We start from the raw sequence: 57,671 nt of genomic DNA, 5'->3' as shown, positions 1-57,671 counted from the left end.
ATTCCGAAAAGGCGTCGTATTCTTTTTCGGCGGTTTTTACGTCCAAGATTCCGTTCTCCACAAACTTCTTAAAGACGACTCGAACCTTTGCGCTGGAAGAATTCGGATTTACCAAGGGTGAAAATTCAGTAGGCCTTGTGGTCAAACTCGCAAGAAGAGCCGATTCTCCCCAACTCAGATCCTTTACGTCCTTTCGAAAGTAGAATCGCGCCGCAGCTCCGACCCCGATCGTTCCGTGTCCTAAGGGGATTTCGTTGAGATAGATTTCCATCAGAGTGTCTTTGTCAAAGACGGCTTCGAGAAGAAGCGCGAGCCAGGCCTCTCTTGCCTTACGCAAAAAAGAACGTTCGGTATTTAAGAATCGAAGACGTGCGACCTGTTGTGTGATCGTCGAAGCTCCTTCCTTGATTCTTCCCGCGAGAACGTTTACCATAAAGGCGCGAAAGATTCCTCGAAGATCGAGTCCCCAGTGAGAATAAAAATTATTGTCTTCCGTGGAAACAAAACTCCGAATCAACTTGTTCGGTTTTCCGTCCTCTTCGGGTGGAAGTTCTTTGATGTTTAAAACGACTCGTGAAAAACGATAGAACTCGGCGATCGGTTCGTATTCGTTCTTATCGTTGATTCCGTAGAGAACCGAAGGTTTTTCGTATTGATTCGATTCGGGAACTCTCCAGAGATCCTTGATCGAAAAGACGAATAAGAATCCGTTGAGAAACAAAAGACCCGCGCAGAGTTTAGCGAGTTGTTTTATCGGATCGGGCGAGTTTAGAACTTTTTGAAGAATTCTATCTCGGAAGTGGATTACAAAAAAACGAGAAAGATAACTGACTGGTTCGTGTTTCATATTCGATTAAACTTCTTCTATCGGTGAAAATTCTTTCATGCTGTCGATTCCCTGAAATCGGAGTCCCGTATCCAAATTGTATCCCTGGTATTCCTTTAAAAAAGCGGTTCGGGACATTTTATTTTCCAGATAATTCCAAGCGTGGGTCAACGCATCTTTTCCGTTCTGAGCCGAACGATTGATAAGTTCAACGAAGGAATCCTCTCTTACGATCGTAGGATCGGCGGGATAATTCCACTTCTTGTGTTCTTCGTTCATGATTCTTTTGTCGATATGTTCTTTGAGGGGAAGCATAAGAACGGAAGATCTCACTTTGTGAAACGTGATCTTGTCTAGGAGTTTGAGAGCTCCCCGCATCCACTTGCTTCTGGAATCCATGACCTTGTGAAATTCCAGATAACCCAGAAAGGATTCGTTTAACAAATCTCCCGGAATGATTTTATCCTCGGAGCCGATATAATGTTTTTTGAATGCTTCCGGGAAGGTCGCCTTAAAACCTCGAAGCCAAAAATGCCAGAGCATCGGATCCATCTTCCAGTTTTTTTTATCCGACTTGAAGATCGCGTCGACGTGGTGTACAAAGTCGTATTCTTTCGGAGTCATTCCCCATCTGTAGTCGAGAAGCCAGGAATCCAAAGCATTCTCCACCCTCATATGATGATACTGAGCGAGGCTGCTGATCTTTTTGTCCTTGTTGTAAAAATCTCCGGAGATATAAAAGATATAAGGATGAGTGATGATATCGACCGCGCAGTGACAGATATAACCGAGCGTAAACGCGATGTAACGGTCTCTGTGAGTTCCTTCTTCGGTTTGGAGAATCAGATCCAAAAAGTTGAGAATCAATTCCGCGACGGAGTTATGATGACTCATGTCTCCCCAGACGGTCGCCTTCTTTGTTTTTCGGGGAGAAAGAATATGATAAAAATAAAATATATCGGGAGCGATCGCTCCGATGTTTGCAAACTTGCGGTTGGATTCCGCGCGCATGAGTCCCGCGATTTTTCTTTGTTCCGGAGTTCCGTGATCCAGATGTTTACAAACCTGGGAAAGAACTTCGAGATGAGTGATTTTGCCAGCCATAAATGAAAATGCCTTTAAAAAAACGGGACTCCAACGGAGCCTGTTCAAAAACCATTTAGAAATGCCCGTTTCACTATGCAATCAATAGAAAAATTAAAATTTTTGACTGAATCCCAAGTGCGTATCGTCGCCCAACAATTCGGAACTCCCGTTTTTGTCTATTCCAGAGAGAAAATCGAAAAAAGCTGCGACACGGCTCTTGCGTTTCCGAACGCATACGGACTGACCGTACGATATGCTATGAAGGCGAATCCGAATCGAACCATTCTTGAAATCATGAAACGAAAAGGAATTCAGATCGACGCGAGTTCGGAATACGAAGTGCAAAGAGCGCTTCACAACGGATTCAAACCGGAAGAGATTATGCTGACCTCGCAGGAGCTCGCAAAGGGAATGAAGGAACTCGTGGAGAAGGGAGTGATCTTCAACGCCTGTTCCTTAAGACAACTCGAAGCTTTCGGAAAATTATTTCCGGGAAAAGAAGTCAGCGTACGATTTAATCCGGGACTCGGTTCGGGACAGACAAAGAAGACGGACGTGGGCGGAAAGACTTCCTCCTTCGGAGTCTGGCATGAAGACTTAGAAAAAATAAAGGAGATCGCCAAAAAATACGATCTCAAAATTTTCAAAGTGCACACGCATATCGGATCGGGAAGTGATCCGGCGGTTTGGAAAGTTGTTGCCCAGGTTTCTTTGGACATCGCAGCTCAGTTTCCGGAATGTAGAATTCTCAACCTCGGAGGAGGATTTAAAGTCGGAAGAATGGAAGACGAAAAAACCACCGACTTTCAGACGATCGGAAAACCGGTAATATCGCTTTTCGAAGAATTCGCGAATAAGAACGGAACGAAACTCCACATGGAGATCGAACCCGGTTCTTTTTTGATGGTGAACAACGGAGCGATCGTGACGACGATCGACGATATCGTTTCCACCGGAGAAAACGGATACAAGTTCGTCAAGGTGGACGCGGGGATGGACGTGAACACAAGGCCTTCTCTTTATGCCGCAAAACATCCGTTAGTCGTCGTTCCTAAAGAGGGAACTCATTCCGGAAAGACCGAAGACTACGTTTTTGTGGGACACTGTTGCGAGAGCGGGGATCTTTTTACACAGGCCGAAGGCGGAGGTCCGATCACAAGGAGGACGGGAGAAGCCGCGATAGGAGATTATATCGTGATGGAAGGGGCCGGCGCTTATTGTTCGTCCATGTCCGTGAAGAATTACAATTCGTTTCCGGAGACCGCCGAAGTTTTGTTAGGACTGGACGGTTCGTTTCAACTCATAAGAAAACGTCAGAACTTAGAACAGATCTTTCAAAATGAAGTCTCTGTTTCTCTCTGAAAAAATCCACATATTGATCTTAGCCGGAGGAACCGGCACGAGAATGGGTTCCGAAATTCCGAAACAATTTTTGGAATTTCAGAATGAACCCGTTCTACTCCATTCTCTCAAACGATTTCAGGATTGGGGAAAACAAAAACAGACCGTTCTGGTTTCACACAAAGAATCGATTCCGAAAACCGAAGAGATCTGCGGTCCATTCTTGAGGGACGAAGATCGGATCGTGGAGGGCGGAGAGACAAGACATTCTTCCATGCTTCAAGGTCTTTCCGTTTTGGAAATTCAGAGCGATGATATCATTTTGGTACACGACGCCGCGAGACCTTTTGTTTTGGCAGAAGAATTGGATCGTCTCTGCGAGAGCGTTCGTGAGAATGGAATCGCGACTCTTGCCTCGAAAACCTCCGAAACCGTATTAGAAGAATCGAATGGACTTACCGCCTCGCTTTTGGACCGGGAACATATCTGGTTTATGAAAACCCCGCAGGGAGTCAAAGGTTCCGTCTTAAAGGAGCTTCTTTCCGCGCCTCTTGAATTTGTTCCCACCGATCTTTGTTCCTGGGCTTTAGGTTACGGAAAAAAATCGGCGATCGTGGAATCTCATCCTTTCAATCTCAAGATTACTCGAAAAGAGGATTTGGAGCTCGCAGAATTCTATTCTTCCTTATTTCAAAAGTTTTCTACTTAGTCTGAAAACTTTTCTCTTCGCTCGAAGAATCTTTTTTTTAGAGTCGGCTTCGTTCAAATTCAATGGTTTTAAAAGTTCTTTCGTCGAAAGAGAATTGGATTTGTCCGGAACCGCAGTCGATTGCCCGAGGAGGTTTTGTCTTTCTTCCGCGCGGATTTTTTTCTCAAAAACATTCCGTTGAGTGGAGTCGTCCGTCTTTGATAAACTTTCAAAGACGGACGATTCCACTCGAATGTAGCTTTCTTCGGCCTTGATTGGAGCCGAAGAGATTCGATTTTATTTTTTCGGAATCGGAAGATCATAAACGGCTTCCGCACCTTGTAGTTTTGCACGGGACGCTTGCAGGATTAGTTTTCCCGAAGACGGAATTTTGGAAGAGGGACAAAAGAAATGATCGGGATGAGTCTGACATTCCAACTTTTGTTCCTTGTTTCCCACCACGAGTTTTGCCTGAAGCGAACTGTCTTTTGTGATCGGGTTTTTTAAACTCACATCCAAGAGAAGAATTTTAAAACCTTCCTTTAAAACGATGAGTTCTGTGTGAAAGGATCCCGGCATACGAATGGCTCCTCCGTTTGGTCCCGGATGGTCGTCCCCGTGAGCAAGCAACATTCCCGAAGAGAGAAAGAATGCGAGGACCGCAATTCCTACTTTGATAGAAGTTGTTTTTTGTTTTGTGAACATGTTTGTTTTCCTCCTTATAAAATTTGTTTTGTTCCGAGAACGGGATAGCCGCTTTCTTCTATAAGACGGATCAGTTCCTGTTCCGGGCGATTACTTTTTACCTGAACCGTTTGTTCGGGAATTTTTACGTCAACGGAAACCGACGGATCTACGGTCCGAATCGCTTTTGAGATGATAGAAGCGCAACTAACGCAGGTCATTCCTTCCACTTGAAATTCTAACATTTGAATTCTCCTTAGATTCTTTTTTGGAATCATTAAGGACCAGGTTAAACCTTCCCCTGATGGGAAGGTCAAGGGCCGATTTAACTTTTTTTTCGGGAGAATCGTTTTTTTTTGATCTTCTCATCTTGACCTTCCCACAAGAGGAACCTTTAGAATTTTTCTCGAAGTTAAACGAGGAGATATTATGAGTTTTAAGATTCACTTTCCGGATCTGAATCGTAGCGTTGATGTTAAGGAAATGGAGACGGTTTTGGATTCTTCATTGAATGCGGGAATCGATCTTGCTTATTCTTGTAGATTCGGTCGTTGTGGGGTTTGTAAAATTCTTTTGTTAGGCGGAAAGGTGGAACATCTTTCTCACGGAAAATTCTCTCTGACGGAAGAAGAGAAACAAGAGGGTTATATTTTGGCTTGCAGATCCGTTCCTCTGAGCGATCTTATTCTTCCTTGGATGGAAAAAAAGGTCTAAGAAATAAATCGCAAGAAGTCGGTTATGAATATCGGTGAAGTTTCCAAAAAGTCCGGAGTTACGGCCAAACAAATTCGACACTACGAAACGATCGGTCTGATTCCGAAAGCGAGAAGAGGAGAATCGGGTTATAGAATGTATTCTTCCGACGACGTTCACATCCTTCAGTTTGTGAAAAGGGCCCGAAGTATGGGGTTTGCCTTAAAAGAGATCAAGAAGCTGGTCGGTCTTTGGAGAAATCAGAGTAGGGCGAGCTCCGATGTGAAGGTTCTGGCGCTTTCTCATTTAAGAACTCTGGAGACAAAAATTTCGGAGATGCAGGAAATGGCGGAAACCCTCAAGGATTTAGCGGCCCATTGTCAGGGAGATCATCGACCTCATTGTCCGATTCTAAAATCGCTTTCAAATGAAAAAGCCTGAGGTATTTTTTTTTTTTGAAAATTTGAAATTTCTTTCCTTCTGCGCTCGGAGGCTTTTATTCCAAAGACAAGTCTCGGAAGAATTGTTTCTTTCGGCTTGACTCCGATCGAAACTCACAAAAATTGGAATTCTCACCGCGAGTATGGTGGAATTGGTAGACACGCCAGATTTAGGTTCTGGTGCAGTAATGTGTGGGGGTTCGAGTCCCTCTACTCGCAAAGCTTTCTTTTTTAAATTCCATACAATCCCATTTGAGAAAGCTTTCTGGACTCGAAGCGAGCTTTGTTAAACCGTTTTGAGCTTTCGTAAAAAGCGAAAAACGGTTCCGAGGGACAGGAAGTGCCGAGGCCAAAGCGAGACGCCGTGGAGCCGAATTCGCCAGGATGGCGAATTGCGTAACGGCGAGTCCCTCTACTCGCAAAGCTTTCTTTTTTAAATTCCAAACAATCCCATTTGAGAAAGCTTCTGGACTCGAAGCGAGCTTTGTTAAACCGTTTTGAGCTTTCGTAAAAGGCGAAAAACGGTTCCGAGGGACAGGAAGTGCCGAGGCCAAAGCGAGACGCCGTGGAGCCGAATTCGCCAGGATGGCGAATTGCGTAACGGCGAGTCCCTCTACTCGCAAAGCTTTCTTTTTTAAATCAAAATCAGCGAATCTTAGAAAATTCCGGACTGGAACGAGAGTTCTTCTTTGAATTCTAAAAAAGTAGGAACTCCTTTGTTTCTCCGAGGCATTTCTTTGAGAGTTCAATCAATGTGGGATCTCCCTCTTTTTAGAACCTTTCCGGTAAAACCATCCTCGGAGCGTTCGAGTCCCTCTACTCGCAAAGTCTTCTTTTGATACTTGAAAAGTAGGAACTCCCTCGAATCCGCTTTACTTTTCGAGCTTCCCTCTAAATCCTGATTCTACTTTATTGAAAAGACGAAAGAGGATCGGAGATATTTTTCCAGCTTTGGAAAGAATTCCTCTCTCGAAACAAAACGATTTCTTAAGACACGATGCTCTTTAACTCAATTCATTTTCTTCTCTTTTATCCGGCCGTGGCGGTCTCTTACTTTCTCCTTCCGTTTCGATTTCGATGGATACTCCTTCTTCTCGCAAGTTGTTATTTTTACATGGCCTTTATACCGGCCTATATACTCATCCTTGCTTTTACGATCGTCTTGGATTATTATCTCGCGATCTGGATCGAAAACGCATCCGGGTCGAAAAGAAAAACCTTTCTTATACTGAGCCTTTCGTCGAACATCGGGATTCTTATTTTTTTCAAATACTTCAACTTCCTCCTGGATAATACGGGAATTCTTTATAAATTTCTTTTTTCCTCGGAGATGCCGATTTCAGCGCTTGAGATCATTCTTCCGATCGGTTTGTCCTTTCATACGTTTCAATCCATGGGATATATCGTGGAAGTCTATCAAGGAAAGATCAAAGCCGAAAGACATCTAGGCTACTATTGGGTGTATGTGATGTTTTTTCCACAGTTGGTTGCGGGACCGATCGAGAGGGCACATCATTTGATGACTCAGTTTCATCAGGAACACAAACTTCTTTTTCAGAATGTGGAAAACGGACTGAAATACATAGTTTACGGTTTCTTTATGAAGCTTTTTATAGCGGATCGTCTTTCGGTTTTTGTAGACGCGATGTACAACCAGCCTTCGGAAAAATCCGGAGCCGATCTATTGGTCGCGACTTATTTTTTTGCGTTTCAGATTTACTGCGACTTCGCGGGATATTCGAACATCGCGATCGGAGGCGCAAAAATTCTCGGGATCGATTTGATGAAGAATTTTGATCGTCCTTATTTTTCCTCCAGCGTTTCCGAGTTCTGGGGACGCTGGCATATTTCCCTTTCTTCCTGGTTTCGGGATTACGTTTATATTCCGTTAGGCGGGAATCGAGTATCTACGTTTCGACATATTAGCAATCTCTTAATCGTTTTCGCTCTCTCCGGAATCTGGCACGGCGCTAATTGGACCTTCGTCATCTGGGGACTTTTGAACGGAATTTATCTCACCCTGGAAGTTCTCTTTCGAAGAGTTTTTATGAACGGAAAAATGAAACACAATTGGATTCGAATCTTCGGAGTTCTTTTTACGTTTCACTGTGTTCTTTTGAGTTGGGTCTATTTCCGCGCGAGTTCCGTCGGGGTCGCTCATCAGATTCTCGCGAGAATCTTCGATTTTTCAAACGGAGAATCTTTGGATCTTATCGTGGAATTTCAAAAAAAGGCCGGAGTTTTTGCTCTCTTTCTCTTTCTTATTTTGGAAGGAATTTTTCCTCTCTGGGAGAAGGCGAAGGAAGGTTGGAAAAAATACGCGGATTGGGCCGTCGCCGGTTTGTTTGTAGTTTTGATCTTTACGGGAGGAGTGTTCTATGGATCCAGTTTCATCTACTTCCAGTTCTAAAGTTCTGCGTTCAGCGGGATTGTTTATCGCACTTCTTTTTTCAGTTCTTGTATTCGATAGGATTTCCTATTCACTCTTCTTTCCACAATACGATAAGATGTTTTCGATGGTTAAGAATTTCAAACCTTCGAATGTCTTAATCGTAGGTTCGAGTCATATCCTCTGGGATTTGGATCCTTCTCTTTTGACGAAAGAATTCGGAAAGACGGTCACACTCTTGAACATCCCGGGAGCCAACCTGACGCTTCGAAAAGAAATCGTCCGGGAATATTTAAGGAAGAATCAAAATCAAAAACCTTCTCTTCTAGTATTGGAGACTGATAAGTTCGTCTTTCACAAAGGACGGTATCCGGATTCAGCATATAAGTCCATAAAAGGTTATTATCACAAGAGAATGTTCATAAACTTCTTAGATCAAAAAGTTTCGGAAGAATCTTTTTTGGAATATTGGATGTTTCGGATCTCTCAGTCCTATTCTCTCAATTCCTTTTCTCATTTTATCTTTTCAAAACTCTACGATAAATATCTTTCTTCGATTTTTGTTTGGAAATTGAACGCGAGCGAAAAGGAAAACGAAGAAAGAATCCGGAACTGGAAAAAACAATACGAGAATCTTTCTCCTCAAATCGAAAACGATCTCGTTCAAGAACTTTATGAAATTCTAAAATTCGCTCGTGAAAACGGGATGAAGGTCGTTCTTCTGGAAACTCCGAATTACTTTTTTTCGGAAGAAGAAAACGGCCGATACGACCTCGTTCGGAAAGAACTTTCCAGGATAGCGGAAGTTTCGGATTCCATCTATCTTCGTCTAAATCCGGGGTCCTTTGAGACAAAGTCGGAATTCTTCTTTGACGCTTCTCATCTCAATCTTTTGGGAAAGGCCGTTTACACCGACGCTTTTCAAAAAGAACTCAAAAAAAGATCTCTTTTCTAAATTAGAATTTTGCCTTTCGAGTTTTCCCCGCTGCAAGGAACATATCCTTACTCGATAAGTGGACTGAATCTTTAAACGAATCTGTCGTAAGACCGACAGTCCTCCGTAAAACGAAAGCCCCGCCCGATTTTCGCATAACCTTACCCACAAAGTTGTTTGAATCGTAAGAAAAATCTGTCGGAACAACGACGGTCCTCCGTAAAACGAAAGCCCCGCCCTGAAATTTTGGGTGGAGGGGCGGGAGGCGGAAAACTCCGGGAGATTTTCCTATATCACAGAATTATAATTTTGCAAGGAAAATTCTCTCTCAGAGCTTTTGTAGGAACTCCTACAAGAAATCTGACGGGGGATCCTTCTTCATTCTAAATAGCTTTCCAACTTGTGGGTAAGGTTAGAGCAAGGAAGGGGACGCCGTAGTTGTTTCGACGAAGCGGCAATACTTAAAAAAAAATTAAAAACGGACCTAAGGCCGTTTCGGTTTGGATCCGCAGGTCATTTCGTAAGCGGAATTTAGAAAGTAGATTTGTCTGGTTTTGAGAGACAATTCGATCCGGAACCGAGAAAGATTTTTTGGAAAAAACTTATTTCGTCTACGCGTGAAGTTCGCCGACGGGGCTTCCGATTTCTAACTTTCCGATAAGTTTGGTTTCTCTATCCACAAAGGCTTCGATAAAAGGATTGAGATCCTTGATTTTACTGGATAAATCATAACCCGCTTCCATCGTTTCCACCAAGGAAGTCGCGCCCACCATGGAGGCTGCAACTTTGATCGGAGCCATCACAAGTTTAATCATCGGAAGTTTGGAAAGGGAAAAGAAAAAACGAAGAGTATTGCCGACCATCTGAATCTGTTGTTTTCTTTCTTCAAAACGATCGGCTTCACCCATGGCGGCGTAGAGATTATCTCTGGAAATCACGCCGTCTTCCATCAAATTGTTTTCGATCACTACTTGAGCGGTATCGTAATCGAGAGAGTCCGTTAGACGATTTAGAAGAATGATCTGATGAATGTTGTCGGTCATGGATTTCCCCGCGACCGTTTTCAACTTTTCGTAGAGGCTTTCTAAGGCGTTGTCTCTTTCTTCCTTATTGGAAGGAGAATACAAATTGTATTCGAAAAAATTCGGAATCCCATCGTATCCTTTTATGATCAGAAGATCGGAATACGTTGTGCGAAGCCTCTCTATTGTCGCGCGTACAACTGCTTTGCGCGTTAGCTCTAACACCTTTGGATCCATTCGAAACTTAGAAACTGATTTCGTAGGCTATATAGAGAAGGTCAATATAAAAATCAATCCTTGACTATGATGGCTCCCGATCTCAATTTTGCAGGCAGCATTTTTGAAAGGCCTTCTGCTTCTTTTTTAGACGATGCGGAGCCAAATCGTACCGTATAATATCCGTTTCTTGATCTTTTGACGGTTGCTTTCGAATTTTTATCCTTTCCTGAGATCGATTTTTTTAATTCGTCCGCTTTTTCTTTGTCTTTAAATGCCGCGACTTGAAGAGTAAAGCCGTTTGATTCTTCTTCGGAGGAAGATCTGGAAATTCTTTTCGATTTTTTTTCTTCGTTCTTCTTTACTTTTTTCGATTCTTTGGAACCTTCCGGTTCCTTCACGGATAACGTTTCCGGAGTGGATTTGTTTTCTTTTTCAACGGAAGCGGAAGGATTCGTTCCGGATTTTTTAAACTCAACAACTTCAGTCGCGGGAGGAATATTCTTAAACGTTACGGAATCTTGATTTTTAGAATTCGAAGGAGAATTTGTCGTCGCAGGCGGAATTTCCGTCGAGACAGCCGCGTTGTTTCCCTCCGTCGGAATTTGACCCGGCTCGGAGAATGGAATTCCACTTTGTATTTCTTGATTTTTGATGTCGTTTAACGTTAGGGCTTCTTCTCCCGAATTTCCTCCGCGTTTTTTTCCCACGGAAACTCCTAAGAAAAAAAACGAAAACAAAAGTCCGAGTAAGAATAAAGAGAGAATTAGAATTCTCTTATTGTCCAGATTGATCACATAAAATATTTTTTCTTTCATAACATTCTTCCTAACAGAGTGGTGTAGAGATTTTTACATTCTTCTCTGAGTGTTTCCAAATTCCCTCTGTTCTTAATTGTATAATCGGCTCTTTTTAGCTTTTCCGAAAGAGGAAGTTGGTTTGCAATTCTCGCCAAAACGTCCTCTTTTGCGACCCCGTCTCTGGTAATCGTTCTCAAGATCGATTCTTCCGGGTCCGAATCGACGGCGACCGTCGCGTCGCAGAGAGTGTATGCGTCCGTTTCAAAGAGAAGGGGAACTTCCCAGATCACGAGTTTTCCCGAGGCTTCGGTTTCCAAGATCTTCAAGAAGTCTTGTCTGACTCTTGGATGAATCAGTCGATTGAGTCCTTCTAATTTTTTCGGATCTCGGAAGACCAAGTCGGCAATTTTTTTCCGATCCGGGTTTCCTTCCGAATCTAAAATCTCCGATCCTAAGAGGTCCACCAACTCCGGAAGTATGGGAGAGTCCGGCGCGGTATAACGTTTGGCGAGTGGGTCGGCTTGGATCGCAAAGGCGCCCAGCTCGGCCAAAATTTTTGTCGCGGTGCTCTTTCCACCCCCGATCATTCCGGTGATTCCGACCAAAAAGGCCTTTTTTCCGGAACTCGAATTCTGCATCCGTTGATCTTGGTCTTAAGCCTCAAAAAGTACAAGCAAAAAAGAAATTTCCGTGGTTCCCCTTCGGACGGACTTGAAGCCTCTTGCAACTATTTTTTAGAATGGGATTTGTTTGTCGGAACAAGAATTCAGCCGGGGGAAACGACGAGTTGCCTTTGTAGCATTTTTATTAGGATCGGAAGGGATTTTTTTGAAGAATCGAGATGGATCTTTTAGTTCTAAAATGCGGGAACTCCCGCGAAAAAAGCCGTTTTGAAAAAGTAGGAACTCACACTTTTCGGATTCACCGATTTTCATATACGGACTTTGGAACTTGCCTTTTCCGATTTATACGACAAAGGAAAAATGCACCATTAAATCCTATAAAAAGTAGGAACTCACACTTTTCAGAGCTCTCCGAGTTCATTTTGCAGAAAACAAGCAACCGAGGATGATTCGATCCAACAAAAAATACGGATTTTCACACCAGCGGCAATGGGCTTCATTGTGCAGAAAATCCCATTCTACGACGAAAATGCAGGAATGCAAAAGGCACACAAAAAACCGAAGGGGATCCCGAAGGTAAAAAGAAGTAAAGGTTTCGGTTAGGGGCTGAAAAGTCGAATCGCCTCGGAAAAGTTGGATGCAGTCCGAAGTAAGGATTTTAGCCGGGTAAGTTCTAACATTTTTTCGATTTCAGGAGTAAGAGAATAAAGAATGATTCCTGCGTTCGGCATCTTGTTGAGTCGTGAGTGCGTCGCGATAAATGTCGCTATTCCGGAAGAGTCCATAACTCTTACTCCCGACAGGTCTATAAGAAGAATGTAAACTTCATTGTCGATGGATTCGTTAAAAGATTCTTTTAACTTCTTAGCCGAAAAAATATTGATATCTCCCTGAATTTGAAAAATAGCCGCCGGTCCCGGGAGAGTTCCTCCGGAAGATATTTGTTCAATCGTAAGTTTCATATCGTTGGTTTTATAACTGATAGAGTCTGTTTTGGCATCCATTTCTTTATTCTCCGAACCCATCTTTACTAAGGTTCAAATCCTGATATTTTAATTCAATTAAAAATGGAAGGAAATTTTTAATTGATAAGCATTCAAAACAAAACACGAACGCGGATTCGAAATGCCGAGAAGGGGACCATCGAAAGCGCTTGGATGCTCCGAGGTAAAAAATAAAAAGAATGCGGTGTTAAATTATAAATCAACACGATCTCTTTTTTTAGCACGCATGGAATTGAGAGGAAAGATTGTTCATCCGTGATAAATCCGAAATGAAATTCCAAAAAAAACAATCTTACCCGAAAGTAATTATAAATATCCGAAAGGATTAAAACTTTCATAAAATAAATTATTGAATGTTTGCTGATCTCGATTTGACGTTTGTTCTTAAAAAAACGTCGTTCACTCCTATAGCGTTACAGCTTAATTCTTTTAAGTGAAAAATAAACGCGGATATTTTGTTGGTCATTTGAAAGTTATAAGAATTTAAAAGGTTAAACATTAAGATGCAAACAATTTTATTAAACGAATACCCTTTTAAAGAAAGGGATCGAAATTATAAAAAAGAAAAAGTTCAATTTTGGAAGTTGAGATAATGGCGGATGTAATCCATTGGTTATTACGGGAAGAATTACTGATCGCTATTTCGAGATTCGGAGTTTTTTTTGCTTTGATCCTCGGGCTTGACCGATTGTTGCGAGCCAGACGTCAGATCGATTATTTTTTATCGGCCCTTCTGATTCTTACGGCGATTTTTCAATACTTGGACGAAACCACGATTAACTCAGTTTCATACGATTGGATGAAACGTTTTTTATTTCAGATCGATTTGATTTCGCTTTCCACTGCGGGTGTATTCGTGTATCTGAATTCGATTCTTGTTTTCTCTAAGTATGCGAAACTTCCTTCAAAGTATTATTGGAACCTAGTTCCACCTCTTGTATTATCGATTCCGATTGCAAGTTTATACGATCAACAGAGTCGATTTGAATTCGGGATGTTCCTCTATCTAACGGATTTATTTGTGTTGGTTTATATAGGAGGCGCCGTCTATCGTATGTTCACGAATCGAGTTTTCGATTTCAGTACTCTTAGGTCGAAAGTTCTGGGTGGATCCGTGGTGTTGCTTTCTTTTGGAGCGCTTACGGAGATTGTGGGCATCATCTTGGATAAAAAAGTTCTCGTGCATCTTTCGGGAGCGATCACGACGGTGGAAGTCGTATTTTTTTATTTTCTTAGCGTTTACTTTCGAAACTTTTTAGGAGAAAAGGTCACCGCAGAAATACAAAAGAATTCCTCGAAAAAATCTCTCTTAGGGGACATCGACATAGACGCCTTAGAGAAACAGTTGAGTTATCTCATACAAGAAGAGCGCATTTATTTGGACGAAGATATTCGACTTCCAAACGTTGCGGAGGAGCTTGGAGTTTCGGTTCATCAGCTTTCCTCTTATCTAAACGATCATAAAGGAATCAACTTTAACAACTATATCAATCGATTTCGGGTCCGGGAAGCGAAGGAAATTTTGATCAACGATCCAAGTCGACCGGTGATTTCGGTCGGAAACGCGGTCGGGTTTAATTCGAATTCGGTATTTCACAGGGCCTTTTTACGGGAAACCGGAATGTCTCCAAAAAAATTCAGAGAGGCGCAACTATTCGACAAACGTTCCTTTACTCTAAACTGAAACTGGATTCAGGAGGATTTTCAAAGGATAAGAATGAAAGTGGAACTTTTGTCTGCTTCCGAATTTTTTTATCGGGCGGAGGTTTTGAAAAGGAGCCGTTCCTCTTGTCCCATTTCATCCGCAGCGCATTTGGATCTTCGTTGTAGTTTGATGAGATACGGACGGTCGATTTTGGAGAATCGTGAGCAGGAGATTTCTTCAGAGCGGTAAGACATTTGAAATGCCCTAAAACGCTGGCGTTTTAGGGCACGGTCCTCTGGATAATTCAATATTCTTCGATATTAGTATATAAGAATATTAAAATATAGCAATCATCAAAATGGATTCGAAAAAGGAACGTATTTAAGAATCCGAAAGGATGGGAATTAGACCGCGTTGCTCGTTTTCATTCCCGTGAATTTTCCTTGCCCCAAAAGTTCAACGTTTTTGTGAAACTTTTCCCTCTCTCCGGGAAGCGCCGACTTCGCGACCAATTCCAGACCGAGAATCAGATTGCCGGAAGAATCGTAAGATATCCAACGTACCGCGCCGAAAACCTTAAAATACCCCTGCATTCTGATATAGATATCAAATACAAAACCCGTATGTTTGGGAAGAGTTTGAATCAAATGAGAATTTGTGATTTTGACACAAACTCCGTTGTTGGAAATATCGATGATCGGAAATTTTTCGGTGGTCATCACTGTATTCGATTCTTTGATTCTTGCGACCATTTCTTTTGCGAGTTCGGATACTTGGTGAATGGTTTCTTTTGTGAGATTTTTTTCTTTATTTCGAATCCAAATATAACCGAGAGGAATGGATTGCCTGGAGTGATTGACGTAAATGATCGGAAAAATGATTTCGGAAAGAATTTTCTCATCCTTGTATTTGCGGATCAGAGTCGAGATTTCTTGGTTGATCTGATCTTCCACGTCGATTTGATTTTCATTTTTGGATGTGTAAGAAGATTCGTCCGAAGTGTTTTCGATATGAATGTATTTTTTTGTCCTTTTTACTAAGTCGAATTTTTCATCCAGATCCGCCTTGAAGACGTCGATCTCGACGATTCCGAAATCATAAGTTTTTAATTTCGTTTTATAGTCTTCAAAGCTCACCTTGACCAAAGTCGGGATGTTAAAAAGGGAGGCGTCGATCACCGTCTTGGAAGAATTGATATTGGTGATATGAGCGGAGTCTTCGGCGACAGGATATCTCGGAAACGCGCGGTTGGATTTTGCGATGGAGATTTGACTCACCGAAAGTTCGGCCGTTCTTTCGTTGATGCTCTGCTGAAAAAAACATTCGAGTTGCACATACTTCGCAAGAATTCTATAGAGAATCAATTCGTTCTTAGAAGTGAGATCGATGTCTCCTTGCAGCTCGACGATCAATTTCTCTCCCTCGGGAATGAATTGTTTGATGGTTAGACTGGAACCTTCTTCATCGCCTTTTATAATTAAGGACTGATTTAATAAATGTTTTTCAATAATATGCTTTCTCTGGTCCGGAGAATGGAGCACATCCAATTCTCTATTTTTCGATTTGATTCCGTTCATTGATTCCAACATTTGACTCTTACTCTCTTTCGAAATATAGCAGCTTAAAATTGAACGAAGGGACAGATTAGTAAATATAAAATTTCCTGAACGAGTTTCTGAATTATAGATCCGATATTTTGACACAATGAAAATTATCATTTTATCGATGAAATGGAAGGACGGTAGTATCGTTTGTAGCTTTCCGGTCGAAGGTTGGGCAAAAATAAAGTTTTTTAAAGTTGATCGTTCTGTTTCGGACAACGTCCGTCGGAGGAGCATAACCTTACCACAGATGGACTGAATCTTTCAAAGAATTTGTCGTAACAACGACAGTCCTCCGTAAAACGCGCGCCCCACCCTCGTTGGGTTGGAGGAGGCGGGTTGGCGGGAAGAATCGGGCGACTTTTCTCTATCAGAAAACTCGACTTTTTGCAAGTAAAAAGTTCCCCCACCCAATGTAGGAACTCCTACAAAAATTCTTATTTGGATCTTGTTTATTCCAGATAGTTTTTAAACTTGTGAGTAAAGTTCTGGTCGGAGGAGCGAAAATGTTTGTTCTAATCAATCGGAATCCCGGAATTCTTCTTCTACACGATTTGTTTGAGAATGGAAATGGAAGCTGGTCTCAAAATCCGAAAGGAAATTTTGCGGGAGCTCCTACAAGAGCTCTCCTTGGTTTTTCGCGAAATCGGTTCTCGCAGATCCGAAACGGAGGAGTTCCCACACTTTTAGATTTTCAACAAGTTCTGGATCATTTCTTAAGGGATTTTCCAAAAGGAATTGGAACATAAATCAGATTTCTCCGTTGAGAAAATTTTGTAATGAATTCGAACTTAGATTCTTAGAATTTGAAAAAGGAATTTCCCGACTTCCTATTTGGTCGGTGAGATTAGGGCTTCTCCGAAATGTTAGAAGAAGCCGTTTACAAAACTCAGTCGGCTCGTAATAAAATCTGTGGAGTTCCCGCAGATTTCTTCCCTGAAACGGTTTAAGAACTTTTTCACAGACTTATCTCTGTTCGATTTCGATGGGAGTTCCTACTTTTTGAGAATTTGCGAAAAACTTCTTTGTCAACTTTTCCGAAATTCTCGCGCGAATCGACTTCAAGTCCGTCTGAAAGTATTTTTCGACAAAGTCTTTTTTCTCGGCGCATACGTTGAATCGATTTTAGGAGGAGAAACCGTGGAAATCGCTCCTCTCGCTTGGTACTTTAAAAAAAGAAAACCGTTTATTCCATCAAATCGGAAGACAATAGACGGACCTTATATTTGGAAGCCATCTTTTGGAGTTGTTTATCTTCAATGGAATGGATGTTTTTTCCTCTGTGGTAGTTTTCCACCGTCAGAACAAAAACCGTATAATTCCATTCGGAAGCCATTTTGAAGTAGGGTTCCATCTCCCAAAAAAGTGTAAACGTATTGTCTAAAAAAATCTTCGGAGATTTTGCTTCCATCGCCTTTCTGGTTCTTTCTTCGCAACTCTTGTAGGCAAGATGATTTTCCGTGTACTGAAATTTGTATTCTTTCGTTTCCGGATTTGTAAAGTAATCGTCTACGGAAAAGACGGGATACTTTCCGTTTTCCGATAAAACTTTTGCCAAAGCGCTTTTTCCTGCGCCGGGAAGGCCTCGGATGAGAAGGAGCGAAGATTCTAAGTTCATAGTATTTGAAAAAAGGAGTTCCTACTTTTCAAAGGATCTTTCGGTCGGATACGGTACAAAAGATTCTTTCGGAACGATTCTTATCTTTCTTAAAAAACGAGAAAGAAGATTCTCCAAATTACGATTAAAATTCGGCTCTTCCCGGAGATTTCCTTGAAAAGACGGTAAAGCCCGGCTTTTCATTCTTCTTTTACTTTACAAATACGTGGAATCTGATTAGCCTAGAAGAAAGATCCATTGAAAACAATCTTCAACCTCAAGAAGAGCCCTTGGAACAAAAGGACCAGAGTAGAATGAAATATTTAGAAACCGAACAGATCATTCCCGCAAAAGGAATGTCTTATACAATGTATGAAGTGGAAGGAGAAGATCAGATTCTGAAGATGATGACTTATATTCCGAACACTGACGAAATTCATATCTACCCGAAACCGCCGGTCAAAAAATTATATAAACCGGAACTATGTAAGGTGATAGACGAACTCGTATTTTCGGAACTCTGGAAATTGGGAGAAGAAAGGAAGGCGGCGAAGTAAAGTAGAAGTGAGTTCTGGCCTCGGAGAGAATCGAACTCCCGACACAAGGATTTTCAGTCCTCTGCTCTACCGACTGAGCTACAAGGCCGAACTCATGGACAGCATAGAAAAACAGGCTTCACTGTCAACGAAAAAGATCGGATACAACTTCTTCTCCTCGGAGTCTTTCGGAGAAATATAAAATGTCCTCCGTATCCAAAATCTGCGATCCGCTCCTGCGGCGCGTCGAACGCGAACGAATGGTGAAATCACAAATTGTTTCTCGAGGAATCCGAGATCGAAACGTTCTCTCTGCGATACTCTCGATTCCTAGAGAATGTTTTGTCCCTTCTCTGTATTCTTCTCAAGCCTACGAAGACAAACCCCTTCCCATCGGATGCAATCAAACCATTTCGCAACCGTTTATGGTAGCTTGGATGTCGGCGCTCCTCGAAATCCAAAAAGGAGATCGCGTTTTTGAAATCGGAACCGGTTCCGGTTATCAGAGTGCGGTCCTTGATTTTCTCGGAGCAAAAATTTACTCCGTAGAATTTTTTGAACCTCTTCACAAAACCGCGATTTCCAATCTGGAATGTTGGAATCCCGGATGTACGAAGAAACATAGTTTTTTTACCGGAAGCGGGCCGGAAGCGCTAAAGCCCGGGCTTTTTTTTGAAAAGATGATCTCTTGCGCTTCTCTTTCCGAACTTCCAAGCCGGGAGAGTCCGTATTTTCGTTCATTGGTTCCGGGAGGAATTTTTATATTTCCGACGGGAAAGGAAGAACAAGTTCTGATGATCGCCAGAAAGACCGTTGACGATTGGTCTTTGGAAATCAAAGGCGGAGTCAAGTTTGTTCCCTTGTTGGGAAATGAATCCTAAGAATTTTTCGAGCTCGGAATACTCATACGAAGATCCGATTCGTAATTTCAAAGCGGAAAGAATTTTGGAAATATTTCCAAATCGGATTCTGGGATTTTTTGCAAGAATATTCAAATTTTTGAATGTTCTTAATTTCTTTTTGGATTTTTTCTCGACCGGTGATTTTGTTTTTGATCCGCTCTTTTGGTGTCCTAATTTTTAAGGATGGAATTCTTTCCTTTTTTCATAACAAACGGAATTCGGCTAAGAATGGGAACGGAAGCGTCGAGAAAGCCGGGAATCTTCTCGGAAATTAAACTTGTGAGTAGATTTCTTTTTTATACGATTGGTTTTTCAAACATCGGGTTTGTGGAATCGGTCATTGAGAACATTCTAAAAACCCAAAGAAAGACAAACGAAGTCCGCCGATCGAGATTCCGTGTTATCGAACGCCGTTTTTGTTTGTCCTTCTTGCGGAGAATTCTTCTATAACAAAAATTCTTCGAATGGTTTGAATCCATCCACCGTAAAAGAGATTAGAATATGGAACTGTTAAACCCAAAAAAAACCGAATTTGCACATTTAGATGAAAAATCTAAAAACATCATGAAAAGAACCATCGAGTTCTTTGAAAAAAAAGGAAAAAACAAGTTAAAAGAAGACGATCGTCATCAGACCTGGTACGGAGATTTTCTCGAATTTCAAAAGGAAGTAAAGGCGTTCGCGACTCTGATGACTCCGGCCGGTTATGGAGATTCCGACTCACGTTGGGATACGACTCGAATCTGCGACTTCAACGAGATCACCGGCTTTTACGGACTTTGTTATTGGTATACCTGGCAGGTTACGATGTTGGGACTCGGCCCGATATGGATCAGTAAAAACGAAGAGATCAAACACAAAACCGCAAAACTTCTAAAAGAGGGAGAGATCTTTGCCTTCGGTCTTTCCGAAAAAGAACACGGAGCCGACTTGATTTCGAGCGATATGATTCTCGAAAAAAAAGGGGAAGGATCGTATGTCGCCAACGGAGACAAATACTACATCGGTAACTCGAACAAGGCCGCGATCGTTTCGACGTTCGGAAGGATGAAAGAAACCGGTAACTACGTTTTTTTTGCGGTCAACTCTCAACATAAGAATTACGAACTCATTCAGAACGTAGTAAACTCTCAGAGTTACGTGGGAGAATACGCGCTTCACGACTATCCGATTTCGGAGAACGAGATTCTTTCCAAGGACCGTGATGCGTGGGACGCTTCCTTAAGTACGATCGCGATCTGTAAATACAATCTAGGCTGGGCTTCGATCGGAATTTGTACCCACTCCTTTTACGAAGCGATCAATCACGCGTCGAAGAGAAAATTATTCAATCGTTACGTGACCGACTTCCCTCAGATCAAACAGATGTTTGTCGACGCTTATTGCCGATTGTTTTCCATGAAACTTTTCGCTTCCAGGGCAAAAGACTATATGAGATCCGCTTCCGGTTCCGATCGGCGTTATCTTCTCTTTAATCCTATGGTGAAGATGAAAGTTACGATGCAGGGAGAAGAGGTCATCAATCTTCTTTGGGACGTGATCGCCGCAAAAGGTTTTGAGAAGAATATGTATTTTGAAATGGCAGCGAAAGACATTCGGGGGCTTCCTAAGTTGGAAGGAACCGCGCACGTCAACATGGCTCTGATCATAAAGTTCATGCACAACTATTTCTTCGAGCCGAATTCTTCCCTTCCGGTAATCCCGAAAGTGAACGATTTCAAAAACGACGATTTTCTTTTTAATCAAGGGGCGACCACTAAGGGTTTCGAGAAAATATCGTTTCACGACTATAACACCGTTTATGCGAGCGTTGATCTTCCGAACGTCAAAATTTTTAGAAAGCAGATCGTAACTCTCAAGGAATTCTTAGAAAAAACTCCGCCAGATTCAAAACAAGCAAAGGATCTCGACTTCATGTTGATCTTGGGGGAATTGTTTACGTTAGTCGCTTATGGGCAACTTCTGATCGAAAACGCCGCGATCGAAAAGGTGGAAGACGATCTTTTGAGTCAGATTTTCGATTTTATGATCCGCGACTTTTCCAAATACGCGCTTCAGCTCTATTCCAAAAGGAGCAGCAGCGCGGAACAAATGGCGAAATGTCTAGAGATGATTCACAAACCGATCGAAGACGAGGAACTTTTTTTGAGAGTCTGTGCAAAGGTTTATTCTTACAAAGACGCTTATGAGATGGCTCCTTAATTTTATTTCTGAGTGCGGGTTTTTTGAACCCGCTTTCACACAAAAAAAATGCGGAATCCGGAAGCGTTCGTTTGTCGGAAAAATAACGGACCTTTCGTGCTCCCAATCAAAGTAGGATCTCCAATCAAAGTAGGATCTCCAATCAAAGTAGGATCTCCAATCAAAGTAGGATCTCCCAATCAAAGTAGGAACTCCCAACTAAAGTAGGAACTCCCAACTAAAGTAGGATCTCCCAACTAAAGTAGGAACTCCAAATCAAAGTAGGATCTCCAAATCAAAGTAGGATCTCCAAATCAAAGCTCGTGTTTGTAACCGGCGCGAAAAACCTGTCCACCCAGTTGAATCGGAAAGGCCGGGGTAGGAGAAAGATTTAGAATTGTTCCTAAAGATTTGCTCGTAGTGGAATCGTATTTGGACGCGAAGACGGTTTCTACTTCTAAGAAGATATGACCTTTTTCGGTGATTCTTGCCTGTGTTCCAAATAACCAATGCGGTGAGAATCCGGAGATTCGAAATTGAATGTTTTCCCGAACCGCAGTCGGATCGGGTCCGTCTCTCAAAAGGTCTCTTACTAAGGCCAATTGGGGAACGCTAACGGAAAGAATATCCAGAGTATCGGAGACACTCTTGGAATCGTTTCTTCCTCTCAGTCCCCAACCGCCAGAAAAATAATTCAATCCGAGCCCCATATAAAGGCTCGAGTCTTCTGAGACATGAATTTTGATACCGATCGTTGCGGGAATGAGAATCGATTGAAAATTCCAATTGGCGTCGATAAACCGATAGCCCAAAAAACTAGCTTTTGTGATTCCTCCCGAGATCTTCTGCGTGTAATTTCCTGAGATTCTCCAGAAAAAATATTTTCCAAAGTCTTTCTCAAAACCGACCATAAAATTTCCCCCGACCATCGCTCCTTGAGCGCTGTCCGCTTGAAAAACCCCGCCGGTTGTTCTCGCGATCGTAATCAATCGGTTCTCCGGAACTACGAGTCTTCGAAGTTCCACGCCGCCGGTTTTACCGTTAGGGCTACAACCGGCCGCGTTCGGATCGCAAACATTTGAGGATTGAACATGAAAATATTGACCCGAGTTGATCCCGTCTTTTGTGATGATCTCGCCCATATTTCCAAGATCGAATTGAAGACCTAAACCGGTGATAAAGTAAGTTTTAGCGTCTACGTTTGTATGAAAAATTAGGAACAAGAAGAATGGGGCATATCTCCGGAAGAGAGTCCGGGGGAGAATGAAGAGTCTGCGTAGAATCATTTACAAATGTGAAAACTTTTAAGCTTATAAAAATTAGGACGCTAATTGGGAAGGAACTCCTGTCAAGGTTCTTAAGGAGTTTTTTAGATCGAATGATATAAAAAAAAGGCCCTCACGAGGAGAGCCTTTTTCCAAAAAGATCTTTGGATTCTGATCTTAGAGTTCGTGTTTGTAACCAAATCTGTAAATTTGTCCACCTACAACGATCGGGTAGGCAGGATATGGGGAAAGGTTGGAAGCTCCACCCACAGACTGAGTTTTACCCACAGAATATGCCGCAGACATAATCGTTTCGAGTTCGATAAAAACGTGACCTTTGTCGGTTACTCTTGCTTGAGTTCCGATCAAGAAGTTAGGTGCGATTCCGGAAGCTCTAAAGCGAGTGTGCTCACGAGTTGTTACAGGATCAGTTCCATCGCTCAATAAGTTAGCGAGGGAAGTTACACCTGCCGCGGTAAGAATATCATAACCGCCTTTTATGTTGTTGGTTCCGTTCAAAGACCATCCACCGTTAAAGTAGTTAAGGCCGGCGCCCATATAAACAGCGGTATCTTCCGTTACGTTGAGTTTGATACCAACGGTTGCAGGAATTACAATTGCACTAAATCCCCAAGTGATGTCTACGATGCTATAACCAGCGATATCAGCTTTAGTTACACCACCGGAAATTTTTTGAGTGTATTCAGCCGCAACTCTCCAGAAGAAATACTTTGCAAAGTCGGACTCGTATCCAACCATCAAGTTTCCACCGACCATCGCTCCTTTTGTGGTTCCGGCGTTGATAATCCCACCGGAAGTTCTTTCCAATGTGATCAGTCTGTTTTCAGCCGGGATTGCGCGTCTTGGCGCAACACCAATATAAGTACCGGATCCTGTAGCCTTGGAAGGATCTTGAATGCAACCTGCGTCAGTTCCTACAGTACAAACATTGGAAGATCTTACAGGACCATAATAAGTCGCAGCATCAAGACCATCCTTAGTGATTGTTCCACCCAATTGCCCCAGGTCTAACTGTAATCCAAATCCTACAATACCGTATGATTTTGCGCTTAAGCTTGCTGCCGAAGAAAATAGGGCGAGGACAAGCAACACCTTACTCATGTTACGAACCATTGATAACTCCTTACTCACGATTCAATTTGATTTGATGTGTTTCCGGAGGTTATATGTATTTCCTGAATCCCGGACACAGGGTGAAACTTTAGAAGTTCGCAGATTAGTGTCAAACAGGATTTCGGCAAAAGATTGAAAAGTTCCCAAAATTCTCAAAATGAGAAAAAAACTTTTCATTATTTTATAACAAATGTTACGAACGAGTCTTTGACGGAGAAAAATTTGTTAAGAGGAGAATCGATTTTGAAAAAGAGAGATCGTTGGAGGGATCGAAAGGTTTCGATCCTCTTAGAATCGGGCCCATTCGACGGAAAGTTTTAGAAAATCATGATATAAAAAAGAAGAATATCGGACAAGAATCGATTTCTTTTTACGAATTCTTCCAGGGAAGACTTCCGACTAGAACGAACATTCCAATCAAAAGGATTGCTTAAGGAAGGTTTTTCTCTTTTGTACAAGATCCTGGAATTTCAGAGATTTGATTCTTAGATTTCAAATGGTTAAAAGAATGGATGACGGAACTACACCGTCTTTTTGAGACTTCGAACGTTAGGCACGATTTATTCTTGTTCATCCGGAATTCGGAGCCTATTTGAATTTTCAAACTTTATGCAAAGCGGTTTCGAAGGTTTTTATCTTAGAATTTATCTCAAAACCCGAAAATGTAGGAACTCCCATAAAAGTTTAATAAGAATCAGTTTGTTAGAAAGTTCCTAAGCCGCTTTCACGGGATATGGATCTGCGGGAACTCCCGCGTTTTGATTGCGAGCTCGCCGAGCGTTTATCAGCGATTTTCTTTACGGTGGGTTTTGAAACAAACCCTCATTTTTTTCGAGAATCCGATTCTTTTTTTTGAAAATGGGAAAACGCTGTTTCAGCCGTTTCGATTCTCTCGCGGAGAAAATCCGAGAATTCCTTTCGGAAAACGCGGAAACGCGAAACCATTTTATTCTTGTCACCTCGTTCTCTTTCGCGATTCTAAACTGGAAACCGTTGGGGGTGGGGCAAAATGTTTGCCTCTGAGAGAGTCCCCGGAACCTGATCAGGATAAAGCCTGCGTAGGAAAACGGATCATACAAAAGATTCTTACTTTTTGAGAGGGCCGTCTAACGCGCGTTCTGCGAAAACAAGGTCGGATTCTTTTTTATAACTTCTTGTTTTTTTACGGCTCCTTTTTTAGTTCCTCTCCAAACCGGCGGTCAGGAGAATGTATGGAACCCACTCAAAAATTTCAAGTCCCTCTAAAATCGATTCAGCTTACCGACGGGACCGAGTATCGATGTTATCACACGGAAGGCGCTCTTTCCGGAAAACTTCCTTCGGATTATAAGAATGGAATTCCCAAACTGCGAAAGGAATGGGTCCAAAAACGTCTGGATCGAGGGGACGCCAACCATTCTCAGATGTATTACGCTCGTAAGGGAATCGTCACGGAAGAGATGCGTTATGTGGCCATTCGAGAGAATATGTCCGAAGAATTTGTCCGTTCCGAGATCGCTTCCGGTCGGGCCATTCTTCCATCCAATCGAAATCATCCCGAACTCGAACCGATGATCATCGGTAAGAATTTTTTAGTAAAGATCAACGCTAACATCGGGAATTCCGCTTTAGGTTCTTCCATCGAAGAAGAAGTCGAAAAACTTCACTGGTCCGTGAAATGGGGAGCGGACACGGTAATGGATCTTTCCACCGGAAAAAACATTCATGAAACGAGAGAATGGATCATCCGAAATTCGCCGGTTCCGATCGGGACGGTTCCGATCTATCAGGCTCTCGAAAAGGTAAAGGGTAAAGCAGAGAATTTGAATATTCAAGTTTTCTTAGAAACCCTCGAAGAACAAGCCGAACAAGGCGTGGATTATTTTACGATTCACGCGGGGGTTCTTCTGCGTTATATTCCTTGGACTGCAAATCGGGTTACGGGAATCGTTTCCAGAGGAGGTTCGATTCTTGCGAAATGGTGTCTCGCACATCATAAGGAGAATTTTCTCTACACACATTTCGACGAGATCCTCGGAGTGATGAAAAAATACGGAGTTTCATTTTCTCTCGGAGACGGGCTTCGTCCGGGTTCGATTGCGGATGCAAACGATAAGGCTCAGTTCGGAGAGTTGGAAACCTTGGGAGAGCTTACAAAACGAGCTTGGGCGGAAGACATCCAGGTGATGATCGAAGGTCCGGGTCACGTTCCGATGCATCTCATCAAAGAGAATGTGGATCTTCAGATGAAACTCTGCCAGGAAGCTCCTTTTTACACGTTAGGCCCTCTTGTGACCGATATCGCACCCGGATACGATCACATCACTTCCGCGATCGGCGCCGCGATGATCGGTTGGTTTGGAACGGCTATGCTCTGTTATGTGACTCCCAAAGAGCACCTCGGTCTTCCGGACAAAGAGGACGTAAAACAGGGAGTGATCGCTTATAAGATCGCGGCTCACGCAGCAGACTTGGCAAAAGGACATCCGGGTGCGATCGAGAGAGACAATCTTTTGAGCAAGGCGCGTTTTGAATTTCGTTGGGAAGATCAGTTCGCTCTTTCTCTCGATCCGGAAACGGCTCAGTCTTTTCACGACGAAACTCTTCCACAGGATCGAATGAAAACCGCTCACTTTTGTTCCATGTGCGGTCCTCATTTCTGTTCCATGAATCTGACGCAGGAACTCCGAAAGTTTGCGGAAGAGAAGGGTGTGGACGAAAACGAAGCGCTTCAGGTGGGAATGGTTGAAAAATCCAAAGAATTTTTAGAAAAAGGCGCCGAGATCTACAGCGCTCCTTGATCTACTTCGCTTAACAATCCGATCGAGCTATTATAACAGGTCGGATCGCCGAATTCTCTAAAAAATGCTTTTGGTGGAATGTGATCCGACGGAAAGCCGGGATTTGCAGGAGTTCCCACCGCGCGGACCTTGCGGTTCGTGGAATTCGGAGATTTCTCAGTTTGAGAGAGAAATGTGGGAACTCTTACGCTTGTGTCGTCCACGGACCTACCGAGAATTAAAAAGTCTGCGGGAACTCCCGCAGACTTTTTCAGAGGATCTCCATAAGACGACAACTTGTTCCGACAAACAAAGCCCGATAAAAAAAGAATGGACCGGCCGGGATCGATAGAAACCCGTTCGAGCTTCAGTTTAATTTCGCCTAACGTTCTTCCGGGACGACGCTGAGAATCTGTTCTCCGAGATCGATCTTATGATCTCGCGAACGGATCGTGGAACGAACGACGTCCCCCGGTTTTAAATATTGACTTCTTCTGCTCTGAGCTTTGACGAACAGTTTCCATTTCGTTTTTTCGGAAAGAAAACCTCCCAACGCCTGAATGAACTTTCCAGGGGCTCGAAGCGCGCAACCCGAAGGAGTTCCCGTCAGTAAAACGTCGCCTGGAGATATATTACAAAAACGTGATAATTCTAAGATCGTCTCCAAGGGTTTGAAGACAAGATTGGAAGTTTTGTCCTTTTGTCTGACTTCCCCGTTGACCGTAAGATTCAATTCCAAGGAGTCGTAAAAAGAAAAGTCTCCTCGATCCAAAATCGAAAGATACGGACCTGCCGGGAAAAACGTTCTATACGATTTCCCCTTATACCATTGCAATTGAGGGATTTGAACGTCTCTCGCGGAAACGTCGTTGGCCATAAAAAAGGCCGCTACGTATTCTTCCAAATTTTCTGAATTCGGATCCAAAGGAGAATCGAACGCTTTTCCAAAAACGATTCCGAGTTCGATCTCATAATCCAGAAGTTTTACGTGAGCAGGTCGAACGATGTCTCCGATCGGAGAGGAAATAGAAGCGTCCGACTTTGTGAAGAATAGATTGTAATTTTTATCATCGGGATCGAGCCCCGATTCGATCAGATGTTGTCGATAGTTGGCGCCTTGGCAGACGATTTGGCAAGGAGCGGTAATCGGAGAAAGGATCGTAACTTCGGAGATCGAAAACGTTTTTTTGGCGGAAAGTTTTTTCTTTTTCCTGAGGAATTCTAAAAGTTCCGTGGTGGAAAGATCTCCGCATTCCAAGGATTGGATCCTCTCGTTTGTAACCAGTCCCCATTGGACTTGGTTTTTTTTACTAAACCGTATGTAGTTTTTTGCCATGGATCACTCCATCATTGATATTCTAAATTTGAAGTTCCGAAATGGATCGGAGCGTTATGCGAAATTCAAGAAAGCATTTCTTTCAGCTTTGATTCGTTTCCACTCGCGAGGGAAACGATTTCTCTTTTTCAACGAACGGAACAAAGTAAAACGCGAATTGCTCCGAACTCAAACATCTCACTTCCTTTGGGTCGTTCGATGGGTCGCAATAACTCAGCGAATTGCTCCTATGGTCGCAATTCAAGTGACCTTCGCCTTTGCGATGGACTTCGCAAAAATTCCGGGCAAAAATTTATGTAAGAATGCGGCGAAGTTTTCTCTAAATCCCGCGATGATGATCTCGTTCTTTCCCTCGGCGATCGCGTCTAAGATTTTTTTAGCGCATTCGTCGGCGGCGATCCCCTGATCTATGACCGAATCCATCTTTCCTTGTTTGGTGCCGTCACCTTTGAGAGCGTTGTTTGAAATCTGAGTTTTGATAAATCCAGGATAAACCAAGGTCACTTTCACTTCTTCTTTTACGTTTTCGGCGCGAAGCGCCTCGTAAAAACCGGTGAGAGCCGCCTTACTCGCGCTATATCCGCTTCGAAGCGGAACTCCAAAAAGACCCGCGACGCTGGAGATCGAAGAAATCGTTCCCGATTTTTGTTTTCTCATAAACGGAAGTACAGCAAGAGAAAGAGCGATATTCCCGAAATAATTCACGTCCATGAGTTTTTCGTAGGTATCGATCGAGGTTTCGTAAGTGTAGGAACGCTGGCTGATTCCACCGTTGTTGATCAGAACGTCGATTCTCCCAAACTGATCGATCGCTTTTTTGGGAACGTTCTTTAGTTTTTTATAATCTTCTAAATCTAAGGGAAGAATCAAGCTGTTTGCTTTGGTAAGTCCGCATTCTTTTTTGACCCTTTCCAGTTCTTTGACTCTTCTCGCGGAGAGGACGATCTTTGCACCCCGTTTGGCGGCTTCTTTTACGAGTTCTTCTCCGATTCCGGAAGAAGCTCCCGTGATCCACACGATTTTGTCTTTGTAAAATGTTTCGCTCATTGAATTCCCCTTTTTTTCAGGACGACGATTCGATTCCGATCTTCGTTTTAAAAACTTCTTTATAAAAAGCGATGTTTCCAAAGAAAGGATATCGATTCAAGAATTCTTCCATTACGGAATCGAATTTTAGAATGAAAAGACGCGAATCCGGTTTTAAAAACGATTCTAAGATAAAAGACGGAAGTGCGAATTCTTCAATCCATTTTGTCGAGTGTATGAATTTCGATATCCAAAGCGCGAACCGAAAGATGAATCTCCACCAAACAGATACAAAGCGAAGCGACGAGAAACAGAAGAGCGGTTCCAAAAAGAAACCAAGCGGTTTGTTGAAGATCAAATGCTAAAACCGTAAGACACGAGGTGCAGGAAAGAAGGCTAAGAATCCCCATACTCTGAGTGTGACGGATCAGAGAAAGACGAAAACGAAGGTTTCGAATTTGAGAAAGTAGATCCGGATCTTTTTTCTCCTGGAACTTTGCAATCAGTTGTCTTGCAAGATTTGCGAGTCCTAAAAATCGATTTGTATAAGCGAGCATAAGAAGGGAAATCGCCGGAAACAGAAGGCCGGGTGTGTTAAACGATAAAGGGATCATAATTCGTTACTAAGTAGAATCAAAGGCTCTCCCGTTTTTGTAAAGTTTCATTTTTTTTCAATCCAACGCTTTCATAACCGAAAAAATCTCGCCTGAATTTGTAAGTCTGATAAAGAATACGTTTAGGCAGATTATGAATACAGAATCAAACTCGGTTTCAAAACCCGATCTTACCGTTCATAGAATTTTTGAAATTCTCGGAGTGTTATCCTTTGTTGTTCTTTCGATCTATCTCGGTTATCAACTCATCCGTTTGTTTTCTTTTGACTTCAACACTTGGTTGTTTTGGGCTCTTCCGCTTGTGATCTTAACTTCTTGGATCGGAGCCGACTTCATTTCCGGTCTGGTTCATTTCTTAGGGGATAGCGTCGGATCGGAAAAAACTCCGATCCTAGGTCCCGGTTTTATTTTTCCGTTTCGAGATCATCACGTCGATCCGAAGGGAATTACAAGACACGATTTTATCGAAACCAACGGAAACAATTGTCTAGTTTCCCTTCCGATTTTGGTCTATTACGTTTTTTTCTGGGAATCTTCCGGAACTACGAGTTCGCTCGTTGCCTTGTTTTGGTTTTTTCTTCTTTGGGGAATTTTTGCGACCAATCAGATTCATAAATGGGCGCATCAGGATTCTCCGTCGGCGATGATAAAGATATTACAAAAATATAAAATGATTTTAGGTCCGGAACACCACAAGATCCATCATACGATACCGTATGATACTTATTTTTGCATCACTACCGGATGGTTGAATCCGATTCTAAAATATCTCAAGTTTTACGAAATTCTAAGATGGATTTTAAGAATTCCTCCGGCTGTCAGAATGGAAGAATCCCTATCCGAAAGATAACCGGTAGAAAGGAGAGGATAAAATAACCCTCTCCTAAAATTCTATAGAATTGATTTTTTTGAAAGAAACTTTCCCGGTAAACGATCCAAGCAGGAATCGAATAACCGAAACAAAAGTATAGGAATTCCGGAAGTAACTTCGGATTTTCGCGGAGCCAAAATAAATTCAAACCCAAACCCAAAAAAGCCAAAATGAAAACGCTTCTTTTGAGCGAGCGGGGAGATATTTGTTTTAAAATGGAGACTACGTTTTCCTTTTGATCGACTTCCCTTTCCATATAAGAATTCATAAACGAATTGCAGAGTGCGGTCAGTAAAAATAAGGAACAGGGGACAATGATCTCCATTTTTGTTTTTGTCGTGAGTAAAACCGGACCAAACCAAACTCCCGCCGTATAAAGGATCGAAACCGAACATTCTTTCCAAAAAAAGTCAATCTGAAGATAGGAAAACAATACGTGAAAAAAAACGAATACTCCCAAGATCAATCCGGCGGTCACGATCCACTCCCTTAGAAATAGGATCGAAAAAATAAAACAGGACGTAGACAAAACCCCGGTGATGACACTTAAGAATATTATATTGTTGTAATGAAATCTGTGTCTGAGGTTAACGCTGTTTTCTCCGAGTTTCCATCCGTCGATCAGATGATCCGCCGTATAGATCACCCAAACCGCCGTCGGCAGAAGAAACCAAAACGCGGTCCGCATCGTAGTTTCTAAAAGTGTGGAGACAAACAAGGAGGATGCGAGAGCTCCCAGAACGATGTCGATACTCAGGACATTCCAATAAAAAAACGCTTTTTTAAGAATCGGGTCCGACATTTCCGTATGCTTTTTTTCCGAAAAATCTAAACTTCGCAGAGATTTTACACTGACCTGAACTTTCAGTCCGTTTCAAGAAGAATTTAAGAGTGAGTCGGTCCAAATGTTTTTGAAAGAGAATATGGATTGACGGAAGAATCCGGATTCCACCGCAACTCGGCGTTTTTTAGTTTCCCTTTTTTGTCTGAAACCTAAGTTCAATTCCTTCCATTCGAAAACGAGAATGAATCCGTTTGATAAATTCGTGTTTAATCGCGAATTGATCCGTAAATTCTAAGGAAGGAAGTGTGATTCTAAAATCGACGGAATTCTCACCAAATCGTTGATAGCTGAACGAAATTTCTTTTTCCGGAATACTTTTGTAAAATTGTTTCAGCGCTTCTTTGGCGATTTCCACCGCGATCGATTCCACTTTTTCCAAATCGCTCTGATACGCCACACCCGCTTCGATCGTAATGGATAATTCTTTAGAAGGAAGATCGAAGTTTGTAAAAACCGAAGAGGACATCACGGAATTGGGAACGATGATCGTGCTGTTGTTGAATCTTCGGATCGTCGTCGTCCTCCAGGTTATATCCTGGACGTAACCTTCCAAGGTTTCACCAGAAAGGCGAACGTAGTCTCCTTTTTTGAGTTGTTTTCCCATAAGGATGCTCAGGCCCGAAAATAAATTCGATAGAGTGGGTTGTAAACCGAGTGCGACCGCAAGGCCTCCGACTCCGAGCGCTCCCAGGATTGGTGCAACCGAAATTCCCAGCGATTGAAGAATCAAGAGGACTCCAATGGCGAATAACGTGATTCGAATCACGTTGCTGATGATCGAAGCGGAAGAAAGAAGTCCTTCGGTAGTTTCAGAGTAGGTTTCGAAAACCGCCGAGAACAAACTTACCAATGAGAACGTGAGTAGAATAATCGCGACGATCTTAAAGGTTAAGAATACGAATTCTCCGGCGTCTGGCGAGAGTTTTAGGAAGCGCAGAAAAAGATAAGAGGCTAGCAGAAAAAAGAGGAGTCGTATGATTCTTCTTCCGGCCTTATAGAGCGGATGAGAATTTTGGATCCTATTTTGAAAAAGAATTCCTGAAAGTTTGGGAACGATTCTATCTCCGAGTAGATAACCGAAAAATAAGACAAAGAAAAAAATTCCGGCGGAAATTCCTAATTCGAAAAAGAACTCTTTAGAAAACCAGGTTTGTACGACGTTCCAATCCATGAGAGCAGTTTTGAAAAAAAATCTCGGGTGTGCAAGATGAAATCGTTTTATCGGAGTTCGCAGTAACGTTTTAAAGCGACTTCCGAATTACTAAAACGAGGCAAAGATGAATAAAATTCTATCGATTCTCATCCTTCTTTCGGGACTTTCTTTGGGAGCGTCTCCGATCAACAAAACTTTCTGGAGGGATCTCGCGATCAACGGTTATGATCCCGTTGCCTATTTTACGATCGGGAAACCAACCGAAGGTAAAAAGGAATTTCAATTTCGCTGGATGGACGCCGATTGGAGGTTTTCCTCGGCGGAAAATTTAAAAAAATTTCGAGAACATCCCGAACGGTATGCTCCTCAGTTCGGCGGTTATTGCGCTTACGGGGTAGCTTTCCGCGAAAAGGTTTCGATCGATCCAAAACAATGGAAGATCGTCGACGGAAAACTTTATCTCAATTATGATCACGACGTTCAGGTTTTATGGGAGAAGGATATACCCGGTTGGATCAAAAAAGCCGAAAAGGAATGGGAGTCGGTCAAGAAAAATTAAAACGAATTCCTCGGCGGACTTTGACTTTGATGTGTCGATTCCCGGTCAAAAAAAGAACCGCCGACTATGTCTTCTCCGCAAAATTGAGATTTTAGGATGACAGGATAAAAATCATCTCCAATCTACTCCAGAATTAAGGAGAACAGGGAAGGGATGTCCAGGCTGCTTGATCGACTCACAAAAAAGTCCAATAAACAAATTCACTGGGAAGAGCTTCCGAATCTTCTTTCGGATACGGAAGACCCGGATTTATTAATCCGAAGTCTGATTTCCGAAAAACTCGCGCTCGGAATTCGAGAGATCGTCTTTTGTCTTCCATCTAAGGAAGCCGAGGCGCTCAAAAAGTCTCATAACTTTCTAAGACTTGTCAGGGATCTAAAACACGGCGGTTTTTCGATCTCTTCGGGCGACAGCGATCGGATACTTTCCGGAATCGGAGAATCTTCGGAAAAGTTTTTCAACTTCTTAAAAAATCGCCCGCAACCTTCCGCCTGTTTGGTCTGGACGCGATTAGGACTCGCAAAGGAACTAGAATTAAAATATCATGATTTTCTAAAACATCCGCACGCTGTTCATTCCTATAATCGAGAGGCAGAGCCGTTTAGGCCTTCCAGGTTTACGATTCGCGTAAAACTGCTTTCGATCGTATCCGCGATCATTATGATCAGCATGAGTTTGATGATTACGATGGCCACTTACTTTTTCCGGAAATACAGCGAAATCCTCATACAAGAATACAATCTTTCGCTCGCGAGGCTGACTGGTCTTCAGTTGAGCGGGAAACTCAAGGAAACTACCCTGAAAATACAGGACTTTCGTCCCGGAGAATCGGAAAAGTTTTTTCGTACGAATTCAAACGCGATCGCCTACGTTCGGTTTAAACTAAAGCCCGGAGAATCCGTTCGAGAAATCAGTTCCCTATTTTGGAATCTTAAATTCTTAAAAAACAACTCGGTCTCTGGAGTCCCCGATCCGGAAGTTTTGAAATCCGCGTTGGAAAAAGCCTCTTCCAGAATTTCAGGAACATTAGAAATATTGAATGTGTCTTCGGAGTTCGGTTTTCCCGCGGTTGCGGTTCTTCTTCCCGTCTCCAACGGACTCGAAATTTCCGGTCTTGTTTTTTCCGCGACCGAGTTTTTGGATTCATTTCTTGCGGTACGTCAAACCGATTTTTTTCAGATGCTCGTCGTGGATTCTTCCGGAAACCTAATCGCTCACTCGAACGATAAGGAGGCGATTTCAGGAAAAGATTATAAAAAACATCCTCTTGTGGAGAATATGCTTCGAAGTCCTTCGGACAACGGTTCTCAACGATTCGACTTCGAAGGAAGAGAAGTCCTCGGTTCTTATCAGCAGTTGGAAGTCGGCGGTCTCGGAGTCATTTCCACGTTAGACGCCGATCTTGCCTTCGAAGCCGTTTATAAGATCAGAAGACAAAACCTTTTGATCATGGTCTCGGTTTTATCCGTGGCATTTTTTGTGGTGTTCGTTTTTTCCAGATCTCTTACGATTCCGATCATTCAACTTCTTTTGGCTACGCGAAAAGTGGAACAGGGAAATTACGCGGTCGATATTCGGCCGACTACACACGACGAAGTGGGAGTTCTTACCAACTCGTTCTTAAGAATGGCAAGAGGTCTTGAAGAAAGAGAGAAGATTAAAAGTACGTTCGGAAAGTTCGTCAACAAGGAGATCGCCGAAAGAGCCTTGTCTTCCGATCTGAAGTTAGGAGGAGAAAACCGCGAAGTCACCGTATTCTTCTCCGATCTTCGCAATTTTACCGGTATGTCCGAAAAGATGAAACCGGAAGAGGTCGTGGAATTTTTAAATCAATACTTTACGGAGATGGTGGAATGTATCTATCTCACACAAGGAATCGTGGATAAGTTTATCGGAGACGCGGTTATGGCGCACTGGGGCGCTCTTGTGCACGACGGAAACGAACCGAAGAATGCGATCAACGCCGCTTTGCTAATGCGAAGAGCTCTGATCGAGTTCAATCGACAGGGACACGATATCGGGCGTCCTTTTACTAGATTCGGCTGCGGTATCAATTCAGGTCCGGTGATCGTGGGTCAGATCGGTTCCGAAAAAAAACTCGAGTTTACGGTGATCGGCGATACGGTCAATCTTGCGTCCAGAATCGAATATTTAAACAAAGAATTCGGCACCGATATTTTGATATCGGAGAGCACCTATTTACAGGCTAAGGATCATTTTCAATTCGTGGAACTCCCGCCCGTTTGGATTCGAGGGAAAGAAAAACCGCAGAGCATATACGCAGTGTTAGGTTGGAAGGACGATCAGGATTGTCCGAAATCTCTGGAAGAATTACGCGCGTTATGCGGCATTCCGGATCCGGAATCTCCTTCACGGTCTTTGGCATGAAACTCTATTCCAAATTTAAAAAGGAAATTCAAGTCGGAGCGTTGTCTCTGCTCGTCTTTTTTATTTCCCTTTTTCTTTTTTGGAGGGAGGGAGCTGCGGATTTCGGCGAAGGCAGAAAGGAAACCGTAGGAAACATCACGTTTAAGTATAGAACCGCGCAGAGAAAGTTTTCGGATCGTATGATCTGGCAGGACGTGGAACAGAATTTTCCGATCTTCAATCACGATTCCGTAAGAACCGACGAACTTTCGGAAGCGGTAGTAACCCTAACTTCGGGAACAAAATTCGAACTCGATCCGAGATCGATGATCGTGATCAATCTAAAGGAGGAAGAGGAACTTTTGGAATTGGAGGAGGGTTCGGTCCGTGTACAAACCGCAAAACCGGTGACACTGTCCTCCGGAAAAACTACTCTAAAATCGCAAGACGACTCAAGTCTGTTTCGCATAACGCGTTCGGCAAACGGGGAAGAAAATTTTATAGAATCTACGAAAGGGAATTTGAAGTGGGTCGGTTCGAATCAAGAGAACAAAATTCTCAAAGAAGGTGAAAAGGCGAAAGTTGCAAATGATTCTTTCCTTACGATACGGGAAGAATTGGAACTTTTGGAACCCCAAGACAATCATCGAATCTTCCCGGAAACGGGAGAGGCAAAGATAAGTTTTCGTTGGAATGGAAACGGAACCATGTCTTCAGGCTTTTTAGAAATATCTTTGAATCGAAATTTTTCGCCTCTGATTCTTAAAAAAGAAATCAGGGCTGAAACCGCGGAGACGAATCTTCCCGAAGGAATTTATTTCTGGAGAATTTCGTCCTCCGATAAGAAAAAAATTTCGGCGACTCGCAAGTTTCGCGTTCTTCCTAATCCTCCGGTCACTCTTCTTTTCCCATTAAAAAACACTTTGTTAGAAGGAAGTTCGCTCCAATCCTTTCGCTGGAAACCTTCAAGACTCGCGACGGGTTACGTTCTTGAGATTTCGGAATCGCCCGATTTTAAAAACGGACTCAGACAATTGACCGTATTTAAAACTTCGATTTCGATTCCTCTTTCTTCGGGAAAGTATCATTGGAGGGTTAAGTCGTTCTCGAATCTCCCCGGAACCGAATCTATATCCGAGACAAGATCCTTTCAAGTGGAGAAGTCCCAGCTTGCGCAAAAAGATCCGATTCAGATCGAAACTTCTTCCGAAACAAAAATCGAAACTTCACAAAAGGAAGAATCGAACGTGAAAGAAATTCAAACGCAGAAGGAAGTTTCTTCAGTTCCGATTTTGGTTTTTCCGATCAAGGGCCGGGTCGTCGATATGACCGGGCAGAATTCGATGGTCTTTCGATGGAAACACAGTTCAACTTCTCGAGAACAAAAATGGAGTCTAAACTTATACGGGGTAAGCGGGGAATCGATCCTAAAACGAAGCGTAAATGGAGAATCGTTTCGATTGACGGACTTAAGCGTGTTGGACGTGGGAAAATTCTCCTGGTCTCTGACTCAGGAAGGAAACGAAACAAATCAAATTCGATCCGACTTTAAGATCGTTTTGAGGGAAGAATTGGCGGCTCCGGAAGCGAAAGCCAGCGGTAAAAAAGGGGAATAAACGATTGAGATCATTGAATATAAACCTTCTGATTTTGTTCTGCATATTCATTAGTAATTCAGTATATTCAGAAGATAGAAACTATACTTACTACATCGAATGGAACGAGGTCAAAGGGAATAACGGTTATAAGATCGAGATCCGAAAAAAGGCTCTCGAAGATACGATCGTAAAGGAAGAGAAAGTATCGACAAACAGTTTGGAATTTAAGATCCCCGCGGGGGAATACGAATTTAGAATTTCCGCGCTCAACCGTTTTGGAAAACCCTCTTCCTGGAGTCAGTGGTCGGCCTTTCTCGTCGAACAGGACCGGCCCAAGAGCGTGGTGGACGCGGAAAAAAAACAAACTCTTGTAGGATCGTCTCCTTGGAAGATTTGGGTTCCCGGTCTGCTTCCGCTGGAAAAAAAAGAATATGGAAGGGCGTCTCTGATTCTTTTTTGCTTCGGGGCCTTGGCTGTTGCGGGTAACGCGGAAAGGAACGCCGGGAATTCCCTTTCACAATCCTCCACAAACGACCCCGCATTTTTAACGTTAGTCGCTTTGTATTCTCCTCTGCCGGTGAGTTATTATTTTATTCATCAGAGGGAGGAGGATAAAAAAGAATACGATCGGCATCAAAATAATCAGGTGAGCATAGGTGTATTAGCTCTTTTGAGTTACGGTTTGAACGTCTGGTTGGAAAAACGTTCTTTCCATTCCACGACGGTTTTGATAGAATCGAAACCGGAAAACAATACAAGATGGATTTATCCAAATTCACAGACGAATTCGATTTTTTCGCTCGGAAGGGTCGAGGTCAGTTTTCGGAAGGAGTTCGAATGAATTCTAAGATTGAAGAACCGGGATTTGCTGTGGAAAAAACTTGGAAACGTATTCTGAAAATAGAATATACTATTTTCTTTTTTTCCTTTTGTCTGAGTTGTTCGGCGCCTTTTCCCGATCTGAATACTAACCTTTTGTTTTTGGCTCTTTTAAATTCCAACGGCGCGCAGACTACCCCGACCGATCCGAATCTGGCGTTGAAATATCTTTTTGTCACAACGGGAACTTCAAACGGTCTATTGGGAGCGGGGACCGTGACGGGAGCGGATTCGCTTTGTAGCGCCGAGAAAAACGCGAATTTTTCCGCGTTACCCGGAACTGGAGCCGATTATAAGGCTTTGATCGTGTCTAACGTGGCTCAGATTCGAAGAGCCTGTAACGCCACTGCGAATTGTACAAGTAGCGCCGAAAACTCGAATTGGGTTCTTCTCCCAAATCAGGATTATTATCGCGGAACCGTAGCCAGTCCTGTGAAAGTGTTTACCACCAACTCGGCGGGGATCGTTTTGTTTCCGATCGTATCCTTTTTGGATTCCAGCGCGGCCAATCAATGGTGGACCGGGTTAGCCGATGACTGGACGATCAGCGTAGGAGATACCTGCAATAACTGGATGGATGGAACCGGCGCTTCCACCGGTGAATTCGGAGCCGGAGCCGTGACAAACGTGAATACGATCAACACGGGAGGTTTTTCGGATCCATGCAATACGCCAAAAAAACTTGTTTGTGTTCGGCAGTGAAGGAACCGTTTCTCATTCGGTTTTGATTCGAAATCGGCCGTATCTACGGATTTGGGCGTCGTGTTGCTCGGATTCGAATCGTATTTATATGGTTTTCTTAAATTCCTCCCCACATCCTTTCTGGATTCAATTCAATCGATAGAAAATTAGAATATATTGGAATTTGAATATTTCGATTTTGGACGGAGTAATCCGGGAGACGAATCAAGGATCTTCCTCGGAAAAAATCGATACGGGAAAGTTTCCTTTTTTAACTTAGCTTCTGTATGAAACGGATTTATTTTTTGAGAATCCTGATTCTATTTTTTCTTTTCCGATGTAGCGGGATCGCCGGGCCCCAGTTGGTGAATGATGAAGATTTTGGAACTCGAAAATTATCCGCAATCCGCTTAAAACTGCTTTTGTGTGTGCCCTTGGATCCGTCTCAGATATCCTCAAAAAAAGCGGATTCTGCGGAGTCGATTCTCGCAGGAGTCATCACCGGATTTTCCTCCGCAATTCCGGGAAAAAGCGTCTTTTATCTCGAAAAGGACGTCGAGTATTGCGAACTCAGTTTGTATGCAACTCCTTGCGGAAACTCAGCCGAAGAGTTTACGATCCATCATATGAATACTTTGATCCAATCCTGCGAACCTAAGATCGCGTGTATGGGCGGAAAAGATCATCCAGCAACGGGGACGTTCTGCGTTGACTGGAATCGATAGTTCGCATTCTAAAATTGTTAAGCGAACTGGAGAAAACGAAAACGGGTCAACGCGGGGGATCGGAAAGTAATTCTAAAATTCTACGGAGTTCCTTTTCTTCGGGTCCGTAAAGATTCCACTGGATCACATCGGCGCCTTGAAACCGTTTCCAACGCCAGTCCAGATTCGAAGAAGCTCGAATGGGCGCCGCGGTTTTCTCGTCCTTAAATTCCGCGTCGTGAGGCGTTTTCGAAACCGAATACCACCACAAAAGAATCGGTTCCTCGCCGGAAGGACTTTTTAGACGGGCCTTTTGAACTCCGTCTTCTCCGCCTTGTTCCAGAAAAGAAAAACCGACCGCTTCAAAACAGATTCTCGGATCGTGTCCGGTGCCGATCGTAAATAAATCCCGTTTAAGAATCAGATAATTTTTATCCGAACGATAGACCGCTATACGAGAATCGTTTCGAGTGGAATCGGGATCCAATTGAAAGGATAGAATTTTAGAAGGCCAAGAATGGATTTTTGGAGAAAAAAAGAACTTTTGAGTAAGAAACACGATCGTCAATAAAGGAAGAAAAAACCAAACGATCTTTGGCGGGAATCGAAGACTCAGGTCCGCCGTTCGGAAGGATTTTTCCCGATCTAAACTCGGGAAGAACAACGCGATCACACTCAAAGGAATGACAACTCCGGAGAGAAAAAAAATCACTCCTATAAATTCATGTCTCCAGGACGAGGCTGGAATATTAAAAAGTACTAATGCACCAACCCGGATCCAATTGGAAAAAAACCAAAGGGGGAGCGTTAAGGATGTGATCAAAATCGCCCCCGAACGATTGGAGCGAAGAAGAAACGCCGCCGCGATCAGGACGGAAGCAAGGCCCATCTTCATCCCTTCGCAGGCCCGGTCGACGGTAAACGATTCTCCATTGAATAAAATTTGGTTTCCGAGGGCGACACTCAGGGGATCCAAAAAGTGCAACATCCAAGCGCTCCATTTTGTTACGATCAATCGGAGTTGAAATCCTAAAAAGAGGGAACCGAATCCGGTGATCGGAGGAATTGCAAATACAAAAAACGGGGCCGGCCAGGTAAAACGAATTCCACTTTTATGAAGTAGCGCGAGCAAATTCCAAAACGATCCGATCCAAACAAGACTGAGTCTTTGATAAAAAATTCCCGCAAGAACGAAGGAAACTCCGGGCAAAAACAACCAAAGTTTTGTTAGGTCGTTTCCTCGACGCAAAAATAGAGGAAGGAACAAAAGCGGATATAATTCAAATGCGGAGCGAACGCTGAGCAAATCCTTCCCGACGATCGCCATCGGAATTATACAACTCGCGGCGAGAACTGCGACGGAAAGGATCTTTCTAAGGTTTAAGGGCATAAGAATCTTGAGAGTCTAAATCACATTCAAAAAAATGAATGTCTTTTTTGAAATCTGAAATAGACGATCAGACCTGACAGGACACAGAGGATCAAGATCCATTCTCCGGGTTCCGGTACCGCACCCGGAGCTTCTAACTTGCTCTGACCAAGAGCGGAAGGCTCGGACTTGATTCCGAATCGTTTGTAGTCGTCTTCACTTTCAAGAACGATCAAAGTGGAAACGGGGGAAACCACCATCGCGTCCCGGGCCATTTCTACGAGATCCTGATTTTCCAGATCCTTATCAAAGAAACGTTTTCCCAGTTGTCGCATTATTTTTTTCCGGATCAACATTCGGATCAAAAGATCTCCGCCGGGTCGTTTAACGTCTGTTTGGTCCGTTTTTTCGAGGGTAAGTTTTGCGTATGGAAGGGAAACCGTCTTTTCGTTTTGGATCGGTAGAAGGACTTTTCGGTTTTTTAGAATCTCGAAAAGTTCGTTTTCGTTTTCGGCGACGGGAAGGATTTTTTCCAGATCGATAAGACTCGCGACGTATTCGGACTTTTTCCCGTTTATGATCGCGAACTTAGGAATGACGTCTCGGTTCTGCGCGCTCCTCTGCATATTTTTAAATCGTTCGGAGCCGCGAAGTTCTCCAAACGGGATGGACTGAGTTTCTCCAGCTACGATCCAAATCGGATTTTCGCCGATGTTTTGTGCGGCTACGATTTCACTCAGATGCAGAGGAAAAAGATTGAAAGCCGGAATTTCACATTCATCCAAATACCGCATCGCTTTTTCGGAATCCTTTGTCTGAAACCATTCGTTCGTAATAATCGTAACAGGGATTTTGAATTCGTATAATTTCTTTACCAACTTTTTCCAATCCGAACGGGAAAGGGCCTCGTTCAGAACCACGATCATCCCATCGGGTTGAAACAAAAAAGATTCTCGTTGTTCGGGAAGAACGTTGTATGACATACCTCCTGCGGAAACGGTTCCTTTTGCCGGAGTTTCGGGAAAGGAAAAGGACCAGCCTAAAAAACCGCCTTTGCCTGCCCACTGACGCACTTGAGAATCCGAAACCACCTTTTCTTTGAGTGATATTCCCGAAGTTTCCAGATCCATTTGAGAAGAAGTAAACAAATCGACGTTTACCTTTTGATCCGCGAAATCGGAGATCGGTCCTTCCAGTCGGATTCGATCATAAGTGAGGGTTTTACCGTCCGATTGCAGCGGAGAAACGATTCCAATTCTTACCATCCGATAGTCTTCGGGATTGACCGGAAAAACTCGAAGACGGAGCCGATTTCCGTCCAACCATTCCACGTAGGAAGGGTCTCTTCTTTCCGTGCCTACTATCGTCTCATACGCGTTACGCGCCGTTGATTTGAAGGTAAGTCTTGCGGGGCGCTCCTCTCCGTTTACCCAAAGGGAAAGTTTAGTGCAGATACTTCCGGGAGGAACCGTGATCGTATAAATCGCCTCTTCTGGCGTCGCGAACATCGATCCAAATTTAAGAAAAGAACGATCGGAAGAAGAATTTTCGTTATAGATGGAAATGGTCGTTTCGGTGTAAGAAACCCTGAGTTCCGGATAAACTTGAACGTGGGAATCGATGTCGGTCGTGATCAATGAGTTTCCTCTCCACAATCGTTCGAGATAAGCGTGCGATCTTCCGAAGAGTAGATGCAAAATTCTTCCTGAGTCTTCCGGAGTGATCTTAGGTTGTTGTTCGGTGCGAAACAAGGAAAGAAATCCCTGAGAAGCGAAATAGGCCAATGGATCAAACTGGCTCTGGGAAGCGAACATTCCCATCTGCGATCTTCGATTCGGCTGTAACACCATTTCGGTAACGTGATTTACGCGCAATCTCCCGGCTTTCTGGATCCATTCCGGAAGGTCGACGTCGACTCGATTGTGACCTTGCAGCGTTTCGGGTTTTGTGAGAATTCCGTCCGCGTGATTCCACTGAATGAAATAATAGGAAGAATAACCCAAAAGAAACACGATCGAAGCCGTGATTAGAACGAAAGAAATTCTCCTTTTTCCATTTTCGAGTTTGGTGTGTATTATAAAAATTGAATATATAAAAGCGATCATCGCAAACAAAGGACCGTAGGGAAGAAATCCAAGACCCGCCATCCAAACCAGAGCCCAGCTAAAAGTCATCAGGGGCGCTAAAACCAAAACAAATGCCAAAGATAAATAGGCGCCGAGTATCAGAATCGGTTGAAAGAACGGTAGAATCGTCTTCGGAATTCGATCGATAAAGACGGAAGCACCTAACAATAAAAAGGCGATCCAGAGCGCCCACACGGTTCTTTCCGTAAAAGGAGGAAAAACCTCGTGATTGAGGACGTAAGAGTTTACCGCGAAACAAGTCCCGGAAAGAATCAAAGTAAAAATCAAAAATTGTTTGTAGCTCGGAAAAATGACGTAGAGGATGAGAGAAAAAAAGGAAACAAACAGGAGTGCAATCAATCCGAAGACTAAAAAAATGAGGAACTCGCCGTGATTGCCTTTGATGGAAAAAATTAGCTCCAGGATTCCGTAAGAAACGACCCCGAGACCGATTATAGCTCCGAACAAACCCAAAAACCAGAGCCAGGCCGGTCCATTCCATTTGAAAATTCGAAAGTTTCTTTGAAGGTATTCTTGAATTTTAGTCTTCATTGTTTTTGTTGATTCTTCCTTATTGTTTCTCTGTAAGAATATACCAAAAGTCCGGGACGAAGTCCGCCTCTTGAGTGTTCGGATTCGAGCACTCAGGTGCTTGACTTCAGAAAGTCAAAACAACCCCTTAAAAGATACACCTTTCTTTAACAAAGGAAGTCGCTGATTCTTTCGTTTTTTACTTACTTATCAAAGATAAGAATGGAAAGAGGGGAATGAGGGATAAAAAAACGGCGAAAAATGCAGACTGAAAAATCCGCTTTATAGTATTTCCGCTTCGAAATACAGAATGGGGTTGTGATAGGCGACTAAGATGGTTTCGTTCTCTTTTTGGATTTTCTTTTCCATTTGAAAAATCAACTTCAAAGCTTGTGGATCCAGCTCTGCGGATCGGATCGTTTTACAAAGATGTCTGCCTTTCGGTTCATACTTTTTTTTATAAAGAGCGATAACGGACCCTGTTTTTTCCTCCAGCTCGCGGATTTTTTCTCTTTGCTCGGGCGAAGGAAGTATCAACACGTTTAGATCCAATTCTTGCAAGACCGTATCGGGTATCTGCAAAAGAAAAGTATAATATTCTAATATTTTATTGTGATTTTTATCGATTTTCTTCTTCATTTAGAATTCTCACAGGACTTCCGCACGTTTAGCGAAAAGAACATGATTTTATAAGATTTGTTTTTAAAACAAAGTATCAACTTTTTCTCGTTCATTCCGAAAAAAAATCAGAATCCAGTCAGGATAAAACATCCAAATCGAAAGAAAAAGACGATTCTGTTTGAACGTTTAAAGACGAATTGTAGATTTGAGAAACAATTCCAAAATTCATTTTATGAGTTTCTTTGTGGAGGGAAACGTTGAAACAGAATTTATCGGTGGGAGAACGTTTTGTATTCGAATATGTGGTTCCATTGGAGAAGACCGTTCCTTATATTTTTCCGGACCTAAAAACCGATTCTCTCTTTCTTCCGGAGGTTTTTGCGACCGGATTTTTAGTCGGATTGATCGAGGCTTCGTGCATTCGACATTTGGAAAAAACAATCGGTCCGGAAGAAGGCAGTTTAGGAATTCATATCGACATTAGTCACGAGGCGCCGACTCCTCCCGGAATGAAGGCGTTCGTAGAAGTCGAAATTTCGAAAATCCACGGACCCAAAATCGAATGGTCGGTTCTGGTGCGCGATGAAGTCGATACCATCGCCAAGGGAAAACACGAAAGATTTATTTTAAAATGGTCCAAATTTAAATCCCGTCTGCAAAGAAAAACCGACCAATGGCGGATTCTCAGCAACTGAGTTTCGACGAAAGCTACGTTCCATTTCCGTTTTAGGATTCGATCAAACCCGCGCGGATCGCATACATCACCAGATCCGCGACTTTGTGGAGATCTAATTTTTTCATGATATTCGCGCGGTGGACCTTTACGGTCGCCGGAGAAATTCTTAAAATTTTCCCGATCGATTCGTTGGAGTTTCCTTCCGCAACCAATTTTAAAATTTCCCTTTCCCGATCCGAAAGAACTGAGAACGCCTTTTTTGCGTCCTGATTGTCTTCGCCCGGTTTTCCGGAACCGACAAAACCCGAAAGAAAATGAGCGGTAATCCCCGGACTCAAATACGTTTCGCCTTTGTGAACGGCTTCGATCGCTCTTAAGAGATCGTTCCCCGCGTCGTCCTTGAGAACGTAACCGTTGATTCCGAGTTCGAGTAATTTCTGAACGTATTCTTTGTTATCGTGACGAGAGAGAATGATGGTTCGTATGTTTGGATAGTGTTTTCTTAGATTTTTCACCAAGTCGATTCCGCTTAAACCGGGCATCGAAATGTCCGTGATGACAAGATCGGGATTCAACTTTCCGATTTGATCCAGAGCTTTTTCGGCGTCCCCGGATTCTCCGCAAATTTCCAAACCGGGTTGTCCGGAAAGAATCATCTTAAGCCCTTCTCTGAGAATGGCGTGATCATCGACTAAGAATATTTTTGTTAGAGGTTTCATATTTTTTTGGTAGTAGTATTTTTGCTTTTTTCCAAAGGAATCCGAATGATAAACTTAGTGCCTTTCCCGGCGGAGGAATCAATCTTAAATTTACCGTTTAAATCTTCCACTCTTCTTCGTATATTTTCAAGTCCAAAACCGGAAGAGCGGGCTCTTACTTTTCTTTCTTGAAATCCGATTCCATTGTCCTTTGCATCCAAATACAATTGCCTTCCTTTGATTTGAATCTTGAGAGAGATCTTCTTTGCCTGAGAATGTTTGATCACATTCTGAAAAATTTCCTGAACGATTCTAAAAACTTGATTCGCGACGGTCGGTTGGAGTTCCTGTTTTAAGTTGAGTTCCAATTCGGATTCCACATCCATCGGAGGAAACAAATCCGAACTCAAGGCTCGAATCGCGGCTTCCAAACCGATCTCACGAAGAGTGGATGGATGAAGATTTGTATAAATATCTCTGAGTTCCTGACTCGCCTTATCGATCAAAAGAAGTCCCGTATCAAACTGTGCTTCGTAGATTTTCGGATTTCGGTTGAAAGCCTGGAAGTTGAGTTTGGCCGCGAGAATGGTTTGACCGACTCCGTCGTGTAATTCTCGGGAAAGACGGATTCTTTCTTCCTCCTGCGATTGCAGAAGTTTTGTGTGAAGGTTTGCGATTTTTTTTTCGAGACGTTTGTTCTCTGTGATGTTTTTAAGAATGATTCCGATACTTTCTCCGAAACGAAACACGGAATAACCGTAATACGTTTTCTGTTTTCTAAACTCCTGATTTTGCACCTTTCCCCTTTTGGAAAGATGAATGTTGGAATCCATTTCTTCCTGATCCACGGGGTTCAATCCAAAAACACGAAATAAATTTTTTCCGATGACGCTCCGGGAACTTCCCACAAATTCTTTCCGAAAGGATTCATTTGCAAAGAGGATCGTTCGTCCATCGTCGATCGCGACGATGGGAGCGATTTCTCTTAAGAGGTTGAGAAAAAATTTCGGAGAAAGTCCCGATTCCAAAGGAACGGAGGAGGGGAGTTTTCGATTCTTAATTTTCAAATCGGGCATACGAGGTTAAGAGGATCTCATGCGATCGAAAGAAAGAAAAGAAAAAAAGAAGCCCCGGGAAGAAAATCCCGGGGAAATGAGTTCAGTTTGAAGGAGGGAAAACTTCCGATAGTACGGGCGCAAGATACCAATCCGCGCCCAGATTTCCCATCGATTCATACCAAGGTTTGAAAGAAGGATACGATTTACGAATATCGGTACTTTCATAAGGCCAGAGAAAGTTTCCGGGAACCAAAAGCGCCCAAGGAAATCCGGTGGAATCCAGATAGAGATCCTTTCCGTTCGAATCAAAGTATCTTCTTGGAAAGTGAATCTCTTGATTCGTATTGATGACTTTGATAAACGTATCGTAAGGAGCCGCGCCTAACGTTACACGATTGATTGCACTTTGTAAAATGACTTCTAAACCGGCGGACTTACCGATCTTGAACGTTGTGTTGGATCGGGAAGTATTCGAAGACGGAATCGTATCGCTGGATTTTGGAAGAATCTCGAGGGCTTGGATCGCGGTATCGATCCCTGAAAAAGTATTTTCCACCGTGGTTCCATCATAACCGAAACGGGTTAAAGAATAAGAAGATGCCGTGATACCTGGAATCGTCATATGAAGTGTGTGATTGTATCCCGCACCTTTGGCGACGTGGGTATATTTGGCGCGGATTCTCGATACTTGTCCTTTTGAGTTCCAGTCTTCTTCAAAAACGACTCTTACGTTATAATCGTTAAAGTCCGCATCCCCTTGATTGGGAAACAAATCTTCGTAAGAAATCGTATAATAACCGTTTGCCGGATATCGAAACGTGCTCGCGCGGGTCGGATCGTTCGGATACGTATCGTCCCTGTCGACGATTCCGTCTCCGTCGCTATCCGGAAGGATCACGTTATTTCCTTTGATGATCACGGTGATTTTGCGCGAAATGCTAAACGAATTTATGATTTCTATTTCCGCTTCGTAGAGTTGGCCGAAGGCCTCCACTTTGAGGGTGACCTTTCGAGTGGCCTCGTCGATGGTGAAACTCCCCTTTACTTCTCCGTTTTCCGCGGTTGCGGCCCTAAAGACCGATTTTTGAGCCGTGTTGTCTATATTAAAGATTTGTACTAAACTTCCGGAGATCGGAGATTCCGGACTCAAAACCTGGATATTTACGTTCACGGTTTTGGTAGTATCGAAAACAAAATCCACCGGAGCGGTTTCGTCGTTGATCACGATGCTGAACGGTTGTTCCCCGTCCGGGGCGGGAGAAGGATTCGGCGAAGTCGCGCTTAACAACCAAAGAAGATTGGGATCCTGAGAGTTTGTGCAGGCATTAAAACCTAAAAGAAGAATCCCCGAAAGAATCAGCCCCGCTATTTTTGGAAAACTTCTCATACTTCCCTCCGGCTTTCGCCTCAACGAGTCTTATTCTCGCATAGGGAAGTAAGAACAACAATAGACCGAAGTGTTTATTTTGTTAAGCGAACAGGTATAAAACGACATGAAAAAAAATCGCGTTAAATGACCAATCCCTGACTTTTATTCAATAAAAGAATGAATTTAAAATCGTATACAAAATCGATTTTGTTACGTCGTCTTCTCGCGCGGATTTTCCTCAACGAGCCGTGGCTAAAAAATTCTCGAGAGATTTGGTCCGAAAAGAATGAAAGTCGCCGGAAGAGTTGAACTTGCAATACTGAAGAATTTTCTCCGGAATCTCGCTGTATTTCGCTTCTTCGTTGTTGATCTTGATCATCATGTCCGCTATGTAGATCGGAAATACGTAAGGTTGGAATTCCTCGTCGACGAGCAAAGCTCTGTGATGATATTCCATAGCTTTTGCGTAGACTTCCGGAAAATTCCATTTTTCCGCGATGAGGGCTCCGACTTTTGTATGAGTGATTCCTAATGCGGCTTCTTCCATGGAAACCGCGGAAGCGATCTCTTTGGAAGCAGAAATTTTACCGATACTTTTCATCGTTCTTTCTTCCAGAGAAAGAAGGATGATTTCTCCGATGTCGTGTAACAATGCGGCGGACATAAGATTGCTGACCGTATCTTTCGGAAGCGCCATCCGATTTGCGATGAGTTTACAATAAAACGCACACTGATTGGATTTATCCCAGATCGTAAGAAACGCCGGAAACTTATCTTCCAGAATTTGTTTTGTTCCGAGAGAATAGAGAAGCTGATTGAGTTCCTTTAAACCGATGAGTTGAATCGCTCTGTCCAGAGATTCCACTTTGTTTGCGCGGATAAACGCCGCAGAATTCGCAAGTTTTAGAATATTCGCCGAAAGAGCTACGTCCTTCTTGATGACCTCCGCGATCTGGCTGATGGAAGAATTGGGTCTTTCTATCATTGCCTGAATGTCTTGGATCGATTTCGGAAACGTCGGAAGTCCGTCGATATTTTTTAGAATGTCCTCGGTTTTTTGAAGTTGAAGATTCTCTTTGCTGATATTGAGAGGAATGTCGATGATTACGCTCGTATTGTTTCCTTGACTTTCGATCTTATAAGAAGAAGCCGCGAGTCCGTCGTTTTTAAGCATCATCAGAGACATGATCAACCCGAGTCCCGCCCCTTCGGTTTCATCTCCCGCTTCGAGAAAGGCTTCTGCCAGGTCGTTGTAATGTTTAGCCTTTTCGATTCTTTGATTGATACGTTCCACTTCGGTGGGACTGAGTTTTACGTTGTTCATGACTCGAATTCGAATCATGTCCTTGTTGTGAATAAAGGATACGAGTACGACGAAGTTATTACGAAGAAGGAGTTCCTCGTATTTTTCCTTATTGTCCAAATACTTTTTCTTAAAGCCCAGAATTTTTTGTTTATAGATTTCGGGATTTTGGATGTCGGCTTCGAGTTCCCTGAAATAAATTCTTTTGATATTGGCTTTGATCGAATTTGCGATCGTTTCCCTTAACGCGGAGAAAACTGAATCCCTAACGTAGATGATGTCGAGCTGTAGCAGATAACGATCCAAGGTTCTGCTGATGATGGAATCTACGTTTTCAGTAAGATTGTGAAATTTGTAGTGGATGGGAGCGTTTTCTTGGACCGGGTCGTTGAGATCTTTGAGATTGCTGTAAAAGCCGAGATCTTGGTGGTGATGCAATTCTAATGTTTTGGTCTGGCTCATATTCTTTAATTCTTCCGGACGTCTTCTTTTCTTGTCAAGTCATCAAGAATTCTTCGATTGAATTCTTGGAAAAATATTTCCTAATTCTATTTCACTTTTATTTCAATTATAAGATTTCTTTGTTTTAGTTTTTTGATTTTATTCCGTCGCATTTCGAACCGCAAAAAAACCGGATTCTTATAAGAACCTATCCCAGAACCGGGGCAGGTTCTTGCAGCTCGATCTTTTCGATAAAGTAGGATCGAGTTTTGGGACGCGCCGTAAATATGAGTCCTTTTCGTATTAGCAAAATTGGACGCTTGAAAATTCCCTTTTCATACGGGGGCGGGCGGGATTCTAAACCTGAAAAGTTCTCGGAACGAACACCTAACGCGGAGGAAGGTGATTTTCTTTTGAAAGAATCCGTCCTTCTTTCGGATCGGACGATCCCGCATACTTTTTCTGGAACGATCTTACCCCTTCTACAAAGCTTCGGTTTCGGCAAAGGAGCTCTTTTATAAAAGAGAGGGCTTTAGATTCTTTATACTTTTCTCCGGAACGATTCTCGGTTTGCCAACGGTCGTAAGGGAAGAATCGGGGAAAAAAGACCGATAAAAAGAATTGCTTTCCCTTTCCCCGATGATAGAATGAGGCCGCCCGATCGGGCTTATTCCCTAAAGAATACTTTTGTAACTAGATAGATTGAAGGAGCTACTTCCGATGCCAACTTTACAGGAATCTCCGGTAAAAAAACCGAATTCTAACCCGACCCTACCTGCAGTGGATCATACTGAAATTGAACGTGTGTTTAAACTTCAGAAACAACATTTTCATAAGGTCATGAAACTGACCAACGCTAACGAGCGTATTCAGCGTTTGAAAAAACTCAAAGCTGCGATTATCAAATACACTCCGGAAATTGAAAAAGCGGTAAACGCCGATTTTCGTAAGAATGAAAGAGAAGTCGATATCACCGAAATTATGCCTTCCATTTCCGAAATCAACGACGCGATTCATCACGTTCGAAGATGGATGAAACCTCTGAGCGTAAAAACTCCGATGACACTTTTCGGTGCGAAGAGTCAAATTCTCTACGAACCGCGAGGTGTGGTTTTGGTCATCGGTCCTTGGAACTATCCGTTCTATCTGACAATGGCGCCCCTTGCGGCCGCGATCGCCGCGGGGAATACGGTTCTGATCAAACCTTCGGAATTTACTCCTGTGACGTCTAACTTGGTTCAGAAGATCGTGTCCGAAGTTTTTCCAAAAGAAGAAGTTGCAGTTTTCGAAGGAGACTATCAAGTTTCCAGCGCCTTGATGGAACTTCCTCTGGATCATATCTTTTTTACGGGAAGCACTCACGTAGGAAAGATCGTTATGACTGCGGCGGCAAAACACCTGACCTCCGTCACACTCGAGTTAGGCGGTAAATCTCCTGCGATCATCGATCGAAGCGCGGATATAAAAAAGGCGGCTAAAAAACTGGTATGGGGAAAGGTATTAAACGCGGGACAAACCTGTGTTGCGCCCGATTATCTCCTCATTCCGAACGATCTCGTAAAACCGTTTGTAGACGAAGCGAAAGCGGTCGTTAAAGAATTTTATACAAAAGACGGAAAGGCTCTCAAAGACAATCTCGACTTTTGTAGAATCGTAAACGATCGTAACTTCAATCGAGTTTCCGGTTATATCCACGAGGCTGTGGAAAAAGGCGCGAAGATCGAGATGGGGGGAGATACGGACGAGACACAGAATTATATCGAACCTACGATACTGAGTAATATTCCTGAAAATGCGAATATTATGGAAGATGAAATCTTCGGACCGGTGCTGCCTCTGATTCCTTATAATAATTTGGATGAGGCGATCGAGAAGATCAATTCCAAACCGAAGCCGCTTGCTCTTTATATCTTCGGAAAGAAGAATCGTTCGATCAAAAAGATTCTGAAAGAAACTTCGTCCGGGGGAGTTGCGGTCAACGACGTGATTCTTCATCTTGTAAATCCGAATCTTCCGTTCGGAGGGGTGAATCATTCCGGACACGGAAGTTATCACGGCTTTTTCGGGTTTAAAGCGTTCTCTCACGAACGTTCGGTTCTTCGTCAATCGCCGCTCAGTTCGATAGAATTGATGTATCCACCTTACACCAATTTTGTGAAAAGACTCGTTGCTTTTACGAAGAGTTTTTTGATCTAAGAATTTTAGAATCGATCTCTTTTTGGTTAAAAAAATCCTCCGGAATCGGACTTAGGTCGGATCTCCGGAGGATTTGTTATTTGTAGTTGAGCTGCGCTTCCTTTTAGTCGGAGTGAAAACTTGACAAAAACATTTTGCGATCGGATCCGTGTTTAGGAATGTCCGGGCTTGGCCGCCGATTAAAACGGAGGAGTTCCCACATTTTCAGGTTTTTTGAGTAAACCTTTGGTAAAAGATTCTTACGCGGGCGTAACAAAACCTTTTCCATACGTAAGAAGGAGGGATCGGTGCGGGATCGACGAGTCCAGTGAATTTTTGTGGGAGTTCCGACAAGAGTTCGAAAATGGAATTTTACTTGTGAAAAGGTTCATTTTCTGATAGAGAAAAGTTTCCGGAGTTTTCCGCCACCCGCCCCTCCACCCGAAAAACACATAACCTTACCCACAAGTTAAAAAAGCGATTTCGAATCAGGGCGATCCAATCAAAATTTTTGTAGGAGTTCCTAGAAAAGCTCTGAGAGAGAATATTCCTTGCAAAGTTTTAATCCTGTGATATAGGAAAATCTCCGGGAGTCTTCCGCCACCCACCCCACCACCCGAAAATCGGGCGGGGCGCGCGACTTTTACGGGGGAACGTCGGAGTTCCGACAGGTCTGCATTTTAAGATTCCATTCATTTTTCGTAAAATGCGGGCGGGGCGGTCTTGGGAAGATTGTTCGAAATTCAATCCAAAAGGAGATTTTTAAGAAAAATAAAGTAGACAGACCTGTCTGTTCTTTTATTTACAGGATAGACCATCTGGTCTATGGAGAGTTTTATGCGACAGCTTATGTTCCTTCGTCCGGGAAAATTGGAATGGTGGGACGTTCCCCAACCTCGTCTGGAATCGGACGAAGACGCCCTAGTCGAACCGATCGCGGTGGCAAGATGTGATTTGGATTTGGGGATTTTGCTCGGAGAGGCCCCTTTTAAGGGAAAGTTACTTCACTTTATTAGAAATCATGCATATAGTCTGATTTCCAATACGGCCTTAGGGAAGGCTCCGTTTAAAGGTCCTTATCCTTTCGGTCACGAGTTTGTTGCGAAAGTAAAGAGCGTAGGCGACCGGGTCAAAAACGTAAAACCCGGAGATTCCGTCATCGTCGCGTTCCAGATCGCCTGTGGAAAATTTAATCGTTGTAAGGCGGGTTTGACGAACAGTTGTACTTCGGTTCCACCTCGTTCTATGTATGGGTTCGGCGATCTGGGAGGAAAACAATGGGGAGGCGCTTTTTCGGATTTGGTTCGAGTCCCTTTCGCGGATTACATGCTCATTCCTTTGCCGGCATCTCTTTCTCCTGCGGACGCCGCGAGTATGAGCGATAATATTCCTGACGGTTACAGAACCGTCGGACCGTTCTTAAAACAAAATCCCGGAAGTTCAGTCTTGGTTGTCGGAGGCGGCGCAAAAAGTGTGGGATTGTATTCCGTGATGGTCGCTCGCGCTATGGGTTCCCCCGTAACTTATGTGGACGACGATCCTCAAAGAAACAAAATCGCCGAAAGTTTTGGAGCTACGATTCTCGGAACAAAATATCCGGATCCTTCGACTCAATATCCGATCACGGTCGACGCGAGCGCGAATGAAGACGGACTTACGTTTGCACTTCGTTCTCTTCTTCCCGGCGGGCATTGTACGAGTGTGGGAATCTATTACAAAAGAAAAACTCCCATTCCTTTGCTGGAGATGTATGGAAGGGGAGTAACGTTTCAAACGGGAAGGGTAAACGTACAGCCGACTTTGCACGACCTCTTGCACTTGGCGGGACATCCTCATTTTTGTCCGTGTAAGGTAACAACTTTGACCGCTTCTTGGGAGGACGCTCCCGAGGCGTTGTTGGATGCAGGACCAAAAGTTGTGATTGAAAGACGTTAGAGCGGGATTTGTTCTTGCCTTCCTTGAGAATTCAAAGATTCTTCTCCAACGCGTTTTAACGAAACGGGTTGATTCTTTATCTAAGCATATTGGGTTTATAAGAATCTGCTTTGTTCGAATACGGCGGTACGTCTTTTCTTCGGTTGGAAAATCATGAAACAAAGAATTGTAAGAACTCTTCTCGGAATTGTAACCCTCTCGATTCTCCTTGTCCTTTGCGGTGCTTGGTATTTTTCGGGAGTTCTTATGCATCCGAAACCGCATCGTTGTACTCGGGATCACTATATCTTTTGCGGGGATCCAAAGTCGGATTTGGGTTTGGATTTCGAAAATATAGAATACAAAACCAAGGACGGGATGAAAATCTCAGCCTGGTGGGTTCCCGCCGCAAAAAAATCGGATAAGGTGATTCTTTCGATTCACGGTCGTGGGGCTACGAGAAGAGAAGGCCTGCGTTATGTGAAACTGTTTCACGATCAGGGAATCAACGTCATTCTTCCGGACCTAAGAGATTGTGGAGAAAGTCAAAAATCCTTTAGTTCGATGGGTTATCACGAAAGAAAGGATCTTCTCGCGGCTCTCGAATATACAAAACAAAAAGGAATGAAGTCCTTTGGTATTCTCGGTTTTTCTATGGGTTCCTCCACTTCCATTCTTTTTATGGCCGAGAATCCGGAAATCAAGATCGGAATTTTTGATTCCGGATTTGCCGATTTTGCGGACGTAATCGCATACAACGCAAAAAAAGATTTCGGACTTCCGAAATATCCACTTTTGCCCCTGGTCGTTTTCTTTTACGAGTTTCGAGGGAACTTGGAAACGGACGAGTTATCGCCCGAAAAGGTGATCGCAAATATTTCTCCGCGTCCGGTTTTGATTTTTCACGGAGACGCGGACAGCGGAGTTCCTTACGAACACGGAGTTAGATTGGGCAATGCTGCAAAAGAACCGAAGGAATTTGTCGGAATCTCCGGAGGAGAACATACAAAACTCTGGCAGAAGGACGAAAAAACGGTCTCTTCCAAAATTTCAAAATTGATTCAAAAATTATAATATACTGTGTTTATAATATCCGATCCGTTTCCGGATCGGACAAAAAGGATTAAAGAGCAGCGTTTGCCGCGTCCAGGGCTGCTCCGTAGTTCGGCTCGGAACCGATTTCAGGAACAAGCTCCACATAACGCACAACGTCGTTCTTATCGACCACAAAAACCGCTCTTGCGGAAAGTCCTTTTAGGGGGCCGTCAGCGATATGAGTTCCATAAGCCTTGGAAAAAGAAAAATCTCTGTATTGCGAACCGGTGACTAAGTTTGGAGAATCGATTCCTTCGGTGGAACAAAAACGTTTCATCGCAAAGGGAAGATCTCCGGAAATGATAAGAGTGGAAATTCCGTTTAGACCTGCGGCTTTTTCGTTAAAGACCTTGGTTTCGATCGCGCAGACGGAAGTATCGAGACTTGGGACCGCGACGAGAATTTTCACTTTGCCCGCGTAGTCTTTTAAACCGAACTCTGAAAGATCCTGTTTGATTGCCTTAAATTCGGGAGCCTTTTCTCCAAGCGCGGGAATTTTTCCCTCGAGCGGGACCGGATTTCCTTTGAGTGTGACTTGTGCCATTTTTGTTTTCCTAAAAATTGTTTTTTTGAGTATGAGCAAGATCCAATTCTAAGCAAAGAATCCGGACTTGAAAGCAAACTTTCCATTTAGACGTTTGAATTCTTTCCTTCCGAGAGATTTACAGCGCGTCCAAAAACTCGATTATACTTTATCGGAAAGACTAAGCTGCGATAACCTTTTGGGACTGGTCTTATAGTTGTCGATTGTGCAAGAAGTTATCTCCAAGTCGAAAATCCAATCTCTCTTTGTTCGATCCAATTTTACAGGGCCTCCTAAAAAATCGCTTGCCTCTTGATCGAAGATGAAAGCAAGCTGGTCACAGAACTCATTTTATGAATCTCAATCGCGTAAACAATCCGGTAAATCTCAACACAGTCATGGTGTGGCTCGTGCTTGTAGTGGTCGTCTGGCCACCGGGATCTTGCTTTACGCTGTAGAGATTTCTTTCAGGCGCAATCCTAAGAAAAGCCTCCTCCGGTGTAAAGCCGGGGGAGGCTTTTTTATTTTAAGGTAGTTCTTGGGTCGATGAGCGGTTTGTTATAAAGATTTTTTAGAAGGATATCAAAGAATGGAAATAAGCGGAGCAGAGTTGATCGTTCGATTTTTGGAATACGCCGGGGTTGAAATTGTTACTGGGATTCCCGGCGGAGCGAGTCTTCTCATTTATGACGCGTTACACGGAAGTAAAATTCGTCATATCCTCGCCAAACACGAACAAGGCGCCGGGTTTATCGCGGGTGGAATGGCTCGTGCGAGCGGGAAGCCCGCTGTTTGTATGGCGTCTTCCGGACCCGGGGTTACAAATCTGATCACCGCGGTCGCCGACGCGAAGATGGACTCTGTTCCTTTGATTGCGATTACCGGGCAAGTTTCAGTTTCATTGATCGGAACCGATGCATTTCAAGAAATCGATACTCTGAGTCTTTCGACCCCGATTACCAAAAGAAGTTATCTCGTAAAAAAAACGGAAGATCTTATCAAAATTCTGCCTCAGGCATGGCTTACTTCCATCGAAGGAAGACCGGGGCCCGTTTGGATCGACGTTCCCAAGGACGTCGCTTCCGGAAAAATCGAGTGGAATCCGGAAAAAGAATCAGAAATTTGGAATATTCAAAATGAGGAAAATATTCAAAAACTAGATCCCGTCTGGATCGACCGTTTCCGGGATATGATCGCAGAGTCGAATAAGCCGGTCTTTTATATCGGCGGCGGATTAAATCGCCCTTTATCCGCGGAACTGTTTCGTGTTCTTCAGGAAAGACTAAAGTTTCCGGTAGTTTCGACTCTGATGGGTTTGGGGATTTGCGAAGATCAAAACCCTTTGTTTTTGGGAATGCTCGGAATGCACGGTTCCAGAGCCGCAAATACGGCGTTGGAAGAAACTGATCTTTTGATCGCATTCGGAGTTCGTTTTGACGATCGTGCGACCGGTAAGTTGAGCGAGTTTTGTCCGAACGCAAAAGTCATACACGTTGACATCGATACAACCGAAATTGGTAAATTAAAAAATCCTAATCTTTCACTGAAATACGATGTGGAGGATTTTTTGAGACAGATTCTGGAAGTTCAAATTCCTTATCGAATTGGAGCTCTGGAAGAATGGAAGGATCGGATTTTCACACTCAAGGATTTATACGGACTTCCTCTTCCGAGTGAAGACGATACGCTCCATCCGTTTTCGGTAATTCGGAAGGTTTCCGAAATTTTAGGGGATAAGGCGATCGTTGCGACCGACGTAGGTCAACATCAGATGTGGGTCGCCCAGTATTATTCCTTTCAGACTCAGGGAAGTCTTTTGACTTCGGGAGGATTGGGCACGATGGGATTCGGTCTGCCTTCCGCGATCGGAGCCGCTCTGGTTTCTCCCGGGAAGAGGATAGTTTGTGTTTCGGGCGACGGATCGATTCTTATGAACATTCAAGAATTGGATACTCTTCGCGAACTGAATTTGGACGTTACCATCCTTTTGATGAATAACGGACACCTCGGTCTTGTTAGACAACAGCAAGAACTGTTTTTCTCTTCGAGATTTTCGGCTTCGAAGTTCGTTACGCCCACGAACTTTAAAAAAATTGCATCTTCTTTCGGAATCCCTTCTTACGAACTCAAAGAAGAATCGTTTGTGTCCGAATTGTTAAGCGAAGTTTTTGAAAAAAAAGGGCCTTCGTTTATCGTTTTGCGGGTTTCTCCGGATCTCCACGTACTTCCTATGGTTCCGCCGGGAAAAGCGAATCGAGAAATGATACATTAAGAATATAAAATATAGAATATAGGAGAACATAACAATGATTTTGAAAGATTTACAGAAAAACAAAATTTTTTCGTTTTATATAACTTCGGAAGAAGGGCCCGCATCCATTCTTCGCCTAATCGGAATTTTATCCCGTAAATCCATCGATTGGAAGGATTGGCGCCTTTGGCGCAATATCGAAAAAAACTCTCAGGACATTATCATCACCATTCATACCGGGCAACCGGAGAAAATTCTGAACTTGTTCCGGACGATTCCGGAGATTACAGGAGTTCACTATGTCGAGTCAGATCCGAAATCTGAAACAATATCTAAGCGCTCTCCCCGAAAGACCGGAGAGCTTACCGTTTCCACTTCTTGAAGAGGGAATCGATGATTTTCTACTTCGTTTAACAAAAAAGTATCCTGGATGTTTTCTTTTGGAAAGTCATCCGGGTTATCCGGATAACTACCGTTATTCGCTTTTCGGCTTTTCTCCTTTTTCACAGTTTCGAGGATATCC

52 protein-coding genes, 2 tRNA genes and 1 riboswitch (2 of these 55 running past the window's edge) are annotated in these 57,671 nt (G+C 43.2%); of the genes, 27 read left to right on the top strand and 27 right to left on the bottom strand.

What is annotated here, in order from left to right; genetic code table 11:
* On the bottom strand, positions 1-847 hold the start of the coding sequence (locus JWG44_RS20685; protein ID WP_205276944.1) for a penicillin-binding protein 1A. The gene continues 1,643 nt to the left of window position 1, outside the view; 847 of the gene's 2,490 nt are visible here — the first part of the coding sequence; it begins with the start codon at positions 845-847; its stop codon lies beyond the left edge, outside the window.
* A gap of 6 nt (positions 848-853) precedes the next feature.
* Positions 854-1,930: a zinc dependent phospholipase C family protein gene (locus JWG44_RS20680; protein ID WP_205276943.1), complete on the bottom strand. Its 1,077-nt coding sequence runs from the start codon at positions 1,928-1,930 to the stop codon at positions 854-856.
* A 75-nt stretch (positions 1,931-2,005) separates the two neighbouring features.
* Here JWG44_RS20680 and JWG44_RS20675 point away from each other — a divergent pair, with 75 nt between their 5' ends.
* Together JWG44_RS20675 and JWG44_RS20670 are read left to right on the top strand one after the other, a co-directional pair.
* A complete protein-coding gene (locus tag JWG44_RS20675; protein ID WP_205276942.1) occupies positions 2,006-3,274 on the top strand; it encodes a diaminopimelate decarboxylase in 1,269 nt (422 codons plus the stop codon).
* A complete protein-coding gene (locus JWG44_RS20670; protein ID WP_205276941.1) occupies positions 3,252-3,962 on the top strand; it encodes an IspD/TarI family cytidylyltransferase in 711 nt (236 codons plus the stop codon). The genes JWG44_RS20675 and JWG44_RS20670 overlap by 23 nt, the downstream gene beginning before the upstream one ends.
* 276 nt (positions 3,963-4,238) lie before the next feature.
* Here the strand turns inward: JWG44_RS20670 and JWG44_RS20665 are convergent, their stop codons facing one another.
* Entirely contained in the window at positions 4,239-4,646 is a 408-nt protein-coding gene (locus tag JWG44_RS20665) for a hypothetical protein (RefSeq protein WP_205276940.1), read from the bottom strand.
* Between the two features lie 14 nt (positions 4,647-4,660).
* Positions 4,661-4,870 carry a heavy-metal-associated domain-containing protein gene (locus JWG44_RS20660; RefSeq protein WP_205276939.1) on the bottom strand — a complete coding sequence of 70 codons (210 nt, stop codon included), beginning with the start codon at positions 4,868-4,870 and terminating at the stop codon, positions 4,661-4,663.
* A 184-nt stretch (positions 4,871-5,054) separates the two neighbouring features.
* Between JWG44_RS20660 and JWG44_RS20655 the strand changes: the two genes are divergently transcribed.
* The 5 genes from JWG44_RS20655 (at position 5,055) to JWG44_RS20635 (ending at position 9,102) form a co-directional block, all read left to right on the top strand.
* A complete protein-coding gene (locus JWG44_RS20655) occupies positions 5,055-5,339 on the top strand; it encodes a 2Fe-2S iron-sulfur cluster-binding protein (protein WP_205276938.1) in 285 nt (94 codons plus the stop codon).
* 24 nt (positions 5,340-5,363) lie between these two features.
* The gene (gene cueR, locus JWG44_RS20650) at positions 5,364-5,759 is read left to right on the top strand and encodes a Cu(I)-responsive transcriptional regulator (protein WP_205276937.1); all 396 of its coding nucleotides are present in this window, start codon (positions 5,364-5,366) and stop codon (positions 5,757-5,759) included.
* 136 nt (positions 5,760-5,895) lie between these two features.
* Positions 5,896-5,977: transfer RNA gene (locus JWG44_RS20645), tRNA-Leu, on the top strand.
* 778 nt (positions 5,978-6,755) lie between these two features.
* A complete protein-coding gene (locus tag JWG44_RS20640) occupies positions 6,756-8,168 on the top strand; it encodes an MBOAT family O-acyltransferase (RefSeq protein WP_205276936.1) in 1,413 nt (470 codons plus the stop codon).
* Positions 8,137-9,102 (top strand): SGNH/GDSL hydrolase family protein, encoded by a 966-nt coding sequence (locus JWG44_RS20635; protein ID WP_205276935.1) that lies wholly within the window; start codon positions 8,137-8,139, stop codon positions 9,100-9,102. The genes JWG44_RS20640 and JWG44_RS20635 overlap by 32 nt, the downstream gene beginning before the upstream one ends.
* Before the next feature lie 590 nt (positions 9,103-9,692).
* On the opposite strand, the gene JWG44_RS20630 is transcribed toward JWG44_RS20635, so the two are convergent.
* The 4 genes from JWG44_RS20630 to JWG44_RS20615 form a co-directional block, all read right to left on the bottom strand.
* A complete protein-coding gene (locus JWG44_RS20630; protein ID WP_205276934.1) occupies positions 9,693-10,340 on the bottom strand; it encodes an FFLEELY motif protein in 648 nt (215 codons plus the stop codon).
* A 53-nt stretch (positions 10,341-10,393) separates the two neighbouring features.
* Positions 10,394-11,137, bottom strand: a complete 744-nt coding sequence (locus tag JWG44_RS20625) for an SPOR domain-containing protein (protein WP_205276933.1) — start codon at positions 11,135-11,137, stop codon at positions 10,394-10,396.
* Positions 11,134-11,757 (bottom strand): dephospho-CoA kinase, encoded by a 624-nt coding sequence (gene coaE, locus JWG44_RS20620; RefSeq protein ID WP_205276932.1) that lies wholly within the window; start codon positions 11,755-11,757, stop codon positions 11,134-11,136. Before coaE ends, JWG44_RS20625 begins: the two co-directional genes overlap by 4 nt.
* Before the next feature lie 584 nt (positions 11,758-12,341).
* Positions 12,342-12,746, bottom strand: coding sequence for an STAS domain-containing protein (locus JWG44_RS20615; protein WP_205276931.1), 405 nt, complete (start codon positions 12,744-12,746; stop codon positions 12,342-12,344).
* 592 nt (positions 12,747-13,338) lie between these two features.
* Between JWG44_RS20615 and JWG44_RS20610 the strand changes: the two genes are divergently transcribed.
* Entirely contained in the window at positions 13,339-14,430 is a 1,092-nt protein-coding gene (locus tag JWG44_RS20610) for a helix-turn-helix transcriptional regulator (protein WP_205276930.1), read from the top strand.
* Positions 14,431-14,795: 365 nt separating this feature from the next.
* Here JWG44_RS20610 and JWG44_RS20605 read toward each other — a convergent pair whose 3' ends face one another.
* Positions 14,796-15,968, bottom strand: coding sequence for a DUF1577 domain-containing protein (locus JWG44_RS20605; RefSeq protein ID WP_205276929.1), 1,173 nt, complete (start codon positions 15,966-15,968; stop codon positions 14,796-14,798).
* A 530-nt stretch (positions 15,969-16,498) separates the two neighbouring features.
* On the opposite strand from JWG44_RS20605, the gene JWG44_RS20600 reads away from it, so the two are divergent.
* Positions 16,499-16,741, top strand: a complete 243-nt coding sequence (locus JWG44_RS20600; protein ID WP_205276928.1) for a hypothetical protein — start codon at positions 16,499-16,501, stop codon at positions 16,739-16,741.
* A gap of 437 nt (positions 16,742-17,178) precedes the next feature.
* Here the strand turns inward: JWG44_RS20600 and JWG44_RS20595 are convergent, their stop codons facing one another.
* Positions 17,179-17,610, bottom strand: coding sequence for an AAA family ATPase (locus JWG44_RS20595; protein ID WP_205276927.1), 432 nt, complete (start codon positions 17,608-17,610; stop codon positions 17,179-17,181).
* 293 nt (positions 17,611-17,903) lie between these two features.
* Between JWG44_RS20595 and JWG44_RS20590 the strand changes: the two genes are divergently transcribed.
* Positions 17,904-18,146 carry a hypothetical protein gene (locus JWG44_RS20590; RefSeq protein ID WP_069609334.1) on the top strand — a complete coding sequence of 81 codons (243 nt, stop codon included), beginning with the start codon at positions 17,904-17,906 and terminating at the stop codon, positions 18,144-18,146.
* A gap of 15 nt (positions 18,147-18,161) precedes the next feature.
* Here the strand turns inward: JWG44_RS20590 and JWG44_RS20585 are convergent.
* Positions 18,162-18,234: transfer RNA gene (locus tag JWG44_RS20585), tRNA-Phe, on the bottom strand.
* A gap of 94 nt (positions 18,235-18,328) precedes the next feature.
* On the opposite strand from JWG44_RS20585, the gene JWG44_RS20580 reads away from it, so the two are divergent.
* The gene (locus JWG44_RS20580; RefSeq protein WP_205276926.1) at positions 18,329-19,006 is read left to right on the top strand and encodes a protein-L-isoaspartate O-methyltransferase family protein; all 678 of its coding nucleotides are present in this window, start codon (positions 18,329-18,331) and stop codon (positions 19,004-19,006) included.
* A 522-nt stretch (positions 19,007-19,528) separates the two neighbouring features.
* The gene (locus JWG44_RS20575; protein WP_205276925.1) at positions 19,529-21,229 is read left to right on the top strand and encodes an acyl-CoA dehydrogenase family protein; all 1,701 of its coding nucleotides are present in this window, start codon (positions 19,529-19,531) and stop codon (positions 21,227-21,229) included.
* Between the two features lie 293 nt (positions 21,230-21,522).
* Here JWG44_RS20575 and JWG44_RS20570 read toward each other — a convergent pair whose 3' ends face one another.
* Positions 21,523-22,431 (bottom strand): porin OmpL1, encoded by a 909-nt coding sequence (locus JWG44_RS20570; RefSeq protein WP_269752225.1) that lies wholly within the window; start codon positions 22,429-22,431, stop codon positions 21,523-21,525.
* Positions 22,432-22,650: 219 nt separating this feature from the next.
* Positions 22,651-23,607, bottom strand: a complete 957-nt coding sequence (locus JWG44_RS20565; protein WP_205276923.1) for a porin OmpL1 — start codon at positions 23,605-23,607, stop codon at positions 22,651-22,653.
* A 985-nt stretch (positions 23,608-24,592) separates the two neighbouring features.
* Positions 24,593-24,689: riboswitch (TPP riboswitch) on the top strand.
* Between the two features lie 129 nt (positions 24,690-24,818).
* Here JWG44_RS20565 and thiC point away from each other — a divergent pair.
* Positions 24,819-26,387: a phosphomethylpyrimidine synthase ThiC gene (gene thiC / locus JWG44_RS20560; RefSeq protein ID WP_205276922.1), complete on the top strand. Its 1,569-nt coding sequence runs from the start codon at positions 24,819-24,821 to the stop codon at positions 26,385-26,387.
* Here thiC and JWG44_RS20555 read toward each other — a convergent pair.
* From JWG44_RS20555 to JWG44_RS20540, 4 genes are all read right to left on the bottom strand, one after another.
* The gene (locus tag JWG44_RS20555) at positions 26,372-26,662 is read right to left on the bottom strand and encodes a hypothetical protein (protein ID WP_205276921.1); all 291 of its coding nucleotides are present in this window, start codon (positions 26,660-26,662) and stop codon (positions 26,372-26,374) included. The two genes, thiC and JWG44_RS20555, sit on opposite strands and share 16 nt — an antisense overlap.
* Before the next feature lie 86 nt (positions 26,663-26,748).
* A complete protein-coding gene (locus JWG44_RS20550; protein ID WP_205276920.1) occupies positions 26,749-27,702 on the bottom strand; it encodes a fumarylacetoacetate hydrolase family protein in 954 nt (317 codons plus the stop codon).
* Positions 27,703-27,942: 240 nt separating this feature from the next.
* A complete protein-coding gene (locus tag JWG44_RS20545; protein WP_205276919.1) occupies positions 27,943-28,749 on the bottom strand; it encodes an SDR family oxidoreductase in 807 nt (268 codons plus the stop codon).
* A gap of 194 nt (positions 28,750-28,943) precedes the next feature.
* Entirely contained in the window at positions 28,944-29,342 is a 399-nt protein-coding gene (locus JWG44_RS20540) for a DUF2721 domain-containing protein (protein ID WP_205276918.1), read from the bottom strand.
* A 133-nt stretch (positions 29,343-29,475) separates the two neighbouring features.
* Here JWG44_RS20540 and JWG44_RS20535 point away from each other — a divergent pair, with 133 nt between their 5' ends.
* Positions 29,476-30,192 (top strand): fatty acid desaturase CarF family protein, encoded by a 717-nt coding sequence (locus JWG44_RS20535; protein ID WP_205276917.1) that lies wholly within the window; start codon positions 29,476-29,478, stop codon positions 30,190-30,192.
* Here the strand turns inward: JWG44_RS20535 and JWG44_RS20530 are convergent.
* Entirely contained in the window at positions 30,161-31,003 is an 843-nt protein-coding gene (locus JWG44_RS20530; RefSeq protein WP_205277080.1) for an LA_0991 family prenyltransferase-like protein, read from the bottom strand. The genes JWG44_RS20535 and JWG44_RS20530 overlap by 32 nt on opposite strands.
* A gap of 178 nt (positions 31,004-31,181) precedes the next feature.
* Entirely contained in the window at positions 31,182-32,228 is a 1,047-nt protein-coding gene (locus JWG44_RS20525) for a mechanosensitive ion channel family protein (protein WP_205276916.1), read from the bottom strand.
* Between the two features lie 106 nt (positions 32,229-32,334).
* Here JWG44_RS20525 and JWG44_RS20520 point away from each other — a divergent pair, with 106 nt between their 5' ends.
* From JWG44_RS20520 to JWG44_RS20495, 6 genes are all read left to right on the top strand, one after another.
* Positions 32,335-32,769: a YHS domain-containing (seleno)protein gene (locus JWG44_RS20520; protein WP_205276915.1), complete on the top strand. Its 435-nt coding sequence runs from the start codon at positions 32,335-32,337 to the stop codon at positions 32,767-32,769.
* Between the two features lie 153 nt (positions 32,770-32,922).
* Positions 32,923-35,157: an adenylate/guanylate cyclase domain-containing protein gene (locus JWG44_RS20515; protein WP_205276914.1), complete on the top strand. Its 2,235-nt coding sequence runs from the start codon at positions 32,923-32,925 to the stop codon at positions 35,155-35,157.
* Entirely contained in the window at positions 35,154-36,752 is a 1,599-nt protein-coding gene (locus JWG44_RS20510; protein ID WP_205276913.1) for a hypothetical protein, read from the top strand. The genes JWG44_RS20515 and JWG44_RS20510 overlap by 4 nt, the downstream gene beginning before the upstream one ends.
* A 4-nt stretch (positions 36,753-36,756) precedes the next feature.
* On the top strand, positions 36,757-37,575 hold the full coding sequence (locus tag JWG44_RS20505) for a fibronectin type III domain-containing protein (protein WP_205276912.1): 819 nt from the start codon (positions 36,757-36,759) through the stop codon (positions 37,573-37,575).
* Positions 37,572-38,315, top strand: a complete 744-nt coding sequence (locus JWG44_RS20500) for a DUF1554 domain-containing protein (RefSeq protein ID WP_205276911.1) — start codon at positions 37,572-37,574, stop codon at positions 38,313-38,315. Before JWG44_RS20505 ends, JWG44_RS20500 begins: the two co-directional genes overlap by 4 nt.
* Before the next feature lie 266 nt (positions 38,316-38,581).
* Positions 38,582-39,019: a hypothetical protein gene (locus JWG44_RS20495; RefSeq protein ID WP_205276910.1), complete on the top strand. Its 438-nt coding sequence runs from the start codon at positions 38,582-38,584 to the stop codon at positions 39,017-39,019.
* A gap of 46 nt (positions 39,020-39,065) precedes the next feature.
* On the opposite strand, the gene xrtN is transcribed toward JWG44_RS20495, so the two are convergent.
* From xrtN to JWG44_RS20480, 3 genes are all read right to left on the bottom strand, one after another.
* Positions 39,066-40,388 (bottom strand): exosortase N, encoded by a 1,323-nt coding sequence (gene xrtN / locus JWG44_RS20490; RefSeq protein ID WP_205276909.1) that lies wholly within the window; start codon positions 40,386-40,388, stop codon positions 39,066-39,068.
* A gap of 26 nt (positions 40,389-40,414) precedes the next feature.
* Positions 40,415-43,045 (bottom strand): XrtN system VIT domain-containing protein, encoded by a 2,631-nt coding sequence (locus JWG44_RS20485; protein WP_205276908.1) that lies wholly within the window; start codon positions 43,043-43,045, stop codon positions 40,415-40,417.
* Between the two features lie 261 nt (positions 43,046-43,306).
* A complete protein-coding gene (locus tag JWG44_RS20480; protein ID WP_205276907.1) occupies positions 43,307-43,663 on the bottom strand; it encodes a hypothetical protein in 357 nt (118 codons plus the stop codon).
* A 239-nt stretch (positions 43,664-43,902) separates the two neighbouring features.
* Between JWG44_RS20480 and JWG44_RS20475 the strand changes: the two genes are divergently transcribed.
* On the top strand, positions 43,903-44,340 hold the full coding sequence (locus JWG44_RS20475; RefSeq protein ID WP_205276906.1) for a thioesterase family protein: 438 nt from the start codon (positions 43,903-43,905) through the stop codon (positions 44,338-44,340).
* A gap of 31 nt (positions 44,341-44,371) precedes the next feature.
* Here JWG44_RS20475 and JWG44_RS20470 read toward each other — a convergent pair whose 3' ends face one another.
* The 4 genes from JWG44_RS20470 to JWG44_RS20455 all read right to left on the bottom strand — a co-directional run bounded on the left by JWG44_RS20470 (position 44,372) and on the right by JWG44_RS20455 (position 49,211).
* Positions 44,372-45,040, bottom strand: a complete 669-nt coding sequence (locus JWG44_RS20470) for a response regulator (protein ID WP_205276905.1) — start codon at positions 45,038-45,040, stop codon at positions 44,372-44,374.
* The gene (locus JWG44_RS20465) at positions 45,037-46,095 is read right to left on the bottom strand and encodes a sensor histidine kinase (RefSeq protein ID WP_205276904.1); all 1,059 of its coding nucleotides are present in this window, start codon (positions 46,093-46,095) and stop codon (positions 45,037-45,039) included. Before JWG44_RS20465 ends, JWG44_RS20470 begins: the two co-directional genes overlap by 4 nt.
* Positions 46,096-46,177: 82 nt before the next feature.
* Positions 46,178-47,464, bottom strand: a complete 1,287-nt coding sequence (locus JWG44_RS20460) for an LruC domain-containing protein (protein WP_205276903.1) — start codon at positions 47,462-47,464, stop codon at positions 46,178-46,180.
* A 220-nt stretch (positions 47,465-47,684) separates the two neighbouring features.
* Positions 47,685-49,211: an HDOD domain-containing protein gene (locus tag JWG44_RS20455; protein ID WP_205276902.1), complete on the bottom strand. Its 1,527-nt coding sequence runs from the start codon at positions 49,209-49,211 to the stop codon at positions 47,685-47,687.
* 699 nt (positions 49,212-49,910) lie between these two features.
* Between JWG44_RS20455 and JWG44_RS20450 the strand changes: the two genes are divergently transcribed.
* The 3 genes from JWG44_RS20450 (at position 49,911) to JWG44_RS20440 (ending at position 54,353) form a co-directional block, all read left to right on the top strand.
* The gene (locus tag JWG44_RS20450; RefSeq protein WP_205276901.1) at positions 49,911-51,386 is read left to right on the top strand and encodes an aldehyde dehydrogenase family protein; all 1,476 of its coding nucleotides are present in this window, start codon (positions 49,911-49,913) and stop codon (positions 51,384-51,386) included.
* An 816-nt stretch (positions 51,387-52,202) separates the two neighbouring features.
* Entirely contained in the window at positions 52,203-53,300 is a 1,098-nt protein-coding gene (locus JWG44_RS20445; RefSeq protein WP_205276900.1) for a zinc-dependent alcohol dehydrogenase, read from the top strand.
* A gap of 153 nt (positions 53,301-53,453) precedes the next feature.
* Positions 53,454-54,353, top strand: a complete 900-nt coding sequence (locus JWG44_RS20440) for an alpha/beta hydrolase (protein ID WP_205276899.1) — start codon at positions 53,454-53,456, stop codon at positions 54,351-54,353.
* Between the two features lie 49 nt (positions 54,354-54,402).
* On the opposite strand, the gene tpx is transcribed toward JWG44_RS20440, so the two are convergent.
* The gene (gene tpx, locus JWG44_RS20435; RefSeq protein ID WP_205276898.1) at positions 54,403-54,918 is read right to left on the bottom strand and encodes a thiol peroxidase; all 516 of its coding nucleotides are present in this window, start codon (positions 54,916-54,918) and stop codon (positions 54,403-54,405) included.
* Positions 54,919-55,486: 568 nt separating this feature from the next.
* On the opposite strand from tpx, the gene ilvB reads away from it, so the two are divergent.
* The 3 genes in view from ilvB to JWG44_RS20420 are tightly spaced (at most 34 nt apart) and all read left to right on the top strand, a layout consistent with a single transcriptional unit that may run on beyond the window.
* Positions 55,487-57,169, top strand: a complete 1,683-nt coding sequence (gene ilvB / locus JWG44_RS20430; protein WP_205276897.1) for a biosynthetic-type acetolactate synthase large subunit — start codon at positions 55,487-55,489, stop codon at positions 57,167-57,169.
* Positions 57,170-57,203: 34 nt separating this feature from the next.
* Positions 57,204-57,530 carry a hypothetical protein gene (locus JWG44_RS20425; protein ID WP_205276896.1) on the top strand — a complete coding sequence of 109 codons (327 nt, stop codon included), beginning with the start codon at positions 57,204-57,206 and terminating at the stop codon, positions 57,528-57,530.
* A protein-coding gene (locus tag JWG44_RS20420; protein WP_205276895.1) for an anthranilate synthase component I family protein crosses the window boundary here: on the top strand, positions 57,448-57,671 show its start. 1,159 nt of this gene lie beyond the right edge of the window; only the first 224 of its 1,383 coding nucleotides appear in the window; it begins with the start codon at positions 57,448-57,450; the stop codon falls past the right edge of the window. The genes JWG44_RS20425 and JWG44_RS20420 overlap by 83 nt, the downstream gene beginning before the upstream one ends.

The sequence above is a fragment of the Leptospira ainazelensis genome (genome assembly GCF_016918785.1).
Taxonomy (GTDB): domain Bacteria; phylum Spirochaetota; class Leptospiria; order Leptospirales; family Leptospiraceae; genus Leptospira; species Leptospira ainazelensis.
This window is presented reverse-complemented; position numbering and strand designations above follow the sequence as displayed.

What these genes read in the sequence shown, in the direction of transcription:
- ilvB (WP_205276897.1), top strand. Translation starts at nt 55,487, where the DNA reads ATGGAAATAAGCGGAGCAGAGTTGATCGTTCGATTTTTGGAATACGCC.
- JWG44_RS20480 (WP_205276907.1), bottom strand. Translation starts at nt 43,663, where the DNA reads ATGAAGAAGAAAATCGATAAAAATCACAATAAAATATTAGAATATTAT.
- JWG44_RS20610 (WP_205276930.1), top strand. Translation starts at nt 13,339, where the DNA reads ATGGCGGATGTAATCCATTGGTTATTACGGGAAGAATTACTGATCGCT.
- JWG44_RS20625 (WP_205276933.1), bottom strand. Translation starts at nt 11,137, where the DNA reads ATGAAAGAAAAAATATTTTATGTGATCAATCTGGACAATAAGAGAATT.
- JWG44_RS20595 (WP_205276927.1), bottom strand. Translation starts at nt 17,610, where the DNA reads ATGAACTTAGAATCTTCGCTCCTTCTCATCCGAGGCCTTCCCGGCGCA.
- JWG44_RS20525 (WP_205276916.1), bottom strand. Translation starts at nt 32,228, where the DNA reads ATGGATTGGAACGTCGTACAAACCTGGTTTTCTAAAGAGTTCTTTTTC.
- JWG44_RS20515 (WP_205276914.1), top strand. Translation starts at nt 32,923, where the DNA reads ATGTCCAGGCTGCTTGATCGACTCACAAAAAAGTCCAATAAACAAATT.
- JWG44_RS20500 (WP_205276911.1), top strand. Translation starts at nt 37,572, where the DNA reads ATGAATTCTAAGATTGAAGAACCGGGATTTGCTGTGGAAAAAACTTGG.
- JWG44_RS20590 (WP_069609334.1), top strand. Translation starts at nt 17,904, where the DNA reads ATGAAATATTTAGAAACCGAACAGATCATTCCCGCAAAAGGAATGTCT.
- JWG44_RS20630 (WP_205276934.1), bottom strand. Translation starts at nt 10,340, where the DNA reads ATGGATCCAAAGGTGTTAGAGCTAACGCGCAAAGCAGTTGTACGCGCG.
- JWG44_RS20425 (WP_205276896.1), top strand. Translation starts at nt 57,204, where the DNA reads ATGATTTTGAAAGATTTACAGAAAAACAAAATTTTTTCGTTTTATATA.
- JWG44_RS20550 (WP_205276920.1), bottom strand. Translation starts at nt 27,702, where the DNA reads ATGGCAAAAAACTACATACGGTTTAGTAAAAAAAACCAAGTCCAATGG.
- JWG44_RS20635 (WP_205276935.1), top strand. Translation starts at nt 8,137, where the DNA reads ATGGATCCAGTTTCATCTACTTCCAGTTCTAAAGTTCTGCGTTCAGCG.
- JWG44_RS20455 (WP_205276902.1), bottom strand. Translation starts at nt 49,211, where the DNA reads ATGAGCCAGACCAAAACATTAGAATTGCATCACCACCAAGATCTCGGC.
- cueR (WP_205276937.1), top strand. Translation starts at nt 5,364, where the DNA reads ATGAATATCGGTGAAGTTTCCAAAAAGTCCGGAGTTACGGCCAAACAA.
- xrtN (WP_205276909.1), bottom strand. Translation starts at nt 40,388, where the DNA reads ATGCCCTTAAACCTTAGAAAGATCCTTTCCGTCGCAGTTCTCGCCGCG.
- JWG44_RS20510 (WP_205276913.1), top strand. Translation starts at nt 35,154, where the DNA reads ATGAAACTCTATTCCAAATTTAAAAAGGAAATTCAAGTCGGAGCGTTG.
- JWG44_RS20660 (WP_205276939.1), bottom strand. Translation starts at nt 4,870, where the DNA reads ATGTTAGAATTTCAAGTGGAAGGAATGACCTGCGTTAGTTGCGCTTCT.
- JWG44_RS20575 (WP_205276925.1), top strand. Translation starts at nt 19,529, where the DNA reads ATGGAACTGTTAAACCCAAAAAAAACCGAATTTGCACATTTAGATGAA.
- JWG44_RS20565 (WP_205276923.1), bottom strand. Translation starts at nt 23,607, where the DNA reads ATGGTTCGTAACATGAGTAAGGTGTTGCTTGTCCTCGCCCTATTTTCT.
- JWG44_RS20520 (WP_205276915.1), top strand. Translation starts at nt 32,335, where the DNA reads ATGAATAAAATTCTATCGATTCTCATCCTTCTTTCGGGACTTTCTTTG.
- JWG44_RS20470 (WP_205276905.1), bottom strand. Translation starts at nt 45,040, where the DNA reads ATGAAACCTCTAACAAAAATATTCTTAGTCGATGATCACGCCATTCTC.
- JWG44_RS20495 (WP_205276910.1), top strand. Translation starts at nt 38,582, where the DNA reads ATGAAACGGATTTATTTTTTGAGAATCCTGATTCTATTTTTTCTTTTC.
- JWG44_RS20675 (WP_205276942.1), top strand. Translation starts at nt 2,006, where the DNA reads ATGCAATCAATAGAAAAATTAAAATTTTTGACTGAATCCCAAGTGCGT.
- JWG44_RS20615 (WP_205276931.1), bottom strand. Translation starts at nt 12,746, where the DNA reads ATGGATGCCAAAACAGACTCTATCAGTTATAAAACCAACGATATGAAA.
- JWG44_RS20670 (WP_205276941.1), top strand. Translation starts at nt 3,252, where the DNA reads ATGAAGTCTCTGTTTCTCTCTGAAAAAATCCACATATTGATCTTAGCC.
- JWG44_RS20640 (WP_205276936.1), top strand. Translation starts at nt 6,756, where the DNA reads ATGCTCTTTAACTCAATTCATTTTCTTCTCTTTTATCCGGCCGTGGCG.
- JWG44_RS20665 (WP_205276940.1), bottom strand. Translation starts at nt 4,646, where the DNA reads ATGTTCACAAAACAAAAAACAACTTCTATCAAAGTAGGAATTGCGGTC.
- JWG44_RS20580 (WP_205276926.1), top strand. Translation starts at nt 18,329, where the DNA reads ATGTCCTCCGTATCCAAAATCTGCGATCCGCTCCTGCGGCGCGTCGAA.
- coaE (WP_205276932.1), bottom strand. Translation starts at nt 11,757, where the DNA reads ATGCAGAATTCGAGTTCCGGAAAAAAGGCCTTTTTGGTCGGAATCACC.
- JWG44_RS20445 (WP_205276900.1), top strand. Translation starts at nt 52,203, where the DNA reads ATGCGACAGCTTATGTTCCTTCGTCCGGGAAAATTGGAATGGTGGGAC.
- thiC (WP_205276922.1), top strand. Translation starts at nt 24,819, where the DNA reads ATGGAACCCACTCAAAAATTTCAAGTCCCTCTAAAATCGATTCAGCTT.
- JWG44_RS20535 (WP_205276917.1), top strand. Translation starts at nt 29,476, where the DNA reads ATGAATACAGAATCAAACTCGGTTTCAAAACCCGATCTTACCGTTCAT.
- JWG44_RS20450 (WP_205276901.1), top strand. Translation starts at nt 49,911, where the DNA reads ATGCCAACTTTACAGGAATCTCCGGTAAAAAAACCGAATTCTAACCCG.
- JWG44_RS20680 (WP_205276943.1), bottom strand. Translation starts at nt 1,930, where the DNA reads ATGGCTGGCAAAATCACTCATCTCGAAGTTCTTTCCCAGGTTTGTAAA.
- tpx (WP_205276898.1), bottom strand. Translation starts at nt 54,918, where the DNA reads ATGGCACAAGTCACACTCAAAGGAAATCCGGTCCCGCTCGAGGGAAAA.
- JWG44_RS20460 (WP_205276903.1), bottom strand. Translation starts at nt 47,464, where the DNA reads ATGAGAAGTTTTCCAAAAATAGCGGGGCTGATTCTTTCGGGGATTCTT.
- JWG44_RS20655 (WP_205276938.1), top strand. Translation starts at nt 5,055, where the DNA reads ATGAGTTTTAAGATTCACTTTCCGGATCTGAATCGTAGCGTTGATGTT.
- JWG44_RS20485 (WP_205276908.1), bottom strand. Translation starts at nt 43,045, where the DNA reads ATGAAGACTAAAATTCAAGAATACCTTCAAAGAAACTTTCGAATTTTC.
- JWG44_RS20605 (WP_205276929.1), bottom strand. Translation starts at nt 15,968, where the DNA reads ATGAACGGAATCAAATCGAAAAATAGAGAATTGGATGTGCTCCATTCT.
- JWG44_RS20440 (WP_205276899.1), top strand. Translation starts at nt 53,454, where the DNA reads ATGAAACAAAGAATTGTAAGAACTCTTCTCGGAATTGTAACCCTCTCG.
- JWG44_RS20545 (WP_205276919.1), bottom strand. Translation starts at nt 28,749, where the DNA reads ATGAGCGAAACATTTTACAAAGACAAAATCGTGTGGATCACGGGAGCT.
- JWG44_RS20600 (WP_205276928.1), top strand. Translation starts at nt 16,499, where the DNA reads ATGTTTGTTCTAATCAATCGGAATCCCGGAATTCTTCTTCTACACGAT.
- JWG44_RS20465 (WP_205276904.1), bottom strand. Translation starts at nt 46,095, where the DNA reads ATGCCCGATTTGAAAATTAAGAATCGAAAACTCCCCTCCTCCGTTCCT.
- JWG44_RS20540 (WP_205276918.1), bottom strand. Translation starts at nt 29,342, where the DNA reads ATGATCCCTTTATCGTTTAACACACCCGGCCTTCTGTTTCCGGCGATT.